The organism is Lacisediminihabitans changchengi (genome assembly GCF_016634425.1).
Lineage (GTDB): Bacteria > Actinomycetota > Actinomycetes > Actinomycetales > Microbacteriaceae > Lacisediminihabitans > Lacisediminihabitans changchengi.
In genome coordinates, this window is the sequence record NZ_JAEPES010000002.1 from 515,005 (window position 1) to 572,675 (window position 57,671).

General features: G+C 67.1%; 53 protein-coding genes (2 of these 53 only partly in view). 42 read left to right on the plus strand and 11 right to left on the minus strand.

Annotated elements, in window-relative coordinates; genetic code table 11:
• Both IV501_RS07920 and IV501_RS07925 read right to left on the minus strand, forming a co-directional pair.
• Positions 1-1,413: the 5' portion of an MFS transporter gene (locus IV501_RS07920; RefSeq protein ID WP_307812234.1), read on the minus strand. 96 nt of this gene lie to the left of the window's left edge; 1,413 of the gene's 1,509 nt are visible here — the first part of the coding sequence; it begins with the start codon at positions 1,411-1,413; the stop codon falls past the left edge of the window.
• A 77-nt stretch (positions 1,414-1,490) separates the two neighbouring features.
• On the minus strand, positions 1,491-2,585 hold the full coding sequence (locus IV501_RS07925) for a DUF2510 domain-containing protein (RefSeq protein ID WP_307812235.1): 1,095 nt from the start codon (positions 2,583-2,585) through the stop codon (positions 1,491-1,493).
• A 287-nt stretch (positions 2,586-2,872) separates the two neighbouring features.
• Here IV501_RS07925 and IV501_RS07930 point away from each other — a divergent pair, with 287 nt between their 5' ends.
• The 4 genes from IV501_RS07930 (at position 2,873) to IV501_RS07945 (ending at position 7,459) form a co-directional block, all read left to right on the plus strand.
• Positions 2,873-4,030 carry an inorganic phosphate transporter gene (locus IV501_RS07930; RefSeq protein ID WP_307812236.1) on the plus strand — a complete coding sequence of 386 codons (1,158 nt, stop codon included), beginning with the start codon at positions 2,873-2,875 and terminating at the stop codon, positions 4,028-4,030.
• Positions 4,027-4,230 carry a hypothetical protein gene (locus IV501_RS07935; RefSeq protein ID WP_200555940.1) on the plus strand — a complete coding sequence of 68 codons (204 nt, stop codon included), beginning with the start codon at positions 4,027-4,029 and terminating at the stop codon, positions 4,228-4,230. The genes IV501_RS07930 and IV501_RS07935 overlap by 4 nt, the downstream gene beginning before the upstream one ends.
• Before the next feature lie 107 nt (positions 4,231-4,337).
• Positions 4,338-5,855 (plus strand): aspartate ammonia-lyase, encoded by a 1,518-nt coding sequence (locus IV501_RS07940; RefSeq protein ID WP_200555941.1) that lies wholly within the window; start codon positions 4,338-4,340, stop codon positions 5,853-5,855.
• A 245-nt stretch (positions 5,856-6,100) separates the two neighbouring features.
• A complete protein-coding gene (locus IV501_RS07945) occupies positions 6,101-7,459 on the plus strand; it encodes an HNH endonuclease signature motif containing protein (RefSeq protein WP_200555943.1) in 1,359 nt (452 codons plus the stop codon).
• 480 nt (positions 7,460-7,939) lie between these two features.
• Here the strand turns inward: IV501_RS07945 and IV501_RS07950 are convergent, their stop codons facing one another.
• The gene (locus tag IV501_RS07950) at positions 7,940-9,472 is read right to left on the minus strand and encodes a DNA-3-methyladenine glycosylase 2 family protein (RefSeq protein ID WP_200555944.1); all 1,533 of its coding nucleotides are present in this window, start codon (positions 9,470-9,472) and stop codon (positions 7,940-7,942) included.
• Between the two features lie 76 nt (positions 9,473-9,548).
• Between IV501_RS07950 and IV501_RS07955 the strand changes: the two genes are divergently transcribed.
• The 5 genes from IV501_RS07955 to IV501_RS07975 all read left to right on the plus strand — a co-directional run bounded on the left by IV501_RS07955 (position 9,549) and on the right by IV501_RS07975 (position 16,234).
• On the plus strand, positions 9,549-10,457 hold the full coding sequence (locus tag IV501_RS07955) for a ribokinase (protein ID WP_200555945.1): 909 nt from the start codon (positions 9,549-9,551) through the stop codon (positions 10,455-10,457).
• Positions 10,458-10,480: 23 nt separating this feature from the next.
• Positions 10,481-11,860: an FAD-binding oxidoreductase gene (locus IV501_RS07960; RefSeq protein ID WP_372430749.1), complete on the plus strand. Its 1,380-nt coding sequence runs from the start codon at positions 10,481-10,483 to the stop codon at positions 11,858-11,860.
• Positions 11,861-11,922: 62 nt separating this feature from the next.
• A complete protein-coding gene (locus tag IV501_RS07965) occupies positions 11,923-12,480 on the plus strand; it encodes a hypothetical protein (RefSeq protein ID WP_200555946.1) in 558 nt (185 codons plus the stop codon).
• 151 nt (positions 12,481-12,631) lie between these two features.
• A complete protein-coding gene (locus IV501_RS07970) occupies positions 12,632-13,864 on the plus strand; it encodes a PrsW family intramembrane metalloprotease (protein WP_200555947.1) in 1,233 nt (410 codons plus the stop codon).
• Positions 13,865-14,011: 147 nt separating this feature from the next.
• Positions 14,012-16,234: a HelD family protein gene (locus IV501_RS07975; RefSeq protein ID WP_234698455.1), complete on the plus strand. Its 2,223-nt coding sequence runs from the start codon at positions 14,012-14,014 to the stop codon at positions 16,232-16,234.
• Between the two features lie 29 nt (positions 16,235-16,263).
• Here IV501_RS07975 and IV501_RS07980 read toward each other — a convergent pair whose 3' ends face one another.
• Positions 16,264-17,601 (minus strand): MFS transporter, encoded by a 1,338-nt coding sequence (locus IV501_RS07980; protein WP_307812243.1) that lies wholly within the window; start codon positions 17,599-17,601, stop codon positions 16,264-16,266.
• A 247-nt stretch (positions 17,602-17,848) separates the two neighbouring features.
• Between IV501_RS07980 and IV501_RS07985 the strand changes: the two genes are divergently transcribed.
• The 6 genes from IV501_RS07985 to IV501_RS08010 all read left to right on the plus strand — a co-directional run bounded on the left by IV501_RS07985 (position 17,849) and on the right by IV501_RS08010 (position 23,883).
• Positions 17,849-19,207: an MFS transporter gene (locus IV501_RS07985; protein WP_200556182.1), complete on the plus strand. Its 1,359-nt coding sequence runs from the start codon at positions 17,849-17,851 to the stop codon at positions 19,205-19,207.
• On the plus strand, positions 19,204-20,352 hold the full coding sequence (locus IV501_RS07990) for an acyl-CoA dehydrogenase family protein (protein WP_200555950.1): 1,149 nt from the start codon (positions 19,204-19,206) through the stop codon (positions 20,350-20,352). The genes IV501_RS07985 and IV501_RS07990 overlap by 4 nt, the downstream gene beginning before the upstream one ends.
• 152 nt (positions 20,353-20,504) lie before the next feature.
• The gene (locus IV501_RS07995) at positions 20,505-21,155 is read left to right on the plus strand and encodes an alpha/beta hydrolase (protein ID WP_200555951.1); all 651 of its coding nucleotides are present in this window, start codon (positions 20,505-20,507) and stop codon (positions 21,153-21,155) included.
• 25 nt (positions 21,156-21,180) lie between these two features.
• On the plus strand, positions 21,181-21,957 hold the full coding sequence (locus tag IV501_RS08000) for a dienelactone hydrolase family protein (protein WP_200555952.1): 777 nt from the start codon (positions 21,181-21,183) through the stop codon (positions 21,955-21,957).
• Entirely contained in the window at positions 21,954-23,426 is a 1,473-nt protein-coding gene (locus IV501_RS08005) for a phytoene desaturase family protein (protein WP_200555953.1), read from the plus strand. The genes IV501_RS08000 and IV501_RS08005 overlap by 4 nt, the downstream gene beginning before the upstream one ends.
• Before the next feature lies 1 nt (position 23,427).
• Positions 23,428-23,883, plus strand: coding sequence for an SRPBCC family protein (locus IV501_RS08010; RefSeq protein WP_200555954.1), 456 nt, complete (start codon positions 23,428-23,430; stop codon positions 23,881-23,883).
• Between the two features lie 93 nt (positions 23,884-23,976).
• Here the strand turns inward: IV501_RS08010 and IV501_RS08015 are convergent, their stop codons facing one another.
• Positions 23,977-25,191, minus strand: a complete 1,215-nt coding sequence (locus IV501_RS08015) for a MarP family serine protease (protein ID WP_200555958.1) — start codon at positions 25,189-25,191, stop codon at positions 23,977-23,979.
• Between the two features lie 122 nt (positions 25,192-25,313).
• On the opposite strand from IV501_RS08015, the gene IV501_RS08020 reads away from it, so the two are divergent.
• The 8 genes from IV501_RS08020 to IV501_RS08055 all read left to right on the plus strand — a co-directional run bounded on the left by IV501_RS08020 (position 25,314) and on the right by IV501_RS08055 (position 32,247).
• Entirely contained in the window at positions 25,314-25,826 is a 513-nt protein-coding gene (locus IV501_RS08020; RefSeq protein ID WP_200555960.1) for a VanZ family protein, read from the plus strand.
• 69 nt (positions 25,827-25,895) lie between these two features.
• Complete coding sequence (locus IV501_RS08025) at positions 25,896-27,317, plus strand: MFS transporter (protein WP_234698359.1); 1,422 nt, start codon at positions 25,896-25,898, stop codon at positions 27,315-27,317.
• Positions 27,318-27,426: 109 nt separating this feature from the next.
• A complete protein-coding gene (gene rpsO, locus IV501_RS08030) occupies positions 27,427-27,696 on the plus strand; it encodes a 30S ribosomal protein S15 (protein WP_200555969.1) in 270 nt (89 codons plus the stop codon).
• 166 nt (positions 27,697-27,862) lie between these two features.
• Entirely contained in the window at positions 27,863-28,912 is a 1,050-nt protein-coding gene (locus tag IV501_RS16550) for an FUSC family protein (RefSeq protein WP_200555971.1), read from the plus strand.
• A gap of 61 nt (positions 28,913-28,973) precedes the next feature.
• The gene (locus IV501_RS08040; protein WP_200555973.1) at positions 28,974-29,402 is read left to right on the plus strand and encodes a hypothetical protein; all 429 of its coding nucleotides are present in this window, start codon (positions 28,974-28,976) and stop codon (positions 29,400-29,402) included.
• A 362-nt stretch (positions 29,403-29,764) separates the two neighbouring features.
• Complete coding sequence (locus tag IV501_RS08045; RefSeq protein WP_200555975.1) at positions 29,765-30,412, plus strand: hypothetical protein; 648 nt, start codon at positions 29,765-29,767, stop codon at positions 30,410-30,412.
• 57 nt (positions 30,413-30,469) lie between these two features.
• Positions 30,470-31,582, plus strand: a complete 1,113-nt coding sequence (locus IV501_RS08050) for an LLM class flavin-dependent oxidoreductase (RefSeq protein ID WP_200555977.1) — start codon at positions 30,470-30,472, stop codon at positions 31,580-31,582.
• Positions 31,583-31,587: 5 nt separating this feature from the next.
• Entirely contained in the window at positions 31,588-32,247 is a 660-nt protein-coding gene (locus IV501_RS08055) for an FMN reductase (RefSeq protein WP_200555979.1), read from the plus strand.
• Between the two features lie 155 nt (positions 32,248-32,402).
• Here IV501_RS08055 and IV501_RS08060 read toward each other — a convergent pair whose 3' ends face one another.
• Complete coding sequence (locus IV501_RS08060) at positions 32,403-33,293, minus strand: LysR family transcriptional regulator (RefSeq protein ID WP_200555981.1); 891 nt, start codon at positions 33,291-33,293, stop codon at positions 32,403-32,405.
• 81 nt (positions 33,294-33,374) lie between these two features.
• Between IV501_RS08060 and IV501_RS08065 the strand changes: the two genes are divergently transcribed.
• Together IV501_RS08065 and IV501_RS08070 are read left to right on the plus strand one after the other, a co-directional pair.
• Positions 33,375-34,643: an MFS transporter gene (locus IV501_RS08065; protein ID WP_200555982.1), complete on the plus strand. Its 1,269-nt coding sequence runs from the start codon at positions 33,375-33,377 to the stop codon at positions 34,641-34,643.
• Positions 34,644-35,071: 428 nt separating this feature from the next.
• Positions 35,072-37,351: a polyribonucleotide nucleotidyltransferase gene (locus IV501_RS08070; RefSeq protein WP_200555984.1), complete on the plus strand. Its 2,280-nt coding sequence runs from the start codon at positions 35,072-35,074 to the stop codon at positions 37,349-37,351.
• Positions 37,352-37,465: 114 nt separating this feature from the next.
• Here the strand turns inward: IV501_RS08070 and IV501_RS08075 are convergent, their stop codons facing one another.
• Complete coding sequence (locus IV501_RS08075; RefSeq protein ID WP_200555986.1) at positions 37,466-37,981, minus strand: YbhB/YbcL family Raf kinase inhibitor-like protein; 516 nt, start codon at positions 37,979-37,981, stop codon at positions 37,466-37,468.
• A gap of 260 nt (positions 37,982-38,241) precedes the next feature.
• On the opposite strand from IV501_RS08075, the gene IV501_RS08080 reads away from it, so the two are divergent.
• Positions 38,242-39,246: an aldo/keto reductase gene (locus tag IV501_RS08080; protein ID WP_234698460.1), complete on the plus strand. Its 1,005-nt coding sequence runs from the start codon at positions 38,242-38,244 to the stop codon at positions 39,244-39,246.
• Positions 39,247-39,280: 34 nt separating this feature from the next.
• Here the strand turns inward: IV501_RS08080 and IV501_RS08085 are convergent, their stop codons facing one another.
• Positions 39,281-39,898: a TetR/AcrR family transcriptional regulator gene (locus IV501_RS08085; RefSeq protein WP_200555988.1), complete on the minus strand. Its 618-nt coding sequence runs from the start codon at positions 39,896-39,898 to the stop codon at positions 39,281-39,283.
• Positions 39,899-40,226: 328 nt separating this feature from the next.
• Here IV501_RS08085 and IV501_RS08090 point away from each other — a divergent pair, with 328 nt between their 5' ends.
• On the plus strand, positions 40,227-41,564 hold the full coding sequence (locus tag IV501_RS08090) for a M16 family metallopeptidase (RefSeq protein ID WP_200555989.1): 1,338 nt from the start codon (positions 40,227-40,229) through the stop codon (positions 41,562-41,564).
• 68 nt (positions 41,565-41,632) lie between these two features.
• Complete coding sequence (locus tag IV501_RS08095) at positions 41,633-42,235, plus strand: histidine phosphatase family protein (protein ID WP_200555991.1); 603 nt, start codon at positions 41,633-41,635, stop codon at positions 42,233-42,235.
• Positions 42,236-42,268: 33 nt separating this feature from the next.
• Here the strand turns inward: IV501_RS08095 and IV501_RS08100 are convergent, their stop codons facing one another.
• Positions 42,269-42,739 carry a GNAT family N-acetyltransferase gene (locus IV501_RS08100; protein WP_200555993.1) on the minus strand — a complete coding sequence of 157 codons (471 nt, stop codon included), beginning with the start codon at positions 42,737-42,739 and terminating at the stop codon, positions 42,269-42,271.
• Between the two features lie 57 nt (positions 42,740-42,796).
• Between IV501_RS08100 and dapB the strand changes: the two genes are divergently transcribed.
• Both dapB and IV501_RS08110 read left to right on the plus strand, forming a co-directional pair.
• On the plus strand, positions 42,797-43,531 hold the full coding sequence (dapB, locus tag IV501_RS08105) for a 4-hydroxy-tetrahydrodipicolinate reductase (RefSeq protein ID WP_200555995.1): 735 nt from the start codon (positions 42,797-42,799) through the stop codon (positions 43,529-43,531).
• Entirely contained in the window at positions 43,531-43,977 is a 447-nt protein-coding gene (locus IV501_RS08110) for a hypothetical protein (protein WP_200555997.1), read from the plus strand. Before dapB ends, IV501_RS08110 begins: the two co-directional genes overlap by 1 nt.
• Before the next feature lie 47 nt (positions 43,978-44,024).
• Here IV501_RS08110 and IV501_RS08115 read toward each other — a convergent pair whose 3' ends face one another.
• Positions 44,025-44,918, minus strand: coding sequence for a TIGR01777 family oxidoreductase (locus IV501_RS08115; protein ID WP_200555999.1), 894 nt, complete (start codon positions 44,916-44,918; stop codon positions 44,025-44,027).
• A complete protein-coding gene (locus IV501_RS08120; protein ID WP_200556001.1) occupies positions 44,918-45,343 on the minus strand; it encodes an OsmC family peroxiredoxin in 426 nt (141 codons plus the stop codon). The genes IV501_RS08115 and IV501_RS08120 overlap by 1 nt, the downstream gene beginning before the upstream one ends.
• 171 nt (positions 45,344-45,514) lie before the next feature.
• Here IV501_RS08120 and thyX point away from each other — a divergent pair, with 171 nt between their 5' ends.
• The 12 genes from thyX to miaB form a co-directional block, all read left to right on the plus strand.
• A complete protein-coding gene (thyX, locus tag IV501_RS08125; protein ID WP_200556003.1) occupies positions 45,515-46,294 on the plus strand; it encodes an FAD-dependent thymidylate synthase in 780 nt (259 codons plus the stop codon).
• Positions 46,295-46,519: 225 nt separating this feature from the next.
• Entirely contained in the window at positions 46,520-46,759 is a 240-nt protein-coding gene (locus IV501_RS08130) for a type IV toxin-antitoxin system AbiEi family antitoxin domain-containing protein (RefSeq protein ID WP_200556005.1), read from the plus strand.
• A 118-nt stretch (positions 46,760-46,877) separates the two neighbouring features.
• Positions 46,878-47,855 (plus strand): 4-hydroxy-tetrahydrodipicolinate synthase, encoded by a 978-nt coding sequence (dapA, locus tag IV501_RS08135; protein WP_200556007.1) that lies wholly within the window; start codon positions 46,878-46,880, stop codon positions 47,853-47,855.
• 79 nt (positions 47,856-47,934) lie between these two features.
• Positions 47,935-49,611, plus strand: coding sequence for a ribonuclease J (locus tag IV501_RS08140; RefSeq protein ID WP_200556008.1), 1,677 nt, complete (start codon positions 47,935-47,937; stop codon positions 49,609-49,611).
• A 138-nt stretch (positions 49,612-49,749) separates the two neighbouring features.
• The gene (locus tag IV501_RS08145; RefSeq protein WP_200556010.1) at positions 49,750-52,497 is read left to right on the plus strand and encodes an FtsK/SpoIIIE family DNA translocase; all 2,748 of its coding nucleotides are present in this window, start codon (positions 49,750-49,752) and stop codon (positions 52,495-52,497) included.
• 4 nt (positions 52,498-52,501) lie between these two features.
• Positions 52,502-53,131, plus strand: a complete 630-nt coding sequence (gene pgsA / locus IV501_RS08150; RefSeq protein ID WP_200556012.1) for a CDP-diacylglycerol--glycerol-3-phosphate 3-phosphatidyltransferase — start codon at positions 52,502-52,504, stop codon at positions 53,129-53,131.
• Positions 53,128-53,613 (plus strand): CinA family protein, encoded by a 486-nt coding sequence (locus IV501_RS08155; RefSeq protein ID WP_200556020.1) that lies wholly within the window; start codon positions 53,128-53,130, stop codon positions 53,611-53,613. The genes pgsA and IV501_RS08155 overlap by 4 nt, the downstream gene beginning before the upstream one ends.
• Before the next feature lie 162 nt (positions 53,614-53,775).
• On the plus strand, positions 53,776-54,084 hold the full coding sequence (locus IV501_RS08160) for a helix-turn-helix domain-containing protein (RefSeq protein ID WP_200556022.1): 309 nt from the start codon (positions 53,776-53,778) through the stop codon (positions 54,082-54,084).
• A 223-nt stretch (positions 54,085-54,307) separates the two neighbouring features.
• Positions 54,308-54,532, plus strand: a complete 225-nt coding sequence (locus tag IV501_RS08165) for a DUF3046 domain-containing protein (RefSeq protein ID WP_200556024.1) — start codon at positions 54,308-54,310, stop codon at positions 54,530-54,532.
• 299 nt (positions 54,533-54,831) lie between these two features.
• Entirely contained in the window at positions 54,832-55,980 is a 1,149-nt protein-coding gene (recA, locus tag IV501_RS08170; RefSeq protein ID WP_200556026.1) for a recombinase RecA, read from the plus strand.
• Between the two features lie 2 nt (positions 55,981-55,982).
• On the plus strand, positions 55,983-56,849 hold the full coding sequence (locus IV501_RS08175) for a regulatory protein RecX (protein ID WP_307812238.1): 867 nt from the start codon (positions 55,983-55,985) through the stop codon (positions 56,847-56,849).
• 67 nt (positions 56,850-56,916) lie between these two features.
• On the plus strand, positions 56,917-57,671 hold the 5' end (the start) of the coding sequence (gene miaB, locus IV501_RS08180; protein ID WP_200556028.1) for a tRNA (N6-isopentenyl adenosine(37)-C2)-methylthiotransferase MiaB. The gene runs 802 nt beyond the window's last position; the window shows 755 of its 1,557 coding nt (coding positions 1-755); its start codon is at positions 56,917-56,919; its stop codon lies off the right edge, out of view.

Genomic DNA, 57,671 nt, shown 5'->3' on the forward strand with positions numbered 1-57,671 from the left:
CACGACGGCGGCGGCGATGATGAAGACGATCCGGAAGCCGGCATCCGTCGGCACCGCCAGCCCGTGGAATACCCGCGAGTTACCCGCGAAGATCAGCCCGGTGACCGTGCCGGCGATGGTGGAACCGAGGGTGCGCATGACCGAGTTCAGTCCATTCGCCGAGGCCGTCTCGCTGGCGGGCACTGCATGCATGATCAGCGTGGGCATGGCGGCGTAGGCGATTCCCACGCCGACGCCGACCACGGCGGAGATCAGGATGATGTGCCACACCTCGGCGTGCAACAGCACGGCGATCACAAAGGCCACTACCACCACACCGCCGCCGAGGATGAGGCTGAACCGCGGTCCGCGGGCGCCCGAGATGCGCGCAGCGATGGGCGACATCACGAACATCACCAGACCGAGCGGCATGAGGCAGAGGCTTGCCGCGACGAGTCCCAGCCCGAGGCCGACGCCGGTCGCGACCGGTGCCTCGAGGAGGGCGGGGAAGGCCGCCGTGGTGATGAAGAACCCAAAGCCGATGGTGATCGAGGTGAGGTTGGTGAGCAGGACGGGTCGGCGCGCGGCAACTCGCAGATCGACCAGGGGTTCGCGGCTGCGCAGCTCGAACCATCCCCAGATGACGAGCACGACGACACCGCCGATGAGGAGTGCGAGGGTCACCGGGCTGGTCCAGCCCCAGGTGTTGCCCTTGGAGACGGCGAGCAGGATGCCGATGAGACCGATGGCGAAGCCGATGGCTCCGACGACATCGAAGTGGCCACCGGTGCGCAGGGTGCTCGGCGGGACGACGATGAAGACCAAGACCAGACCGACGGCGCCGAGGATGGCCGCGAGCCAGAACAGGAAGTGGAAGTCGAGATTCTGGGCGACGACCGCGGCGATCGGGAGGCCGACCGCGCCACCGACACCGAGCGTGGCGCTGACCAGGGCGACTGCTCCGCCGAGACTCTTCGGGTGGAGAACGTCGCGCAGCACGCTGATGCCGAGCGAGATCACTCCGAGCGAGAAGCCCTGGAGCACCCGTCCGGCGATCACCGGGATGAGCTCGCTCGAGAAGGCGCAGATGATCGATCCGACGATCAGGCTGCCGAGCAGCACCAGCATCACGGTGCGCTTGCCGTACATGTCGCCGAGTCGCCCGCTGATCGGGATCGAGATCGCGGCGGCCAGCAGGGTCGAGGTGAGCACCCACGTGGCGTCGCTAACACTCGAGTGAAGCAGCGTCGGGAGTTCCGGGATGATCGGGGTGACCAGGGTCTGCGTGAAGGCCGCAACGAGACCGGTGAACGCCAGGACGGCGGTGACCGCTCGGTCGCTCGGGCGGCGGCTGAGCTTGCGGCGCTCGGCGGGAGTCAGGCTGCCGGAATCGTCGTCGGGCAGGGGATCAGCAGGGTCAATCGCGGGATTCACTTGGCAAGTTTAGTGCGACGCACCGCACCGAACCGTGTCGCTACGGCGTCGGAATAACTCTGCCGGGGTCACCGCTATCAGTTGACGAAGGTGTTTCCCCAGTCGTCGACCTTCCAGTCGATCCAGCCGTTCGCTCGCTGCAGGCTCACCGTGACCGACAGGTCGTGACCGGCCGTCGAGCTGGCGCGGCAGGTGAAGGTCTGCCCGATCAGCAGGGCGGGCGGGGTCGGGCAATGCACGTCCAGAGTCGCGCCGAACACCGAGGCGTCTGTCGCGATCGACTGTTCGGCCTGGGCCGAGAAGACGCTCGGGATGACGGAGATCAGCATGCCGGGAATGACCAATGCCGACGCCACCTGCAGCAGGCCGAGCGCGGCCCAGGTGAGCAGCGGAGCGACCCCGAAGGCGCCACTGCGGCCGAGTCCGACGACGCGGGCGATCAGATATACGGGCGAGGAGAGGAACGCCCATGCCCAGTGCGCCGGATGCTCGTGACCGGCTCGACGCAGCACGCTGCGGTCGATGATGGCGAGAACCACGACGGCAACATAGGGCAGCACGATCGCGCCGGCCGAGACGTAGATGTTCGGGAACGCGCCGAATCCGACGAGCACGAGGAGGCCGACGACCAGTTGTGCGAGCGGCAGCAGAGCGATGATCCACACCGGTGCTGTGTAGACGGCGACGCGGGGCGAGACGCCGGTTGCCGGAAGTGCTCGCTCGGTGGGGTCGGCACGGGACGTTGCGGTCGCGGCCACGACTGGCTCACTGCGTGGCTCACGGGTCGGCTCGAGGTCCGGCTCGATGGTCGGCTCGGTGGCGAGGGGGAAGGATGATTCGATCTCACGGATGGTGACGGTCACGGGTTCATCCGGGGAGGTCGGCCCGCGGACATCCGCGCTCTCGGTGTCGTCATCGGTGTCGTTCTCGGTCTCGGCTACCGTGGCGAGGTGGGCGTACTCCGCCTCACGCTCACGCTGCTTCCGCTGCTGGCGGCGGGTTGGCAGCTCGTCGTCGGCGTAGAGCAGCTGGGTCGGCTGCTGCATCACGAGCGGCGGGCGGGCTTCTGTGGTCAGTTCGGTCCAGGCGTGGTTATTCCACCAGCGCAACTGGGGGAGGCCCATCGGGTCGGGATACCATCCCGCGGGGACTGTGACATCGTCCTCGAACACGCGCTGAATCCCTTCGGCCGGATCTCTGAACGGTAGTGGGCGACGGGAGGAGACGGCCGCCGCGTGACCGCACCATGATGTGATCGCCATGATGTGATCGCGCAGCGAACTGGTCGCTTTGCCAGAGGTTACTGGCAATCGCCAGGAAACACACTCCCCCGGAGGGGGCACGCCAGGCCTAGCGGGGGCGGCGCCTCGGGATGCCCAGCCAGACAGCGGGCGCTCGGCGCTGACCGAATTCACCTTCGAGTTGCCTCCTGTTCACCCGCCTGTAAGACTCGACCTCAGTGGACATCTCGCTCATGGTCGCGCTAGTCGTCGCACTGGCCCTCTTCTTCGATTTCACCAACGGCTTTCACGACACCGCGAATGCGATGGCGACCCCCATCGCGACCGGCGCTCTGAAGCCGCGGGTCGCTGTGGCGATAGCTGCGGTGCTCAACCTGGTCGGTGCCTTCCTCTCCACCGAGGTCGCCAACACGATCTCGGGAGGCCTCATCCGCGAGGGCGCCGGTGGAGTGCAGATCACTCCGGTGATGATCTTCGCCGGACTCATCGGCGCCATCCTCTGGAATCTGGTGACCTGGCTGCTCGGACTGCCGTCGAGCTCCAGTCACGCGTTGTTCGGCGGCCTGATCGGTGCCGCGATCGTCGGTGCCGGCTTCGGCGCGATCGACCTGTCCGTTGTGCTGTCGAAGATCGTGCTGCCCGCGGTTCTCGCCCCGATCACCGCCGGACTGGTCGCCTTCCTCGCCACCCGAATCGCCTACACGGTCACCAAGAAGAAGCAGCGCAGCCGGTTCAAGATCGGGCAGATCTTCACCTCATCGTTGGTCTCTCTCGCGCACGGCACCAATGACGCGCAGAAGACCATGGGAGTGATCACCCTCACCCTCATCGCCGGGGGCTTTCAGGCGACCGGGTCGAGCCCGGAGCTCTGGGTGATCATCGTGTGTGCCTTGGCGATCGCGCTCGGTACCTATACGGGCGGCTGGCGCATCATCCGTACGCTCGGCACGGGGCTGACCGAGATCGAGCCGGGCCAGGGGTTTGCCGCCGAGGCGGCCACCACCGCCACCATCCTCGCCTCGACACACCTGGGCTTCGCGCTCTCCACCACGCAGGTGGCATCCGGCTCGGTGATCGGCACAGGCATCGGGCGTAAGGGGGCCTCGGTGCGCTGGCGCACCGCCGGCAGAATCGCCATCGGCTGGCTGATCACCATCCCGGCAGCCGGCCTGGTCGGCGCCCTCGCGTCGTGGGTAGCGCTCGCCGGAACCGGCGGCATCGTCGTGGATGCCGTGGTGGCCGCAGTCATCATCTTCGCGATCTTCGTCTACTCGCGTCGCAATCGCGTCGACCCAGCCTCCGTCGCGGTCGTCAACGACCCGGCCGCCCTGGTGCGTCCCAAGCGCCGCAAGGCGAAGAAGGGAGGCGTTCGATGATCGACTGGCTCGCCTTCCTGTCCGTGCTCGTCGCCTCGATCGTCGGCGCCTGCGGCGTCGTGTTCCTGTTCTCGATCGGGCTGCGATTCGTCGGATCGGATGTCCGCTGGCGCCGGCCCTTCGGGGTGCTGGCCTTCGTGCTCTGCGGACTGCTGATCGTCTACGGGCTGTACCTCATCATCCCCGCCTTGCATCGCTAGGGCCCGGCGGGCACCGCGCGGGTAGGCTTGGCGGGGTCTACCCGACGCGAAAACAGTAACGACGGCAGCCACGAGCAGCCGACCGAGGCAATGGAGCCACGACACGAATGAACCCCGCAACACAGCAGTTCGGCACCAACAATGAAACCCCGCTCGACGATTCGGCACCGGGAGCACCCGGTGCGTTCGTCGGTCAGCCCGGTGGCCCCACCCGCGTGGAGAGTGATTCGCTCGGATCGATGGAGATCCCGGCAGACGCCTACTGGGGAATTCACACCGCGCGGGCCCTCGAGAACTTTCCGATCACGCGCAGGCCGATCTCCGTCTACGGCGATCTGATCCGTGCGCTCGTGCGGGTGAAGCAGGCCTCCGCCCGGGCCAACCGCGAGCTCGGCGTGCTCGATCCGGCTAAGGCCGACCTAATCGACACCGTGTGTGAAGAGATCATGGCCGGCGCGCTTCACGACCAGTTCGCGGTCGGTGTCATCCAGGGCGGTGCCGGAACCTCGACCAACATGAACACTAATGAGGTGATCGCCAACCGCGGTCTCGAACTGCTCGGCCACCGGTTCGGCGAATATCAGTACCTGCATCCGATCGACGACGTGAACCGCAGCCAGTCGACCAATGACGTCTATCCCACCGCGATCAAACTCGCCATGGTGTTCGGCGTGAATCGGTTGCTCGAGGAGCACCGCCTGTTGACCGCCGCCTTCGCGGCGAAGGGCATCGAGTTCGCCGGTGTGCTCAAGATCGGACGCACGCAGCTGCAGGATGCCGTGCCGATGACGCTGGGCCAGGAATTCAACGGGTTCGCTCACACCCTCACCGAAGACTACGACCGGCTGGCGGAGGTGGTGCCGTGGTTGAACGAGATCAACATGGGCGCCACGGCGATCGGCACCGGGATCACGGCTGACCCGCGCTATGCCGCAGCGGTCTGCCGGCACCTGACCGAGGTGACCGGCATCGCGATGGAGACCGCGCCCGACCTGATCGAGGCCACCTCCGATGCCGGGATCTTCATGACCTTGAGTGGCACGCTGAAGCGCGCGGCGGTCAAGCTGTCGAAGATCTGCAACGACCTGCGGCTCCTCTCCAGTGGACCGCAGGCCGGGCTCGGCGAGATCAACCTCCCGCCGCGCCAGGCCGGGTCATCGATCATGCCCGGCAAGGTCAACCCGGTCATCCCCGAGGTCGTCAACCAGGTCGCGTTCAGCGTGATCGGTGCGGATGCGACGGTCACCGCCGCCGCGGAAGCCGGCCAGTTGCAGCTAAACGCCTTTGAACCGGTGATCGCCCACAGCATCCTGCAGTCGCTCGCCTGGATGACTAATGCCTGCCGCACGCTCCGCGTCAACTGCATCGATGGGATCACCGCCAACACGACGCGTCTTGCGGCGCAGGTGGAGTCGTCGGTAGGGGTGGTCACAGCCCTCACGCCGTACATCGGCTACGCGGCATCCGCGTCGCTGGCTCACACGGCACTGACGACCAACGCGTCGATCGCTGAGCTCGTGGTCTCGGCCGGGCTGATGTCGGCCGAGCAGGTCGCGCACGTGCTGTCGCCGCAGCGGTTGAGCGGGCTGGTTCCGGTTACCTCTGTGATGCCGATCATCCGGTAGAGGCTGCTTTCGGGTGCGGTGCTACGGTCCCTGAGCGTGTCTTCGGGTGCGCCGCCGCGGTCCTGAGCGTGTCTTCTGGTGCGCCGCCACGGTCCCTGAGCTTGTCAGCATTTCGGTCCCTGAGCGTGTCGAAGGGTGGCCCTCTTCTCCTCCACAGGTAGCCCGGCATGGTGGGTTATAAACAGGGTCTGGTCAGCATTATTCGTACTCCTTCGAATGTCGGTGGTCGCTGCAACAATCGGGTCATGAAGGTCTCCACCGACGCATTGGCCGCCCATCTCGCGGCCCTGGCGCAGGCGTGGGACGACACGATCGTCGACCAACCCGGCATGCTGTTGCAGTTGATCGGGGAGCTGGCGGCGGTGCAGCGCCGCATCGATGCGCTGCGGGTTGCAGTTGCGGGAGAACTTGCTGACCTGTCGGCTGCCCACCGCGGCGGCGAGGCTATGGCGCGCCGGGCCGGACATGCCCGTCCCGGCTCCTATCTGGCCGAGCTGTGGCAGATCAGCGTCGCCGAAGCAACCAGGCTGTGTGAGGTGGGTCTGGCAACGCGGCAACGGACCGCCTTGGACGGCTCGCTATTGCCGGCCCGATACCCGGCTGTGGGCGAGGCGATCGCCGCCGGGTCGGTGGGGGTGGAGGCGGCTGTGGTGATCGTGCGGGAACTGGACCTGGCCGCCCCATTCTGCTCGGCCGAGGCCAGGCTTGCCGGTGAGCGACTGCTGGTGGAGCATGCGCCCGGGTTGACGGTGAAGCAGGTGCACGGGGTGGCCCGGCAGGTGCGGGACCGTCTGGATGAGGACGGTGCCGAATCCCGGGATGTGATCCGGAGGCAGCGGCGAGCACTGTCGTGGGTGACTCAATCGGATGGGATGGTGCGCCTGGTCTGGGTGATGCCACCCGAAACCGCAGGGCTAGTGCGAGCCGGGATAGATCAGCTCGTGGGTGAGCAGTTGCGGGCTGCCCGCGACGCGGCACCGGCCGCATTGGGCGACACCGGGTTCGTCGACAGTGATGACCGGACCATGCCGCACCGCCGCGCCGATGCCGCCGAAGACCTATTCCGGCGAGCGGTCAACTGCACGTGCGGTGCTGGTGGGGGTGGTGGCGGTCCGCTGGTGACGGTGATCGTGCGGATGAGCCTCGACCAATTGATCACCGGGCTCGGCACCGCCCAGATCGACGGGATCGATGCCGGGATCTCCGCCACCACAGCCCGCCGTCTTGCCGCAGATGCCAACATCATCCCCGTAGTCCTTGGCGGTGCCGGGGAAGTCCTGGATCTGGGTAGGTCGCGGCGACTGTTCAGTCCCGCCCAACGCCAGGCGTTGGCTGAACGGTATGGCGGGTGCGCGTTCCCGGCCTGCGCACACCCACCCAGCTACACCGAAGCCCACCACCTCCAGTGGTGGTGCAGTGGTGGGGTAACGGATCTGGACAACGGGATCCCGTTGTGCTCGTTCCACCACCACCGCATCCACGACGACAGCTGGGAGATCGTCATGCGCGACCGGGTGCCGTATTTCATCCCGCCACCCTGGATCGACCCCGACCAAACACCCCGACGAGGAGGAAAGCTCGTCAACCTGGCGTGGTCAGGATGAAGGAGCACGACAGGGTGTGAACGGCAACGATGACGTTCACGATGACGGGCACGGACACGGGCACGGACACTGACACTGACACGGACGTGGACGTGGACGTGGACGTGGACGTGGACACTGACGCTGACGCTGACGCTGACGCTGACGCTGACGCTGACACCTGACGCTGACGCTGACGCTGACGCAGACACCCACACCCACACGGAAACGGAGTGGGAGGTGGGGAAGGGGATGGAGAGCGAAAGCGAGATGGAGACGCAGACAAATAAAGGGATGGGGAGCGAGAGCGAGATGGAGACGCAGACAGCGAGGGGAGCGGAGAGGGAGAGGTAGAACGACTAAGAAGACGACTAAGAAGACGACTAAGAAGACGACTAAGGGGACGACAGAAGGCTTGAATTCGCCTGATGCAAAAGGGATCGTCGCGGCGGTCCCTCGGAGGGGCCCGCGCGGTGTGTCCGCTGCAATCCGCCTGGTGTGTCAGCGGGCCGCCCAGAGGTGAAGGCCGGCGTAGCTGCGCCATGGGGCCCAGCGTGCGCCGTGCTCGGCGAGTCCGCGAGCCGTACCTGGCAGACCGAGCTTGGTGGCGCTCTGCAGCATCACCAGATCGGTGGTGAGCAGGGTGTCGGGATTGCCGAGCACGCGCATAGCGAGATATCCGGCGGTCCACGGACCGATGCCGGGCATGGCGACCAGACGGGCGGTCAGCTCGTCGGCGGGCATTCCGACATCGAGCCGCAGTTCTCCCGAAGCGAGCGCCTCCGCCACGCCGACGATGCTCGCTACTCGAGATGCCGGCCCACGCACGACTTCGCGGCCGCGTTCGGCGAACTGTTCCGCCGTCGGAAACAGACCCGGTGTCTCGGCCAGATCGGCCGCGACCCGCCCCAGCACCGTGCGAGCGGCGGCGACAGAGATCTGCTGACCGATCATCGTGCGGAACAGCGCCTCAGCGGGGTCGAGGGTGCCGGGCAAACGGATGCCGGGTCGGGCGGCGACCAGGGGAGCGAGCACGGCGTCGCGACTCAGAGCCTCGTCGATCGAGACGGAGTCTGCATCGAGATCCAGCAGGCGACGCACCCGCACAATCGCCGTGCCGAGGTCGGCGAGCGAGCCCAACTTCAGCACGCAGTCGACGGCAATGCTCGCGGTCGCAGTGCCTGCGACTGCGGTGCAAGAGTCGTTCGCGTCAAGGCGCAGCTCTATCTCGGCGATCCCTCCGGGCAGACGGATGAGGCGACGGAACGAGGAGTCGTCGCCTGATTCGATACCGACCAGTGCGTGGTCGGCCAGGAAGCGCATGACGCCAGTGCCATCGAACGGCGGCCGCACCGGCAGGCGCAGACGAACCGTGGTGGCGTCCGGGGTGGTGGCGTCCGCGCTGGCGTAGTCCGTGGTGGCGTCCGCCGTCGGCATCCGTCGAGCGTGTCGGGCACGCAGCGCTGACGGCGTCGTCTCGTATACCGACCGCACGGTCTCGTTGAACTGACGGACACTGGAGAAACCCGACGCGAACGCGACATCGGCGATGGGGAGATCCGTGCCCACGAGCAGGCTCCGCGCCGTTTGTGCACGGTGGGCTCGCGCGAGAGCGAGCGGTCCGGCGCCGAGTTCGGCGGTCAGCACCCGACCCAGGTGGCGACTGGTGTAGCCGAGACGCTGCGCAAGCCCGGGCACGCCCTCGCGCTCGACGGTGCCATCGACGATCAGTCGCATCGCGCGGGAGGCCAGATCATCCCGGAGGTTCCATTCCGGCGAACCGGGCACGGCATCCGGAAGGCAGCGTTTGCAGGCACGTAGACCGGCCTCGTGCGCTGCCGCGGCGGTGCGATAAAAGGTGATGTTCTGCGGTTTCGGTGTCATCGCCGGGCAACTGGGGCGACAGTAGATTCCCGTGGAGTGCACCCCCGTGATGAACTGCCCGTCGAAGCGGACATCGCGCGACGACATCGCACGATAGCGCTCGGCAAAACCGGAATCGGAGCTGTCGATGGCGGGGGACGGGGCGCTCATGCCTCCACTCTCACACGCTCCACCGACAGCCATCAGCGGGAATCGGACACGACAGTGCGAGAGGTAGCCTGATGCGATGAACTCCAGCTCCCCGGGCTCGGGCGTCACCATCGTCGGTAGCGCGAACATCGACATCGTGTACGGCGTCGAGCGCATTCCGGGGCCGGGCGAGACACTGCTGGCATCATCGGCCGCGCGCTACCCGGGTGGCAAAGGGCTCAACCAGACCGTCGCCGCCGCACGAGCCGGAGCGCCGACCACATTCATCGGGGCGGTCGGGCACGACGAATTCGGCGAGGAACTCCTCGCCACTCTGACCGACGATCAGATCGACACGTCCCTGCTGCGCCGGAGTACCAGGGCCACCGGACAGGCCTTCATCATGGTGGACGCCAACGCCGAGAACGCGATCGTCGTGTCGCCCGGCGCCAACGCGGATGTCACCGCCCTCACCGACTCCGACCGTGCCTGTCTGCAGAGCACCGGCGTGTTGCTTATGCAACTCGAAATCCCACTCGACACGGTGCGTGAAGCCGCGGCGGTCGCACACGCGGCGCGTGCCACGGTGATGCTCAACGCAGCGCCCGCACACGCACTCCCTGCGCAACTGCTGGCCGACCTCGATGTGCTGATCGTCAATGAACACGAAGCCTGCCTGATCGGGGCGTCCGACGATCTGGCCACGGCCTCCGCGACCCTGGCGGCACTGGTGCCGCGGGTGATCGTGACGCTGGGGGCTGCGGGATGCGCCCTCTACGAAGACGGCGCGGAGGTGGGGCGCGTCGCTGCGCCGCGGGTGGCGGCGGTCGATACGACCGGTGCCGGCGACACATTCTGCGGCGCCTTTGCGGCAGCGATCTCCGATGGCGCCGCGTATGGGGATGCGGCGGAATTCGCTACCCATGCCGCCGCACTGTCGGTGCAGGCTCTGGGCGCGGTGCCGTCGATACCGGTGCGCGCCGCAATCGAGGAGGCCCGCGCGTGACCGAGGCCACCTTTGGACGTCCGATGATGGACACCCCCGAGCATGCCGCCGCTCTCGGGGCGCTGCGAACCGCGCTCGGCGACGCCCTGAGCGTGGACCAGATCGATCTGGCGCCGCTCACCGCCGATAAATCCGGGCACGATTCGCACAGCCTGCCGCTTGCCCTGGTCACTGCCCGCAGCATCGCCGATGTACAGGCGACGATGCGCATCGCCACCGAGTTCCAGCTGCCGGTGGTGCCTCGTGGCGCGGGCACCGGTCTCGCCGGCGGAGCGGTCGCGAGCGCTGGGCAGCTCGTGCTGTCGACGCTGGCGATGAATCGTATCCTCGAGGTCTCGGTAGCCGACGAACTCGCCGTGGTCGAACCCGGCATCATCAATGCCGACCTCAACGCCGAACTCGCGGCGCTCGGTCTCTGGTTCGTGCCCGACCCGGCCAGCAAAGCGATCTCCACGGTCGGCGGCAACATCGCCACCAACGCGGGAGGGCTGCTGTGCGCTAAGTACGGCGTCACGCGCGAAGCGGTGCTGGGCCTCAAGCTCGTGCTCGCCGATGGGCGGATGCTGCACCTCGGGCACCGCAGCGTGAAGGGTGTCACCGGGCTCGACCTCACCGCCCTCGTCATCGGCTCGGAGGGAACCCTGGGCGTGATCGTCGAGGCCACCGTCAAGCTCCGCCCGCTTCGCACCGGCGCCGTCGCAACCATCGCCGCCTACTTCCCCGACGTGACGACTGCGGCTTCGGCCTCCGCCGCGATCACCGCCGCTGCCATTCGGCCCGCGGCGATGGAGCTCCTGGATTCGCGATCGCTGCACTCGATCGACCGGTTCCTCGGGGTGAACCTGGCCGGGCGGGGCGAAACCCTGCTGCTGGTGCAGACGGATGGCGCAGCGAGCGAGGCGGAAGCGGCATCCGCTCTCCGAATCATCACCGGACTGGGCGGCGACGCCGACATCACGCACGATGCGGCCGCGGGCGAGGAGTTGTTCGCGATACGCCGGGCCTTCCATCCGGCGCTTGAAGCCGAAGGTTCCGTGCTGATCGAGGACATCGCGGTGCCCCGTAGTGCTCTGCCGGCGATGTTCGCAGCCATCGTCGAGATCGAGGAACGGTACGGCATCCCGATTCCCACGGTCGCCCATGCCGGGGACGGCAACCTGCATCCGAATTTCGTGTACACACCGGGTCCGGCTGGCGAGGTGCCCGAGATCATCTGGCGGGCGGCGGACGATATGTTCCGCGTTGCCCTGGCGCTCGGTGGGACGCTGTCGGGTGAGCACGGAATCGGCATCCTCAAGCGGCGCTGGCTGGCCGATGAGCTCGGCGCAGATCAGGTTGCGCTGCAGGATCAGATCCGTGCGGTGTTCGACCCGCTGGGCATCCTGAATCCGGGCAAGGGCTGAGTCTGAGTCCCCGTGCTACGGCGGATCACCCGCCGCGCGCCGCAGACTTCTAGGCTGGAGGCATGAGCTTTCTGCCGATCACTCCCCGTGACGACCTGCGACCACACGCCAGGGCCGCACTCGATCGCGAGCTCGAACTGCACGGCGGCGAATACTCCAACCTTCGCGGCGCGTTGCTCGGCAACCTCGCGAGCTTTCGTGCCTACGAGCAGTGGTTCTCGTTGCGGGATGAGATCGCGCCGTGGATCGGCGAGCGTGCGGTCACCCTGTTCGCCTACGCGATCTCCGACGCCGCCGGCTCCAGAGTGCTGGCGCCGTACTTTCGCAAGATCCTGGTCGATGCGGGAGACGACCCGGTCAGCCCGCAGGTCACCGAGGCAGAGCAGCTGCTCATCGATTGGGGTCGGCTGATCGCGAGCGCGCCCCACGGCATCCCCGCCGAATTCTCGGCCCAGATCGAGGCCACCTTCGGCGCCGAGCGTCGCCTCACGCTCCTCGCCTTCGCTGGGCTCACCGTGGCGCTCGCCGTGGTGACCATTGTCGGCGGAATCCCCACCGACGACTCGCTGATCGAGTACGACCGCGCCTACAGCGACGCCGACGACCCGCTGGCCATCTGACCCTCGCCCGTTCGCCCGTCCGACCGTCCGACCGTTCGACCGTTCGCCCGTTCGCCGGTAGGTTTCGGAGGTGACTTTCGCGATCACGGAGCCCCTGGCTCAGTGACCGCGTCGGTCGCGCGCTGCAGATCTATGGCGAACAGGAGCAGAAATGACCGGGCAGTTCAGCGCGGGGCAATCCCGAACCGTGCAGCAGGTCGCCGCCGCGACCGAGCCGGTCGCCGAAGACCCGCGCCAGGTCCTGGTCACCAGCCCGCCCCGTCGCGGCGGCCTCACGATCGCTCTCACGGTGATCGGATTCGTGCTGCTCTCGGCGATTCTCGTCGTGGTGGTGCTCTACCTTTTTCTGGTGCTCGGGCCGACGGCCCTGCTCTACGCCGCGATTCTCGCGGCGGTCCCGCTCGCTGCCGTGCTGCTCGGCATCCGCTGGATCGATCGCTGGGAGCCGGAGCCGCGGGGCGCCCTCCTGTTCGCGTTTCTCTGGGGTGCGGCGGCATCCGTCTTCATCGCCCTGGTGTTCTCTGGCCTGACGCAGGCGTACGAGGCCCAGCACGGGCTTAGCGGATCGCCCGCTGCAGACCTGTTCGAGACGGTAGTACAGGCGCCGATCGTCGAAGAGTTCGCCAAGGGTTTCGGCGTACTGCTGCTGCTCTGGGTGATGCGTTCGACCTTCGACGGACCGGTTGACGGCATCGTGTATGCGGCAACCGTGGCGATCGGGTTCGCCTTCACGGAGAACCTCCAGTACTTCGGGCTCGCGCTGCTCGACGACAACGGAATCGGCGCCGTTGGCGCGGTGTTCCTGCTGCGCGCCGTGCTGTCGCCGTTCGCGCACGTGATGTTCACCGCGTGCACGGGGCTGCTGCTCGGGCTGGCCGCGCGCCATACGGGGCGAATTGGTGCGATCGGATTCTTCGTTCTCGGGCTCATTCCCGCTGTGCTGCTTCACGCCTTCTGGAACAGCGCGGGCTACTGGGCAGACAACTGGTTCGGCTACTACTTCACGGTGCAGGTGCCACTGTTCATTCTCGCCATCGTCGGGGTCGCGCTGCTGCGTCGGCATGAGCAGCGCATCACCCGCGAGCGCCTCGCCGAATACGCGGCCGTGGGCTGGTTCACGCCGAGCGAGGTCAATCAGCTGTCGACCGGCGCCGGCCGGCGCCAAGCCGTCTGGTGGGCACGCCGGCACGGGCTCCGCAGGCAGTACCGACGGTTCGTGACGGATGCCACCCGCCTGGCCTTCACCCGGCAGCGGCTGATCTCGGGCAAAGACCGCATCCGCACCGGCCACGACGAAGCGGCGCTGCTCGAGAGGATCGTCGCAGACCGCCGTGCCTTGGCCGCGTTGCCGCCGCTGCTGGTGTTGGTTCCGCGTACGGCGTAGCTGGTCGGGAGCGGCGCTGTCCGGTCACTAAAATAGATAGCCGGAATCAGTGGGGAAGTGCTCGTGGTCGATAGTGAACAGCGTGAGGTCGAGCGTGATGTCGAGCCTGATCTCGAGCGTGGGTCTGAGTCGGGGCGCAACAACGAATTGCGCAGCGAGCAGGGCTATGTAGCGACCCTCTACGCGCGACTCGATGCGCTGAAGCTGGAGGCCGAGCAGCAGCTCGCCGCCATCCGCAAGCTCGATGTCGGCGGCAACCACCAGGGGCGCTCCGAGCGTGACACCTTCGCCCGCATCTACGAAGACCGCATCGTTCAGCTGCGTGACGTGGACGAGCGTCTCGCCTTCGGACGCATCGAGCTCTCAGACTCGACCGACGACGGCGAGGAGAGCTCCGCCTATCGGTACATCGGCCGCATCGGCCTGCGCGACGAAGACCTGCAGCCGATCCTGCTCGACTGGCGCGTTCCCCAGGCCAGTGCCTTCTATCAGGCGACGGCCGCGAACCCGCAGGGCACCCGCGCCAGACGCCACCTGATCTCGAAGGGCCGCAGCATCATCCGTATCGAAGACGAGATCTTCGATGTGGCGCTTCTCGACGGCGACACCGCGGAGCTGCAGGGCGAGGGCGCGCTGCTCGCGGCCCTCACCGCCCAGCGGACGGGGCGGATGTCAGACATCGTCGCGACGATCCAGGCCGAGCAGGACCGCATCATCCGCTCCGACCTCAACGGCGTGCTGGTCGTGCAGGGTGGTCCCGGCACCGGTAAGACCGCCGTCGCGCTGCACCGCGCGGCCTACCTGCTCTATTCGCATCGCGATCGGCTGCGCAACTCCGGGGTGCTCATCGTGGGGCCGTCCACTGCCTTCCTCGAGTACATCGAGGCCGTGCTTCCCTCGCTCGGGGAGACCGGCGTGGTGCTCGCGAGCCTCGGCCGGCTGTACCCGGGGGTCTCGGCGACGACCGAGGATGCCCCCGCCATCGCCGCGATCAAAGGCCGTGCCGACATGGCCGACCTGGTCGCCCGTGCCGTCCGCTCGCGTCAGCGTGTGCCAGCGGAGCCGCAGGTGCTCGACGTGAACGGCGACCGGCTCACCCTCGATCCGCAGGTGGTGCAGAACGCGATGCACCGTGCGCGCGAGAGCGGCAAGCCATACAACGAGGCCCGCGTCACCTTCGTGAAGCAGGCGCTGAACGCCCTGAGCCGCGAATGGCTGGCGCAGCTCAAGTCCAACGGCAACTCGATGGACGACTCCGATCTGCCGATGCTGCGCGAAGACCTGCGCAGCGCCGAAGACGTGCGGGTCGCTCTGAATACCGCCTGGCTGCCGCTCACCCCGGAGAAACTGCTGCAGGACCTCTATGCCCGTCCGCAGTGGTTGGCCGAACTCACGCCGCGCTGGCGCGCCGAGGAGAGGGCCTTGCTGCGCCGCGGTCGTGATGCGCCGTTCACCATCTCGGACATCCCGTTGCTCGATGAGGCCGCCGAGCTTCTCGGCGAGTACGACGTCGTCGACGCCGCTCAGAAGCGCGAGCAGAAGCAGCAGCGCAAGCGCGACATCGAGAACGCCGAAGCCGCGATTCAGAACATGGATGTCAAGGGCCTCGTCAACGCCAAGGACCTCGCCGACAACTTCGCCGAGCTGGCCGACCGCGGGACGACGGCGGAGCGTGCCGCCGCCGATCGCTCCTGGACCTACGGTCACGTCGTGGTCGATGAGGCTCAGGAGCTATCGCCGATGCAGTGGCGACTGCTGCTGCGCCGCGGACCACTGCGGTCGTTCACCATCGTGGGCGACATCGCTCAGGCCGCATCCGCCGCCGCCTCGACCAACTGGCGCGACGCCCTGCAGCCGCTGCTCGCCGGATCGCCCGAGGCCGACCGCTGGCGGCTCGAGGAGCTCACGGTCAACTACCGTACGCCGAGCCAGATCGCCGAGGCGGCCGAGTCGATGGCGGTAGCGCACGGCCTGCCGGTCACCCCGTCGCGCGCGGTGCGTTCGAGCGAGTGGCCGATCGCCGTCGTGCCGACGGTGCGTGGTGCGGTCGGCACGGAGCTCGCGCTCCGGCAGACCGATCCGTCGGCGGGCGGAACCGTCGCGGTGATCGCGCTCGACTCCGACCGGGTCTACGCCGACCTGCGCGCCGAGTTCGGCGCAGAGATCGGGCACGGGCTGTCGAGCGAGGTCGCGGTGATCACGCCCCAGGATGCGAAGGGGCTCGAATTCGACGCCGTCATCGTGGTCGACCCCGGCGCTATCCTCGCGGCCTCGACCCGGGGCGCCGGAGCGCTCTACGTCGCGATGACCCGCGCGACCCAGCGTCTGTATCTGGTCTCCGCCGGGGAGCTGCCTCCGGGCATCCTGTAAGGGCGGATCCGTCGATACCCGCGCCCGACCTACGGCGTCGGGTGCCGGGCGTCGTAGGCGAGGAAGCCCCGCTGCACCCGCACCAGGGTCGCGATTGCCACGATGATCACCAGCCCGCCGAACAGCGGCGGCAGCCAGAGCGCACCCGCGACAGCGACGACCCCGACGAACAGGTCGCCGACGCGCGGGCCGCCCGTGACGACGATGGTGAAGACCCCCTGCAGTCGGCCGCGCATATTGTCGGGCACCGCTGACTGCAGCATGGTCTGGCGGAAGATGCTGCTCACGTTGTCTGCCGCCCCGGCGCCCACGAGCAGGAGCCCGGCGAGGACGATCGCGGGCACCGAGGCGTGAGCGAACGACGCTGAGACATTCCTGCCCGGCAGGAAGGTGAAGACGGCCAACAGCACGCCGAGGGCGGCGATGAACCCCCCGTAGACGATGATCGCCCGGACGATAGACCGCCCCTGTCGGCGCTGATGACCGAACCCGCCCGAGAACAGGCTCGAGAGCAGCGCACCGACGGCACCGGCCGCCGTGAGGATGCCTACGGTGATCGGCCCGCCGCCCAGCACGACAGCACCGATCGCCGGATACAGGGCACGCGGGTTGCCGAAGGTCATCGCGATGATGTCCACGATGAAGGTCATCCGGATGTTCGGGGCCGTTGTCAAAAACCGCGCGCCGTAGCGCAGCGACTCCAATCCGGGCCGCTGCACCTCGCCCACTGGGGCCAGCTTCGGCAGTGACAGGATGCCGAGGAATGCGCTGAGAAACAGCACGATGTCCACGGTATAGGTCCAGCCGAAGCCGACGCCGGCGACCAGAAGACCGGCGATCGCCGGCCCCGTGGTGACCATGACGCCAGCGCCGATGCCGGTGAGAGCGGATGCCGCCGGGAGCAACCGCGCGGGAAGCAGACGCGGCAGCACCGCCGCCCGTACCGTGCTGATGACGGTCGCCGCGACCGCGTTCACCGTCGCCAGCAGGTAGAACGGCCAGACCGTCTCCACTCCGGTCCAGGCGAGGGCAGCGAGGGTGATGGTGGAGCCCCAGGCCACGATCGCCGCGATGAGCAGCACGAGGCGGCGATCGAAGGCGTCGGCGAGCATCCCGCCGTAGAGTCCGAAGACGATCATCGGCAGCAGCGCGAACGCGCCGACGAGTGAGACCGCCAGCGTGGAGTTCGTGATCGAGTAGATGTGCAGGCCGATCGCGACGATCGTCATCTGGCCGCCGATGCCCGAGATCGTGCCGCCGATCCAGAGCCGGGCGAAGGCGGGGGATTCCCGCAGCGGGCTCAGATCGACGAAGCGCGGGCCGCGACGCGCGGCGGCCGATGACGCAGCGGCTGATGACGTGTCGATCGGCGGTACGGTCTGGCGCTCGGGGTCCCCGGGAAGCGAGCCGTCATCCGGAAGTCCGTCGGGCAGGCGTGGCGAACGCGGGGCACGCCGGGAACCTCGGGAAGCAGGTGAAGGCGGGGAAGAAGACACCGTCCTCATTCTGCACCCCGCCCGGCATGCCGCTGAGCAGGCAGCTCAGCATGCCGTTCTGCGAGCGAAAGCAGGAACCAGTGGCTCACGACGGTCCGGATGCCGCGATACTCGGGTGGTGACCTCTCTGCCCGGCCTTTCCGAACCCGGCCCATCCGAACCCCGCCGCACGCGCCGCATCCACCCGGCCTGGATCGTTGCCGCCGTCGCATTCCTCGCCTTGGTCGGCGCGGCCGGGTTCCGCGCGGCGCCGGGAGTGCTGATGCTGCCCCTGGAGACCGAATTCGGCTGGAGCCGCGGCATCCTCTCGCTCGCCGTGTCGATCAACCTGCTGTTCTTCGGGCTCACCGCGCCCTTCGCCGCAGCGCTGATGGAGCGCTTCGGGCTGCGTCGGGTGACGAGCATCGCCCTGCTGCTGATCGCGGCGGGCAGCGGGCTGAGCATCTTCGTCACCGAGTCCTGGCAGTTGCTGCTCACCTGGGGAGTGCTGATCGGCCTCGGCACCGGGTCGATGGCGCTGGTGTTCGCGGCGACGGTCGCCGACACCTGGTTCGTGAAACACCGCGGTCTGGTCGTCGGCGTGCTCACCGCTGGCAGTGCCACCGGGCAGCTCGCCTTCCTGCCGCTGATCGCGCTGCTGGTGCAGAACGTGGGGTGGCGTCAGGCGTCGCTGCTCTGTGCGGCCGGAGCGCTCGTCGTCGTCCCCCTGGTGCTGCTGTTCCTGCGCAACCGTCCGGCCGACCTGGGGATGACACCGTACGGATCACCCGCGCTACTCGAGCCGGGATCGGCACCAGATGAGAGCAGGGCGCAAGACAAAAGCACGGCACCGAAAACCGGACCGAACGCGGCCCGGCGCGCCATTCAGGTGCTGGCGAAGGCCTCGAAAGTGCGCACCTTCTGGGCGTTGGTGGCCGGCTTCGCCATCTGCGGGGCCACCACAAACGGGTTGATCGGCACCCACTTCATCCCCTCGGCCGCCGACCACGGGCTACCGGAGACGGCGGCTGCCGGGCTGCTCGCGGTGATCGGCGTCTTCGACATCGTCGGTACCATCGCGTCGGGCTGGCTTACCGACCGCATCAACCCGCGCTATCTGCTGGTGGCCTACTACGGCTTCCGGGGGGTATCGCTGCTGATCCTCCCGTCCCTGCTCTCGGCAACGGTGCGGCCGCCCATCGTGCTGTTCGTCGTGATCTACGGGTTGGACTGGGTAGCGACCGTGCCGCCCACGGTCGCTCTGGCCCGTGAACTGTTCGGCGCCGACGGCCCGGTCGTCTTCGGCTGGGTCTTCGCCGCCCACCAGATCGGAGCCGCCATCGCGGCGACCACCGCCGGCCTCGTTCGTGACGCCTACGGCAGCTACACCCCGGCCTGGCTCGGCGCGGCTGGGCTCTGCGTGATCGCGGCGATTGTGAGTGCTTCCATCACGCGGAGGCCCCGCGCCGTCGTCGCCGGTGGGATGCTGGGGGAGTGACGCATACCCCTTTCCTCAGCGATCAGCTGCTCGCGCGCATCCACGATCGGGCGGCCGACTACGACCGTGAGAATGCCTTCTTCGCCGACGACCTCGCCGAGCTGAGAGAGGTCGGATACCTGCGCGCGCTGGTGCCGACCGACCTCGGAGGCCTGGGGCTGAGCCTCACCGAGCTGGCCCGCGAGCAGTCTCGGCTCGCGGCGGCAGCCCCGGCAACGGCGCTCGGCATCAATATGCACCTGGTCTGGACGGGCGTCGCCAAGACGCTGCACGATCGCGGCGACAGCTCGCTCGACTTCGTGCTCACCGAGGCCGCGGCCGGCGAGATCTTCGCCTTCGCCATCAGCGAGCCCGGCAACGATCTGGTGTTGTTCGGATCGACGACGGATGCCCGTCCTCTCGCCGATGGAAGCGTCGCGTTCACCGGCACCAAGGTCTTCACCAGCCTCTCGCCGGTCTGGACCCGGCTCGGCCTGTTCGGGCTCGACAGCACCTCGGCCGATGCCCCGAAGCTGGTGCATGGCTTCGTCACCCGCGACAGCCCCGGCATCACGGTGATCGAGGACTGGGACACCATCGGCATGCGCGCCAGCCAAAGCAACACCACCCGCCTTGACGGCGCGGTGGTCGCCGCCGACCGCGTGGTGCGCCGCCTCGACCCCGGGCCGAGTGCGGACCCACTGATCTTCGCCATCTTCGCGAACTTCGAGATCCTCATCGCCGCGGTGTACGCGGGAATCGGGGCCAGGGCGCTCGAACTGGCGGTCTCCTCGGTGCAGGGCCGGACATCCGCACGCACGGGGCTGACGAAAGACAAAGACCCGAACATGCGCTGGAAGATCGCGGAGGCCGCCATTCGCCTCGACGCGCTGCAGCCGCAGATCGACGCGCTCGCGGGAGACGTCGACGGGTTGGTCGACCGGGGCGACCTGTGGTTCCGGGCGCTCGTCGGGGTCAAGTCGCGCGCGACGCGCACCGCGAGGTTCGTGGTCGAGCAGGCTGTGGCGGTGGCCGGCGGCGCCGCGTTCTCGAACTCCAGCGAGATCGGTCGGCTGTACCGGGACGTGCTGGCCGGGGGCTTCCACCCGAGCAGCGAGGATTCTGCTCACTCCACGGTCGCAACGGCGCTGTTGGGCCCGGAGTGACGCCGCGACGGAGAATCGGGTAAGCACATCCTCCGGCGAGATGAGATGCGTTCCCAGGCGCACCACCATCGACTCGGCTCACTCAGGGTCCGTAGCGCTCCGGGAATCGGATTGGAGCCGCGACGTCGTTTCTGCCGCCTTAGGCTGAGTGGATGTCGCCCGGATCGTCCGCCCTGACCATTACCGGCGCCGTCTGGTCGGTTGCCGCGGAGCAGCGGGTCCAGGCCCTCGCCTCCCGTCCGCTGCTCGTGCTCATGCACGGCAGGGGCTCCAACGAGCGCGATCTCGCCTCGCTCGCTCCACTGCTGCCGGCCGAGCTGGTCACGGTGTCGCTGCGCGCTCCGCTTCCGCTCGGAGACGGTTACTCCTGGTTTCCGCCGGCCGAGCCGGGGCTGCCCGCGCCGACGGCGGCCGCGGCGGCCACCGATGCCGTGCTCGCCTTCCTGGATTCCCTCCCGCCGACCGGCCAGGTCGGCCTTCTCGGCTTCTCTCAGGGCGGTGCGATGGTGACGCACCTCCTGCGCTCCGAGCCCGAGCGCTTCGCCGCCGGGGTCGTGCTGTCTGGCTTCAGCCTGGCGGGGGAGTTGCCGGGGGATGCTGTACTCGCCTCCCTGCGCCCGCCGGTGTTCTGGGGGCGGGATGTCGCCGATCCCGTGATCAGCCCCGACGCGATCGACCGCACCGCGGCCTGGTTGCCCGTGCACAGCACAGCGGTGGTGCGCGAGTATCCGGGCGTGGGGCACTCGATCTCGCGAGAGGAGCTCGACGACGTTACCGAGTTTCTCGAGGCCACCCTGATCTGACGCCCTCGCGGTGCAAGATTGGCCTATGGCACACACGATCACCATCCAGACCGACGGCAACTCCGACTTCCCAGATTCTTTTTCCGCCTACATCGCCGAGCCCCCGGCCGAGTTCTCGGGGGCTCCGCGCGGAGCCGTCATCGTGATCCACGAGATCTGGGGACTCGTCGAGCACATCACCGACATCGCCGACCGCTATGCGGCCGAGGGGTATCTGGTTCTCGCCCCGGACATCCTGAGCGCCATCGGCATCGAGGCCCAGGTCGGCGCTGAACTGTTCGCCATCCGCAACTCTCCGGATGAGCGGGTGCGCACCGAGGGCCAGCCGCGGTTGCGTGAGGCCTTCAGTTCGCTGTCCGCGCCGGGATACGCCGCCTGGGCGGTCGACGCGCTGACGAAGGCGGTCGACTACCTCGAGCGGCAGCCGGGGGTCGAGGGGCGCATCGCCGTTACCGGGTTCTGCTTCGGTGGCACGTACAGCTTCGCGCTCGCCGCGGCAGACCCGCGGGTGAAGGCGGCGATCCCGTTCTACGGAACCGCTCCGGCCCCCGAGGACATCGCGAAGATCACGGCACCGATCCGTGCGTTCTACGGCGTGCACGACCCGGCGCTGATCGACAAGCTGCCCGAGGTTCGGCGGCAGATGACGGATGCCGGGGTCGACTTCCAAGCGACGGTCTACGACGACGCCGGACATGCCTTCTTCAACGACACGAACCCGTCGACCTATCGTGCGGCCGACGCGGCGGACGCCTGGGCAAAGTCGAACGCGTTCCTGGCCGAGACGCTGGACCACCCGTGAGCACGCCGGACGCGGTGGTCGTCGGCGCCGGTCCGAACGGTCTCGCCGCCGCCGTCACCCTCGCCCGGGCCGGACTCTCCGTGCGGCTGTATGAGCGGGAATCGACCATCGGCGGTGGAGCACGCACCGAGGAGCTCACGCTGCCGGGTTTCCTTCACGACGTGTGTTCCGCCATCCACCCGCTCGGGCTGTCATCGGGCTTCTTCCGCCGCTTCGAGCTCACCAAGCGTATGCGGTTCGTGGTCCCCGAGATCTCCTACTCCCAGCCGCTCGATACCCCGTCCTCGGGAGGTCGGGCAGCCATCGCCTGGCACGACCTCGATCGCACAGTCGCCGGTCTCGGCGTGGACGGCCCGGCCTGGCGCCGGTTGCTCGAGCCGCTGGTCGCGCGGGCGGACGACGTGGCGCAGTTCGCCGGCACCGAGATCATCGGGGCGCCCCGGCATCCGCTCGCCGCACTGCTCCTCGGTCTGCGGGTGCTCGAACAGGGGAGCATCGACTGGAACACCCGGTTCCGCGGCGACGCGGCCCCGGCCCTGCTGACCGGCGCCTTCGCACACCCGGTGCAGCCGATGCCGAGCCTGTCGTCCGCGGCCGGCGGGCTCGTGCTCGCGGCCACCGCCCACGCTCGCGGCTGGCCGGTGCCGGTCGGCGGAAGCCGATCGATCGTGCAGGCGATGGCCGAGGACCTGCTCGCGCACGGCGGCGAGATCGTCACCGACACCGAGATCGGGTCCATCGGCGAGCTCCCGCCGGCGACCGCCGCCATCTTCGACGTGACCCCGCGCGCGCTGTCGCGCATCGTCGGCGACCGGCTGCCGCACGGCTATCGCCGAGCACTCGAGCGCTTCCGCTATGGCAACGGTGTCGCCAAGGTAGATTTCGCGCTCTCCGCTCCGGTGCCATGGCGCGATGACCGGCTGATTATGGCCGCGACCGTGCATGTCGGCGGGGTGCGTGCCGAGATGCAGCGGGCGGAGGCGGATGTCGCGGCAGGTCGTCATCCCGAGAGCCCGTATGTTCTGGTCTCCCAGCCGACACCGTTCGACCCGAGCCGCGCGCCGGCCGGCAAGCACGTGCTCTGGGCGTACACGCACGTGCCGCGGGGGTCGAGCGAGGATCGCACGGAGGCGGTCATCCATCAGATCGAGCGCTTCGCCCCCGGTTTTCGCGACACCATTCTGGCGTCGGCATCGCGCACCGCGGTGGACATGGAGGCGCACAATCCCAACTACATCGGCGGGGACATCGCGGCGGGCGACGTGGATATGCGCCAGCTGGTCGCGCGACCGACCGCGAGCCCGACTCCGTGGCGCACGCCGGCCGCGGGCGTCTACCTCACCGGTGCCTCGACCGCCCCGGGCCCGGGAGTGCACGGCCTGTCGGGGTATTACGCCGCCCGCACTGCGCTCGGCGACATATTCGGAATCACCGAGATGCCCTACCTGGGCGTGGAACGGGGAGCATGAGATGTCGACCAACTACCGCGTGATCCAGTGCCCCCCGGATGATGTCTTCCGCATCCTCGCCGACGGCTGGCTCTATCCCAGCTGGGTGGTCGGTGCCTCGCGCATCCGTGACGTCGACGAGCACTGGCCCGCGGTCGGCGCCAAGCTGCACCATTCGTTCGGGGTGTGGCCGGCGGTGATCGACGACTCCAGCGAGGTCGTCGCCTGGGACGCACCGCGGCACGCCGAGCTTCGTGCCCGGGGCTGGCCGACCGGGGAGGCGCGGGTCGTGCTGGACGTCAAGCCGCGTCGCGGTCCGGCGGGCGAGGCCTGGAGCGTGGTGCGCATCGTCGAGCACGCCGTGCGGGGTCCGGCGACGCTCATCCCGGGGCCGCTGCTCGACCTGCCGCTGCACATCCGCAACGTCGAGACGCTCCGTCGGCTCGCCTACCTCGCCGAGGGTCGCGCGGCCGGCTGACCCCCAATCTCCTGCCACGTTTGCCCGAATATGCAGGTTTTAGGGTGCGCCAGTCTGCATTTTCGGGCAAACGTGGCTGTGGTTGGGGCGGCGCTACTCGCTCGTGCAGTGGCCAGACGGCACTTCGGCGGTCAGCCCGCCCGCCCGGGCGGCGACCGGCGCGAGCTCGGCGACCGTGAGCGCGAAACCGAGGTCGGATGTCGTCGACGACTTGGCGAAGATCACCCCGGCCACCGTGCCCGTGGCATCGATTACCGGCCCACCCGAATTGCCCTGCTGAACGTCGGCGGCGAGCGAGTACACCTCGCGCGGGGTCGGATTGGCCCCGTAGATATCGGGAACCCGCACGGTGCCGACGCCCTGCACCGCGGCGGGCTTCGAGCTGAACGGGCCGCCGAGGGGATAGCCGTCGAAGACCGCCGTCGTGCCTTCGGGGAGGGTAGTCCCCACGGCGAGGGGCGCCGTCGACATACCCCCGGCCGCGATCACGGCGAGGTCGTTCACCGTGTCGAAGTAGACGACGGTTCCCTTCCAACTGCCGCCATCGGGCGACTCGATGATGGGATCCGCCACCCCGGCGACCACGTGCGCGTTCGTGATGACCCGACCGGGAGCGATGACGAATCCGCTTCCGGTCTGGTTCTGCCCACAGGCGTAAGCGTTACCGGTGATCTTCATGACCGAGTGCGATGCCTTCTCCTGCGCGCTGTTCGCCGCGCCGGTCGGGATCGGCAGCGGGGAGCCGATGCCGATCGAGTCGAGCACGCGGGGGATTCCCTGCTGAGCCACGAGCGACCGTACCTGCGCCTCGAGTTCGCGCACCGGCGCCGGGGTGACCGTGTCGATCACCGCGACGACGCGCGAGGAGGTGATGGCCTGGGAGAGCACCGGCACTCCAAGCGAGCCGATCGCGAACGCGAGCATCGAAATGACGACGGCGGTAGCGGCGACGCTCACGAGCCCGCCGAAAAACCGGTCCAATCCGCGCAGCGGCCCCTTCACCACACCGACACGGATGACGCGTCCGAGGGCGGTGCCGAGCGCGATGCCAGCGCCGATCAACACGAAGACCGTGAGAAGCACTATCGGCAGGCGCCATTGGGTGCTGCCGATCCACCCGGTGACCAGTGGGATCGCGAAGAAGGCGGCAACGGCACCGATGACCGCGCCGAGGATGCTCGCCACACTGAGGGTGAGTCCGCGCCGGAACCCGTAGATCAGGTAGCCGATGAGCACCATGACGAGCACGAGGTCCAGGGCGAGCGGAGCCAGATTCGTCGGGGTCCACCATGGCAACGAGCCGAGCATCCGTGCACTCTCCTTGCCGTCGGCTGTTCCCGGCCTCCAGTATCGGGGATCTGGCCCGCGCTTGTGCTGATTCTCGAGCGGGTCGGGGGCATTTGTTCAGGAGGGGAGTCCAGAATCGGCGGATGCTGCGCCGACATCCCCTGCTCGCCCTGTTTACGATCGGCTATCTGGGCGTCGTCGGCTGGGTGACGCTCGGCCCACAGCCGCTCGATGCCGCCGGCAACCGCGCACTGTTCCGGCTGCTGCGATTCTTCGGCAGCCACGAGTCGACCGAGTGGATCACCTACGACCGTGTGCAGTTCATCGCCAACATCGGGATGTTCGTGCCGATCGGTCTGCTTTTTCTCCTGGTGCTCGGCCGCCGGCGCTGGTGGCTGGCGATCGCCGCGGGGGTGCTGGCGACCGTCGCCATCGAGCTCGCCCAGCGCGGTATCCCCGGACGGGTATCCGACCCGAACGACGTTCTCGCGAACTCCCTCGGCACGGCGATCGGCGTGATCGCCGCCCTCGTGATCACCACTCCGGCAGCCATCCGCGACCGCCGGGCGGCGGCCCGCACCGAGCGCGCTCGCCGGGAGGCCGACGGTACCCGCGGTCCGCACTCGCCAACAGACGAGCTGCTGCTGCGTCACTAGTCGCTCGTCCCGCTGGCGGTCGTGGCCATGGCGCACAGCGATAGATTCGTACCGATGCCGGATACGCCGATGACCACCGAAACGACAGCAGACAAACGCGCGCGTAACCTCGCCCTCCTCGTCGCCGGGACGTTCTTCATGGAGAACCTCGACGGCACCATCCTCACCACCGCCGTTCCGAGCATCGGTCGTGACCTCGGGGTGCCGGCGCTCGCCGTGGGCGTGACCATCACCGCGTATCTACTCACCCTGGCAATGCTCATCCCGCTGAGCGGATGGATTACCCGCCGCTTCGGCTCCCGTCGGGTCTTCCTCACCGCCATCGCGGTGTTCACTGTCGCCTCCGTGGTCTGTGCGGCCAGTTCGACGCTTGCCGAGCTGACCGCTGCCCGCGTGCTGCAGGGCGTGGGGGGAGCGATGATGGTGCCGGTCGGACGGCTCGCGGTGCTGCGGGCGACGGACAAGGCAGGACTGGTGCGGGCGGTCGCGCTGCTCACCTGGCCGGCGCTCGCCGCACCGGTCATCGCGCCGCTGGTGGGCGGCATCCTCACCACCTACGGGAGTTGGCACTGGATCTTCCTGATCAACGTGCCACTCGGCGTGGTCGCTTTCGCGTTCGCGCTGCGGCTCGTACCGCGGGAGAGACCGGAGTCCCCGCCACGGCTCGACTGGGTTGGCCTCGTGCTCAGCAGTGCTGGAGTCGGCGCGCTGGTCTACCTCGCGTCGTTGCTCTCCGACGGGAAGCCGACTGCCGTCGAGGTGGCCCTGTGGGCGATCGGGGGTGTCCTGGCGCTGGTCGCGGCGGTTGTCTGGCAGCGGCGGGTGCGGCATCCGCTGTTCGATCTCGGGGCGCTCAGGGTCGAGACGTTCCGGGTAGCGCATGCCGGTGGGTCGCTGTTCCGCCTGGCGGTCAACGCCGTGCCGTTCCTGCTGCCGCTGCTGTTTCAGGAGCGCTTCGGCTGGTCGCCCGTGCTGTCCGGCTCGCTGGTCTTGTTCGTGTTCGTCGGCAACATCGCGATCAAACCGGCGACGACCCCGCTGCTGCGACGATTCGGGTTCCGCCCGGTGCTGATCGTCGCCAGCAGCTGCGCGGCTCTGAGCATCGTGCTGATGGCGGTGCTCTCGCCCGAGACCCCGCTCTGGCTGCTCGCGCTCCTCCTCGTGTTCAGCGGGGCGGCACGGTCGACCGGGTTCACCGCGTACAACACGATCGCTTTCGCCGACATTGACCGAGCGGAGATGACGGATGCCAACACTCTCGCCTCCACGCTGCAGCAGGTGGCCGCGGGCTTCGGCATTGCTGTCGGTGCCCTTGCCCTGCGCGGGGGCACACTCATCGCGCCGGACTCCGGGGGCTTCGCCATCGCGTTCCTCGTCGTCGCCGGACTCACCCTGATCGCGACGATCGAGTCGCTGGCGCTGTCCCGTGACGCGGGCGCGAGCATCCGCCCGGCTCCCCGGTCCCGTTCCACTTCTCGGGGCACCGCCTAGCCAGCGGTGATTCTGCTAAACTCCCAAGGTTGCCGTCAAACGGCCGCGGATAAAGAGAGCTCGCACATTCCGGTGTCGGGCACCGCGCAACGAGAGAGAGGGGTCTTCTATGCCTTTAGCACCAGAAGCCAAGAAAGCGATCATCGACGAGTACGCCACCCACCCAGGTGACACGGGCAGCCCCGAGGTGCAGGTCGCAATGCTGACCGCACGCATCAAGGATCTCACCGAGCACTTGAAAGAGCACAAGCATGACCACCACTCGCGTCGTGGCCTGCTTCTGCTGGTTGGACAGCGTCGTCGCCTGCTGGGTTACCTGCAGGACGTCGACATCAACCGCTACCGCGCGTTGATCGAGCGCCTCGGACTGCGCCGCTAGGTTCATCCTTCCGGTGTGGCCCGTCGCGATCGGCCCGTCTTCATCGATGGGTCGCGACACTGGCTCTGAGACGGCCCGCCTGGCTGCGTCTAACACGCAGCGGGGCGGGCCGTTTTTCATGTCCTGACGGTTCGGAGGGCGCTCCATCCCCGAGGACAATGGGGTGGTGAGCATTCGCGACGACCTCCGCTCGATCGTCGCACTGCGTCCGGCGCCGCCGCGGTGGTCGATCGCGATTCAGGCCGGCCTCGCCATCGCGCTGCCGATCGCGCTTTTCACGGCGCTGGGTCATGAAGACCTCGGACTGCTCGCGTCTACCGGCGGCTTCCTCGCTCTGTATCTGACCTCGCGCAGTCGTCGGCAGCGGGCCGCTGTACTCCCGTTGATCGGGGCCGTGCTGCTCGGGTCCGCGGCGATCGGGGTGCTCGGCTCTGGTGCGGTGTGGACGAGCGTCGTGGCACTGTTGGTGCTGGCAGCGGGTGCATCCGTGCTCTTCCTCGGCTTCGAGGTGGGTCCGCCAGGAGTGCTGTTCCCCGTGCTGGTCGGAGGGGTGGCCGGCCATCTCGCTGGGCCGATCGCCCTCGGCGGATCCGGTCTCGACGGCAGGATCGTGCTCGGTGCAATGGTGATCGGTGCGGTGCTCGCCTACCTCGTGGTGCTGCTTCCGCTCGTGCTGCCGTCCGTGCGTTCGCGCGACAGCGACATCCACGATGCCACCGCGGGCCCGCTCCGGTTCCGACTCGACGCCACCACGCGCCTGATCGTCGCCAGGGTCATCATCGCCGCCGCGATCGCGGCGATCATCGCCGTTCCGCTCGGGCTGCCCCGTGCATACTGGGTCACCCTCACCGTCGTCGCCATCTTGCAGAACGGGCACCGACTGCGCCTCACCGCGGTTCGTGCGGTGCACCGCGTCATCGGCACGCTTCTCGGCGTCGGAATATTCGCCCTGGTCGAGTTGCTGCATCCGTCCGGCTGGGTGCTGGTGCTGGTGCTCGGCGTGCTGCAGTTCGGCATCGAGACGATAGTGCTGCGCAACTACGGGCTGGCGCTGCTGCTGATCACCCCGCTCGCGCTCACCATCTCCGCCCAGGGCGCGACCACGCCGAGCGTGCTGATCGCCGATCGTGTCGTCGATACAGCGGTCGGCGGCGCAATCGCGATGCTGGTGCTGCTGGGGTCGCTGCTGCGGCGGCGGGTGCGCGCCGTTCGCTAAAGCGTGACGGCAGAACGAGGCGGCAGAGCCTATCGACCCTCGCCGTCGATACGATCGAACCATGGCGTTTTGGAACCGGAACATCACCGGCGATCTCTCCCTCCCCAAGTCCGACCGTGGTTCCGGCAACTTCGGGGACTACCGCTATAACCTCGTGCCCTCGAACGGACGGGTGACGATCCGGCTGGCAAACAGCAATCCGCGCCAGGAAGAACTGGTCGCGGCTCTCGAGTCCGGGGGAGAGCTCGAGACGGCGCTCTCCCGTCGGTCCGCAGCGGAAGAGGCCAAAGACGCACCCATCGAGGTGCGCCTGTTCACCGGCAGTCGCGTGAGTGGCGTGGTTGGCGTTGTTCCCCGCGGGCTCGAGGGGGTCATTGACGACACTCTTGGACGACTCGAGGATGCCGGACGCAAGCCGCGCATCCCCGCGAAGGTGGTCAAGACCCGCAACGGATATCGCGTCGACCTGCTCCTGGGTCAGACGCGCTAGCCCTGGAGTCTGGAGTCTGGAGTCTGGAGTCTGGAGTCTGGAGTCTGGAGTCTGGAGGTGGGGCGGCCGTCGCTCACGGAAGAGGGGCCGGCACGATCTCGTCGCCCGGCCCCTCCGTGAACTCCGTGCCAGCGGAGCTTTCATATCCCCATCGCCTGGCGGCCCCTTAATTCCGCCGGGCGTAATGGTCCTCTCGGGTGGGGTTCGACACGGGGCGAACATCGGATTGCCACCGATTGCCCCCACTTCTGGGGTCGAATCTGCGTGCCGGTGGAGTGCTCGCCCTCTGCTATTCGATGTTCGCCGCTCAGTGCGAGACTGACGGGATGGCGAGAGCGCGGCGAACGGAACGAGGTGCTGGTGTGCCCGCGCGACGCTGGCTCGCCGCATCCGTCGCCCTCGTGTCACTCACGGGGCTCGCTGGGTGCAGCTCGATAGCGTCAGAGCCGATGACCGCGGTGGATCGGCAACAGATCCGAACGGCTGTGCTCGACGAAATGTGGCAACCGATCGGCGCGTCGTATCCGGAGGCATTTCGGCCGCGCATCACGGTGACCCACACCGTGCCGGATGCCGACTGGCCCACGCGTATCGTCGCGTGCTTGAAGGATCGTGGATACCAGGCTGTCGCGCTTCCCAACGATTACGCCTACACCTCCACCCAGGGTCAGACCTATCTGCAGTACAGCATCGACGGCTACATCTGCAACGCGACCTGGATCAAGCAGTCGGAGGTGGAGCGACGGATGACATCGCAGCAGCGCGACGCACTGGAGCGTTACCAGAAGGCGGTGGTGCGGCCGTGTCTGCTGCTGTCTGGCGCTCGGTCGCGGGAAGCGCCCGATCGATTCGCGGCCGGGAGCATCACCGGACAGGGCAACTGGAACCCATACGACGTCGTGTGGGCGAGCGGTCTCGAGCCGCGAGCTCTCGCCTATCTCGAGCAGCGCTGCCCACCGATTCCGGTGTGGATGGACACCGCAAACATTGTTTCCGGTCGACGGGAATAGTTTCGGGCGCCGAGTGTTGATAGTCTATGCAAACGCATAGAACGGATGGAAAACCCCATGCAATTCGGAATCTTCACTGTCGGAGACGTCACCACGGACCCGACCGATGGACACACACCCAGTGAGAACGAGCGCATCAAGAACATTCTCACCATCGCCCAGAAGGCGGAAGAGGTCGGCCTCGACGTCTTCGCTCTCGGTGAGCACCACAATGAACCCTTCGTTCCGAGCTCGCCCACGACAATGCTCGGCTATGTCGCCGCCAAGACCTCCACGCTGCTGCTGTCGACCGCCACGACGCTGATCACCACCAATGACCCGGTGAAGATCGCCGAGGACTACGCAATGCTGCAGCACGTGGCCGACGGCCGCGTCGACCTCATGATGGGCCGCGGTAACACCGGCCCCGTGTACCCGTGGTTCGGCAAGGACATCCGCGAGGGTATCCCGCTGGCGATCGAGAACTACGCGCTGCTTCACCGTCTCTGGACCGAGCACACGGTCGACTGGCAGGGCAAGTTCCGCACCCCGCTGCAGGGCTTCACCTCGACTCCACGTCCGCTCGACGACGTCGCGCCGTTCGTGTGGCACGGCAGCATCCGCTCTCCTGAGATCGCCGAGCAGGCCGCCTTCTACGGTGACGGCTTCTTCGCGAACAACATCTTCTGGCCCAAGGAGCACTACATGAAGCTCATCGGGTACTACCGCAACCGCTTCGAGCACTACGGACACGGCACCGCCGAGCAGGCGATCGTCGGTCTCGGTGGCCAGGCCTTCATGTCGAAGAACTCGCAGGACGCGGTGAACAAGTTCCGCCCGTACTTCGACAACGCCCCGGTCTACGGCCACGGCCCGTCGATGGAGGACTTCACCGAGCAGACCCCGCTCACCGTGGGCAGCCCGCAGCAGGTCATCGACCGGTACGCGTCGATGCGCGAGCACTTCGGCGACTACCAGCGTCAGCTGTTCCTCATGGACCACGCCGGACTGCCGCTGAAGACCGTTCTCGAGCAGCTCGACATCCTCGGCGAGGAGGTCGTGCCGGTGCTCCGCAAGGAGATGGCGAAGGACCGCCCCGCCTCCGTGCCGGACGGCCCCACTCACGCCTCGCTCGTCGCAAAGCGCGACGCAGCGGTGGCGTCGGCCCCCGAGCTCGTCGAAGGGCGGTGACAGAGATGACGACACGCAGACTTGCCGTCGTCTCCGCCGGTCTCAGTCAGCCCTCGTCCACGCGCCTGCTCGCCGACCGTCTCGCTGAGACGGTCGTGCGGCGGCTGCGTGACGACCAGGTGGACGGTGAGCCGATCGAGGTGCAGGTCGACGTTATCGATCTGCGCGACTTCGCCCAGGACATCACCAACAACCTGATCACCGGCTTCGCGAGTCCGAAACTCGAAGCGGCGATCGAGAAGGTGACCACGGCGGACGGCCTCATCGCCGTCACGCCGATCTTCACCACCAGCTACAGCGGGCTGTTCAAGTCGTTCATCGACGTGCTCGACCCGCAGTCGTTGACCGACATGTCGGTGCTCATCGCCGCGACCGGAGGCACCGAGCGTCACTCGCTCGCTCTGGACTACTCGGTGCGCCCCCTGTTCAGCTACCTGCACGCGACCGTGGTCCCGACCGGCGTCTACGCCGCGTCGAGCGACTGGGGCACAGCGGATGCCGCCGGCGCAACCGGTACCGGACAGCCGAGCCTTGCGAGCCGCATCGAGCGTGCCGCGGGCGAACTGGCCGCGCTGGTGCGCGTCTCGGACCGCTCGAGTCGAGTCATCGATCCGTTCGCCCTCCCGGTCGGGTTCAGCCCGGTCGGCGGCTACGGCGCTCAGTAACGGCCGCAGCAGGTTCACGGAGTTCGGCGGGAGCCGAGCGGTTCGGCTGACGCCGTGCCGCTCGGCTCCCGCCTTTCTTCGTTCGGAGCCCGCCTCGCGTGGCTCGCCCATTGCCGGCGTCCCACCTTCCGCTATCGCTTCGCCAGCCCCGCGATTCAGGCCCGGCGAGCGCCCACGAACCGCTCGGCCAGCAGGTCGAGCAGCGCGGCGATCGCCGGACTGGCCCCCGGGCGCGTGATCGCGCTCAGGCTCCACGTGACCGGTGGCTCGAGCGTCACCGCCGAGGTCGCGGGCGTGGGGGAGTAGGCCACGATGGGAATCACCGCGATCCCGAGTCCGGCCGCAACGAACTGTGCCACGGCGCCCAGTTCCGACACCTGCGCACCGATCGTGCGACTGAGACCGCGCTCGGCGAGAGCGCGATCGATAATCACCCGGTTGCCAAAACCTGCAGGGGTGTCGACCCAGGTCTCCGTGGTCAGCTCGGCCAGGTCTACCTGGGCTCGACCGGCCAGCGGGTGGGAGGAGGGGACGATCGCGACAAAATCGCTGCGCGTGAGTTCGAGCACCTGGAACCCGGCGAGGTCTTGCGCCGCGAGCCCCATGAACGCGAGGTCGACCCGCCCCCGTCGCACATCGTCGGTGAATCCGGTCGAGCCGGAGGCGGATGCCGTGAGCTGCAGATCGACCAGCGGATAGCGCTCGTGGAACTCTCCGAATAGTCCAGGCAGGTCGAGGTAGTCGAGGCTGGTGAAGATCCCCACTCGCAACCGCCCGCGAATATCGCGGCTGTTCTCTGCAGCGGCGCTGCGCACGCGGTCGATCGCCTCGATCGCCGATCGTGCCTCCGGAAGTGCTCTGCTGCCGGCGGAGGTGAGCGCGACCCGCTTCGTCGAGCGCTCGAACAGCGGCGTGCCGAGGTCGTGCTCCAGAGACCGGATGCCCGCCGACACGGTGGACTGCACCGCGAACAGGCGGGCGGCAGCCCGGGTGAAATTCAGTTCTTCGGCGACGGCGACAAAGTATTCGAGCTGACGGGTGTCCATCGGTCAATTATCGAGTAAAACGATTGAATTTATCAATGACAGTCGTTGGACACGATGACAAGTTCGTCGCACACTGAAGCCATGACATCGCTTCTCCCGCCGTCCACCGACGCCGTCCCCACCGTTCTTACCTCCGCTGTTCCCACCCCCGCCGCGCGCGTTCGCGGTCGCCGCGCTCACGGAGCGGGTTTCTGGATAATCGCCGCCGTCTTCCTCACGGTCATGGCGTTCTCGACCATTCCCACCCCGCTGTACTCGCTCTATCAGGCACGCGACGGCTTCGCCACCTTCCTGCTCACCGTGATCTTCGCGGTCTACGCCGTCGGTGTGATCGCCAGCCTCTACCTCGCCGGTCACATCAGTGACTGGCTGGGGCGCCGCCGCATCATTCTGATCGCCGTGCTCATCGAGCTCGTGGCCGCCGTGCTCTTTCTGGTCTGGCCATCGGTGCCGGGTCTGCTGGTCGCCCGCTTCATCTCCGGCGTCGGCGTCGGCGCGCTCACGGCGACGGCGACGGCACACCTGAGCGAACTGCGCGCGGTGTCCCGGCCCGAGGAGGGCGGTCGTTTCTCGAGCACCGTCTCCACCTTCGTCAACAATGGCGGACTCGCTCTCGGCCCGCTCATCGCCGGCTTCATCGCGCAGTGGATCGCCGGACCGCTGCAGGTTCCGTACGTGCTCTTCATCGTGCTGTTGGCCCTGGCCGCCCTCGCGCTCTCCCTTGTTCCGGAGACCGTCGAAAAGCAGGAGGAGCGTCGTGCATACGCCCCGCAGCGGATGTCTCTTCCGCGTGAATCCCGTGGCGCCTTCTGGTCGGCGGCGATCGCGGCGCTCTCGGCCTTCGCCATCTTCGGACTCTTCACCTCGCTCGCGCCGAGCTTCCTCGCCGGAACCCTGCACGAGACGTCGCACTTCGTCGCCGGCCTCGCGACCTTCTCGGTCTTTGGTGCCGCCGCTGTCGCCCAGCTGCTGACCAGCCGGATGTCGCTGGTCAGCCAGGTGCGACTGGCAGCGACATTCATGGCGGTCGGCCTCGCCGCACTGTCTGCCGGAGCGCTTCTCGCCAACCTTCCGCTGTTCATTGTGGCCGGGATCGTGGCCGGAGCCGGAGTCGGCGTGCAGTTCCGTTCCTCGGTGGCGGTCGCAGCATCCCTCGCCCTCCCGCCACGGCGCGGAGAGGTCATGGCCGCGCTGTTCCTCGTCGCGTACATCGGACTGACGGTGCCCGTGCTGCTCGTCGGCCTCGCGCTGGCGTTCCTGCCGAGCGCCGCGGTGCTGGTCGGGTTCTCGGTGGTGGTGATCGTGCTGGCCGTCGGTTCCAGCCTGGCGATGGCTCGCCGCAACGCATAACGCCCAGGGCATAGGGCCCAGGGCCTAGCGCCGCACGCACGGATGGCCGGTTCCCTGGTGGTGGGGACCGGCCATCCGTCATTGCTCGCGCCGCGCCGGATGTGTACTTGCTGGGTGAGCGACACACCGGGCTGGTAGTCTGGCGGAGGTTTGTCGGGTTTCTTATCTGGCGGACCACGGAGCAGGCCAGGCACGAAGCTGGTCAGTAGTGGTGAAGTTCCGAACCGCACGGGTCGTCGCAACGGCAGCGGGATCGGCGCCTTTCTACTGTTGACCAGAGCGGCACCCGACACTACGGGTGCGATGCCAAAGCGTCAGCGACCTCGTCCACGACGGACCGGTGGCGCCCCTTTCTGCCTACTCCTGCTCCTTGATGCAGTCGCCCTCCATACGGGAGGACGACGTAAAACAAAGGAGAGAACCCCCACATGGAGGGTCCAGAAATCAAATTCGCCGAAGCCGTTCTCGATAACGGTAAGTTCGGCACGCGTACGGTCCGCTTCGAGACCGGCCGCCTTGCACAGCAGGCTCAGGGAGCAGTTGCTGCCTACCTCGACGAAGACACCATGCTGCTGAGCGCGACCAGCGCCAGCAAGCACCCCAAGGACAACTTCGACTTCTTCCCGCTGACGGTGGATGTCGAAGAGCGTTCGTACGCCGCCGGCAAGATCCCCGGATCGTTCTTCCGTCGCGAGGGTCGCCCGTCGACCGAGGCGATCCTGGTCTGCCGTCTGATCGACCGGCCGCTGCGCCCGTCGTTCGTTGAGGGGCTCCGCAACGAGGTCCAGATCGTCATCACCGTGCTGTCCATCGCACCCGGTGAGTTCTACGACGCCCTCGCCATCAACGCGGCCTCCGCGTCGACCCAGATCTCGGGCCTGCCGTTCAGCGGCCCGATCGGCGGCATCCGTCTCGCCCTGATCGATGGCCAGTGGGTCGCGTTCCCGAAGTACGAGCAGCTCGAGCGCGCGGTCTTCGACCTCACGGTCGCCGGTCGTCTCATCACGAACGCCGACGGTTCAGAAGATGTCGCGATCATGATGGTCGAGGCCGAGGCAACCGAGCACGCCTGGGGACTCATTCAGGGTGGAGCCACCAAGCCCGACGAGGCAATCGTCGCGCAGGGTCTCGAGGCGTCCAAGCCGTTCCTGATGCAGCTCATCAAGGCGCAGTCCGAGATGGCGGCGCAGTCGGCCAAGCCGATCGCTGACTACCCGGTCTTCCTGCCGTACGACGGCCAGACCTACGACGTCGTCGCGGGCATCGCCTACGACGAGCTCAAGGGCATCTACCAGATCGCCGACAAGACCGAGCGCCAGAACGCCGACGACGCACTGAAGGACCGCGTCAAGGCAGAGGTCGCCGCGAAGGTCGACGCGGGAGAGCTCGACTCCTCCGCGAACGGTCAGGTCAGTGCCGCATACAAGTCGGTCACCAAGAAGATCGTGCGTGGACGCATCCTCACCGAGGGTGTGCGCATCGACGGTCGTGGGCTGTCTGACATCCGCCCGCTCGACGCCGAGGTGCAGGTCATCCCGCGCGTTCACGGTTCCGCGATCTTCCAGCGTGGCGAGACCCAGATCCTGGGTGTCACCACGCTGAACATGCTCAAGATGGAGCAGCAGATCGACAGCCTGGCGCCGGTCACCAAGAAGCGCTACATGCACCACTACAACTTCCCGCCGTACTCGACCGGTGAGACCGGTCGTGTCGGCAGCCCCAAGCGTCGCGAGATCGGGCACGGCTTCCTCGCCGAGCGCGCCCTCGTGCCGGTGCTGCCGCCCCGCGAGGAGTTCCCCTACGCGATCCGCCAGGTCTCCGAGGCTCTCGGTTCCAACGGTTCGACGTCGATGGGTTCCGTCTGTGCTTCGACCCTGTCGCTGCTCAACGCCGGTGTGCCGCTTCGCGCCCCGGTCGCCGGCATCGCCATGGGCCTCGTCTCCGACCAGGTCGACGGTGAGACCCGCTACGCGGCGCTGACCGACATCCTCGGTGCAGAAGACGCTCTCGGCGACATGGACTTCAAGGTCGCCGGTACCTCCGAGTTCGTCACCGCGATCCAGCTCGACACCAAGCTCGACGGCATCCCGTCGTCGGTTCTGGATGGCGCGCTGAAGCAGGCCAAGGAGGCTCGCACCGCGATCCTCTCGGTCATCAACGCGGCGATCGACGCCCCGGACGAGATGGCCCCGACCGCGCCCCGCGTGATCTCGGTCCAGATCCCGATCGACAAGATCGGCGAGCTGATCGGCCCGAAGGGCAAGACGATCAACCAGATCCAGGATGACACCGGAGCCGACATCTCGATCGAAGATGACGGAACCGTGTACATCGGTGCCGTCGACGGCCCGTCGGCGGAGGCAGCTCGCGCGGCGGTCAACGCCATCGCGAACCCGCTGAACCCCGAGGTCGGCGAGCGCTTCCTCGGAACCGTCGTCAAGATCGCGACCTTCGGTGCGTTCGTCTCGCTCACCCCCGGTAAGGACGGCCTGCTGCACATCAGCGAGGTCCGCAAGCTCGCCGGTGGCAAGCGTGTCGAGAACGTCGAAGACGTGCTCTCCGTCGGCCAGAAGATCCAGGTGCAGATCACCAAGATCGACGACCGTGGAAAGCTGTCGCTCGCGCCGGTCGAGGCCGATGACGCTGCGGCCGAGCCGGTCGAGTCGATCGCGGAGTTCTCCGAGGCCGAGTCGCTGAACGACAACTAGTCCCGCCCGCGGGCGCTGCCCGCACAGCACTAAGCCCGCCCCACGTTCGCGTGGGGCGGGCTTAGTCGTTTTCGGGCCTGTCGTTTTCGGGCGTCTTTTCCGACGCGCGCGACGCTACGCCGCCGGTGTCTCCGCGGTGCCGACCAGGGTCGCCCGAGCGATCACGTTGTCGCGCATGACGAACCCCAGCACCGCGGGGGTCGCGCCATCCGGGACGTCGAGGGTGGCGACATCCAGAGCGCTCAGGGTGAAGAAGTACCGGTGCGCTCCGTGGCCGGGAGGGGGAGCGGCTCCCGCGTACTCGTCAGCTCTCATCTCGTTGGCAGAGGTGATCGCGCCATCGGGAAGCGTGCCATCGGTGCCGGCCCCAGCCGGAAGCTCGGTCGTGCCGGCCGGGATGTCGCGCACCGCCCAGTGCCAGAACCCGCTGCCGGTCGGGGCATCGGGGTCGTACACGGTGAGGACGAAGCTCTGGGTGCCATCCGGTGCACCGGACCAGTGGAGTTCGGGGGAGATGCCGCCTCCGTCGGCGCGGGCGGTAGCGGGAAGCGGACCATTCTGTACGAAGTCGGCGCTCTCCAGGGTGAAACGCGGTACATCGGGCAGGCGCCAGTGCGGGTCGTTGACCATTCCAGATCCTTTCGAGATCGGCGGCCATCGCGCGATCCTCTTGCCACGGTAGTCATGACAGCGAGCACCGCCAGTGCCTCGCTCGCACATTCGGCAAACCGTCAGGGCGACGGGCGAGATAACGATTGGTTCACGGCGCTGATATTGGTCGCTTCCTGGGCGGCGCGTCGGCTACTGTCGCACCCAGGGGGCCTGTATCGATCGTGCAGGACCGTGACGAGACATCGTCGAGACACCGGGGGGTGCTCATGACACAGGTTATGCCGGTGCCGAATGTTGCGCCGCCCGCCTACCAGCCGTCGGAGACCATGACGCCCGCCCCGCTCGCCCTTCGCCGCCGACTCGGCCAGTCCGACCTCCGCGTCTTCCCGCTCGCGCTCGGCGGCAACGTCTTCGGTTGGACAGCCGATGGCCAGACCACCGACGAGATCCTCGACACCTATGCCGACCACGGCGGCAACTTCATCGACACCGCCGACTCGTACGCCGGTGGCCGCAGCGAGATCATGATCGGCAACTGGATGCGCTCTCGCGGCAACCGCGACCGTATCGTCGTTGCCACCAAGGTCGGGAAGGGTCCCGAGAACTCCGGGGTCACCGCGCAAGCTGTCTCTCGGGCGGTCAACGATTCGCTTCGTCGACTCGGCACCGATCACATCGACCTGCTCTACCTGCACATCGACGACACCGCGGTTCCGTTCGAGGAGACGCTGTTCGCGGTCGACGACCTCGTGCGCATGGGCAAGGTGCGCTACTTCGGCGCGGCCGACCACACCGGCGATCGTCTCATCGAGGCGCGAGTCATCGCCGCCCAGCTCGGGGTCACCCCGATGGTCGCGGTGCAGCAGCACTATAACCTCGTGCACCGCCGCAGCTTCGAAGCCGACATCGCCCGGGTCGCCGCCCAGCAGCAGCTCGGCGTGATGCCGCGCTTCGCCCTGGCCAGCGGATTTCTGACCGGCAAATATCGCACACGAGCTGATGTCGCGCGCAACAGCCGCGGTGCCGATGCCGGCCGGTACCTGAGCCGTCGTGGCCTTCGCGTGCTCGCCTGCCTCGACGCGATCGTCGCGGAACAGCGGGCACAGGGCATCGAGGTAGCGACCGTCGCGGCGGTGTCACTGGCCTGGCTGCTCACCAAGCGCAATGTGGTGGCGCCGGTCGCCAGTGCGAGCCACGCCGCACAGGTGCTCGACCTGATGGCGTCCGCCACCATCCAGCTCAGCCGGCATCAGCTGGCCGCGTTGGACCGCGCCTCCGCCTAGCCTGCCGGTCAGAGGCGAGCGCGAGATATCGAGGTTAGATGTCGAGGATGCGGACGCTGGCCCGCTGCAACGCCGTCGACGCCGCGATCGCGTCACCGGCGTAGCCGCCGGCCATGGCACCATCTCTCGCAAGGATGAAGTCGTCGGCAGCGTCGCCGGGCAGCGGATGTCCGAGCCGGGAAAACAGGGCGGCCAGCGTGTCGGTGTACCAATCCCGGTGCTCGTTGACGGTCTCCCGTACCGGGTGGCCCTCGTCACCGAATTCGGCGGCGGCGTTGATGAACGCGCAGCCGCGGAAGTCGGGGCGCTGGATGTCGGCGACGAGGGCTGCGACGAGTGCCTGCACGGCATCCTTCGGTGTCTGTGCCTGGTCGATGACCTGTTCGGTCACCGCAACCTCCGCGCGATGACGCGACTTCACATACTCGAGGATCAGGCGGTCTTTCGACCCGTAGTGCTTGTAGAAGGTGGCCTTGGTCACCTCTGACTCGCTGATGAGGCGGTCGATCCCGACGGAGCGGATGCCCTCGTCGTAGAACAGTCGGTCGGCCGTCGCGAGGATGCGCAGCTTGGCCGCGGCCGGGGGGACTACGCGGCGCGGCGGGTAGCCGAGAGCACGCTGTGTCGTCGGATCAGAATCTACAACTGGCACAGCGTGGCTCCCTCGGGCTAGTCGGCTAGGTGTCGTCAAGCCGGTCGGCAGCTATCCGGATCTCGGGGGGAAGATCCGGACTTCTACCCCGCAAGCTGGTGGCTTGCGGTAGAGCGTCGAATCCGCTTCGGGTGCGGAGCCGGGGGAGTCTTCGGGTGACTCCCCCGGCTGCCTGACGACTAGGTTCGTCCGGCTTCCGATATACCGAAGCTAGCACACGCTGCGGACAGACAGGTCGTTCTGTCCACAATTTCTTCTCACATTTTGTCCCCAATTCGGGGGACCGGATCGGTCGGCATCTCGTCCACGGTGACGTAGGCTCAATCCGATGAACGGTGCAGTCCCGCTACCCCTCGGCCTCGCCGACCTGTCCTTTTCCGCATCCGGAGATTCACGCGTGCGTCGCACCGTGTTGCCGAGCGGTGTGCGCATCCTCAGCGAGCAGGTGCCTGGCGCGCGCAGCTCCACGATCGGCTACTGGGTCGCCGTGGGATCCCGCGACGAGCGTCCAGACACCTTCGGCAGCACGCACTTCCTCGAGCACCTGCTGTTCAAGGGCACCACGACTCGGAGCGCCCTCGATATCGCGGTCAGCTTCGATGCGGTCGGCGGCGAGCACAACGCCGTCACCGCCAAGGAGTACACCTGCTACTACGCCAAGGTGCAGGATCGTGACCTGCCCATGGCGGTCGAGGTGCTCTCCGACATGATCACCTCATCGGTGATCGACCCCGAGGAGTTCGAGACCGAGCGTGGTGTCATTCTCGAAGAGCTCGCCATGGCCGACGACGATCCATCGGATGTCGTCAGCGAGAGGTTCTTCGAGGCCGTACTGGGTGACAACCCCCTCGGTCGGCCGATCGGCGGAAGCCCGGAGACCATCGAGGCCGCGACCCACGACCGGGTGGTGAAGCACTACCGCGAGAACTATCGCGCTCAGGATCTGGTCATCACCGTCGCCGGTGCGGTCGATCACGACGAACTTGTCGCCGGCGTCGAGCGCGCGCTGATCGCGGCGGGCTGGGACCTCACTCTGGAGGCCGCACCGGTCGAGCGACGCGTCGCATCCGGTGAGTTGATCGAACGCGGCAGTCCGCTCGTCGTCGTGCAGCGCCCGATCGAGCAGGCGAACATCCTCATCGGCGTGCCGGGTATTCCGGCGGGCGACGATCGCCGGTCGACGATGGCCGTGCTCAACTCGATCCTGGGCGGCGGAATGTCGTCGCGCCTGTTCCAGGAGATCCGTGAGAAGCGCGGACTGGCCTATTCCGTCTACTCGTTCTCACCGAGCTACTCCGACCAGGGCCTGTTCGGTCTGTATGCGGGATGCTCGCCGGCCAAGGTCGCGCAGGTGAGCGAGCTGCTGGTCGGCGAATTCCGCCGGTTTGCCGATGGTGGAGTCACCGCAGACGAGATGGGTCGCGCCGTCGGGCAGTTGAGCGGGGCATCCGCTCTCGCCCTCGAAGACTCAGACACCCGCATGTCCCGTCTCGGTCGCGCCGAGATCACGCTGGGGGAGTTCGCCGACCTCGACGAGTCCCTGCGCCGCCTGAACCTCGTCACCGCCGACGATGTTCGTGAATTAGCCTCGGAACTCGTGTCGCGCCCGATTTCGATCGCCGCGGTCGGCACGATTGACGAGAACGCCTTCACCGGATTGGTCTAGTCAGCCGAACAGCACCGCCGTTTATGTAACAAGCATTATTTGAGAAACACCGCTCGACAGGAACAACGATGTCCCACTACCTCTACCTCGTTCGCCATGGCGAACAGCAGGACGCCGAATACGGCCTGCCCGACGGCCCCCTCTCCGGGCGCGGCCAGCGTCAAGCCAAGGCGATCGCCGACCGGCTGAGCGGTGTTCCGTTCACCGGAGCCTGGCACTCGCCGCTGCAGCGCGCAGAAGACACGGCGAAGATCATGACGGCGAGCATGCCGAGCCTTGACTCGAAACCGTCTGCGCTGCTGTTCGACTGCATCCCGTCCGGGCCGACCGACGACATGCCGCACGCCTTCGCTCCGTTCTATGGCTCGATCAGCCGCGAGCAGATCGAGGCGGGTGAGGCCCAGATGGCGGATGCCGTGGCCGAGTGGTTGACGCCGTCGCGAGAAGACCGCCACGACCTGCTGATCACGCACAACTTCGTGATCGCATGGTTCGTGCGGGAGGTCTTCGGCGCCCCGGCCTGGCGATGGATGGGACTCAACCAGGCGAACTGCGGTCTCACGATCATCCGGGTGCGTTCGGTGAAATCCCCGGTGTTGATCACCTACAACGATCTCGGTCACCTGCCGCCGGAGCTGCGCACTGGGGTGCCGGACGGGCAGCCGTTCTAGCCGACGCTCTGTTCTGGCCGACGCGGCAGGCCGCTACAGGGTCTTGAGGTACCAGTTCGTCGCGTTCGGATTGTCGTTATACGGCGGGATGTCGACGTAGCCGGACGACCGATACAGTCCGCCGGCGGCGGCGAGGCTCGCATTGGTGTCGAGCACGAGCTCTTCGGCGCCGAGGTCGCGCGCCCGTCGTTCCAGTTCGGAGAGAATCGCGCGGCCGAGACCACGGCCGCGGGCCTGCGGCTCGAGCCAGAGGTGCTTCACCTCGTAGCGGACGAGGCCGGCCGCCCCGGATGGTGACCGGCGGATGCCGCCGCAGCCGACATCCGTTCCGTCGTCATCCACCAGCACGACGAATTCGCCCCGTGGCGGCTCGAAGTCGGCGGGGGAGGGGAAAACGGTGACATAGCCACCGCCCGGAAACGTCTCGGCACGGGAGGTGAAGTATTCGGTCAGCAGGCGATGCGCCGCGCGCTCGTCGACAGCGGATTCACGCCAGGTAACCATGCCATCAAGCCTAGGCTGGCGCGCTGGGGCAGCTCGTCGGCTTGGTAGTTTTGACCCATGACAACGACAGTGGCGATCATCGGGGCGACCGGCAGGATGGGGCGCCTGGTCGGCGAGGTCGTCGACGAGCTCGACGGCTTCGAGGTGGTCGCCCGCATCGGGTCGGCCGATGCTCTCGAGGGCATGCTGACCGCGGATGTCGTGGTCGATGTCACCGTTCCGGCCGTCAGCCAGTCGGTGGTCGACTTCGCCGTCGACAACGGCAGGCCCGTGCTGGTCGGAACCAGTGGGTGGTCGAACCAGCGGATCACGGCCCTCCGCCGCCGGGTGTCTGCGCAGCCTGGTCTCGGGGTCATCGTCATCCCGAATTTCTCGCTCGGTTCGGTGCTGGCCACCGCGTTCGCGGCGACCGCCGCGCGTTTTTTCGACTCGATCGAGATCATCGAGGCACACCACGCCTCCAAGGTGGACTCGCCGTCGGGCACTGCCGTGCGCACCGCCGAGCTCATCGGGGCCGCACGGGCGAATCTCGGGCCGGTGATCGCGCCGCACGCCGACCAGCGTGCTCGCGGTCAGCAGGTGTCGAGCGTGCCGATCCACAGCCTGCGCATGCAGGGGGTCGTTGCCAAGCAGGACGTGATCTTCGGCGGTACGGGGGAGACCCTCACCCTGAGCCACGAGACGCTGTCGCCGACGTCTTATGTCGCGGGCATCCGCCTGTCGCTGCAGGCGCTGCGCGAGACCGACGGTGTGGTGGTCGGACTCGATCAGCTCATCGATCTGGGCGCCTGATGCGCGGACGGGTCGGCGCCATCGTTATGACGGCGCTGCTGGTGCTGTACCTGGTGCTGGTGACGCAGCTCGCTATCCGCCTGATCTCGGTGGATGAGCCGGTGGCAAAGGCACTCGGGATCGCGCTCCTGGTGCTGCCGGTGATCGGGCTGTGGGCGCTCATCGCGGAACTCCTGTTCGGGCTGCGGAGTCAGCGGCTGACGAGGCGGCTCGCCGACGCCGGGGAGTTGCCGGCCGACACCCTTCCGAGTCGGGCCAGCGGTCGACCGGTGCGCTCGGCCGCGGATGCCGAGTTTCCGCGCTACAAGGCCGAGGTCGAGGCCGACCCTGGTTCGTGGCAGGCGTGGTTCCGGCTCGGGCTCGCCTACGACGCGAGCGGCGACCGCCGCCGCGCTCGCCAGGCCATCCGCCGCAGCATCGCCCTCGAGCGCGCTTCCGTTGATTGAGTAGCGCACGCCGTTTGCGGCGTCCGCGTATCGAAATCCGCGCCGAGCTACAGAAACTCGTCGATCGCCTGCTCGACGGTGTGATCGCGGAACACGAACCCGTCGGCGGTCAACTTTTCCGACGAGACGTTTTGGCTGCTCAGCAGTAGTTCCTCCCCGGCATCCTGGAGCGCGAGGTCGATGGCAAACTCGGGCACCGCGAGCGCATACGGTCTGTGCATCTTGTGCGCAACGTATTTGGTGATCTCCCCGGAGGTCGCTCTGGTCGGTCCGGCCAGGTTGACCGGCCCGCTCAGTGTCGACGTGAGCAGATACCGGATCGCCGCTGCCTCGTCGTACAAACTGATCCACGGCCATACGTCGGTCCCGCTTGCAAGTCGCGAACCGAGGCCGACGCGGGTGAGCGCCATGATCGGCTTGAGCGAACCGCCGTCACCGATCACCAGTCCGGTGCGGAGCATGACGACCCGGGTCGCCGTGGGGGACAGGCTCGCGGCCCGCTCCCACTGCTCGACGACGTCGCCCAGAAACCCTTTTCCGCGCGGAGACTCCTCGGTGAGGATCTCCCCGGGCCGGTCACCGTAGATGCCGACGGCGGAGCCGCTCAAGAAGGTCGCCGGTGGCGTCGCGGCACGGGCCATGGCATCCGTCAGCGTTCTGGTGGCATCGAGTCGCGATTTTAGGATCTCGTCCCGGTACTTGTGCGTCCACGGCAGTTTGCCGATGGAGGCGCCAGAGAGGTTGATCACGGCGTCCGTGTCGCTGATCAGCCCGGGATCGAGCGTGCCAGAGGCGGGTGCCCAGGTGGCCTGGTTGTCGCTCTGTGGTTCTCCTCGTACGAGGAGCGTGACCTGGTGGCCGTCATCGGTGAGCTGCCGGATCAGTTCGGTGCCGATGAAGCCCGAGCCGCCAGCGACGAGTACGCGCAGAGTTTCGGACATCAGGCGAGGCTCGCTTCGAGGGTGATCGGGATGCCGATCAGGGCGCGTGAGACCGGGCACGTTTTCTTCGCCTCGTCGGCGATGGACGTGAAGTCCGCCTCGCTGATGCCGGGGATCTTGGCACTGACGAGCAGATGACTTCCGGTGATGCCTTCGGCCGGGTCGAAGGTGACGGCCGCGGTGACCTGCAGACTCTCGGGCGGGGTACCTGCTATTGCGAGAAGGTTGGCGAGCGCCATCGAGTAGCAGGCGGAATGGGCGGCGCCGAGCAGTTCTTCCGGGTTCGTCTTGCCCGCTTCCCCGTGGGAGCGAGCCGCCCAGCTGACGGGAAATTGTGCGGCATTGGAGGAGTCGAGAGTGGTCGTCCCGGTGCCGGTCTTGAGGTCCCCGTTCCACAGGGTGGTCGCTTCGCTGGTGACTGCCATGAATCCTCCTCCTCGAGCCCGACCGCCCCGGTCGGTGATGAGCCTCAGCCTAGGTCACCCGGTTTTGCGCGCCCAGGGGGTTGTGCCCGTTGGCGGAGGCACTGTCGCGGGATTGACGCTGTGGCGGGATGTCGGGGGGCGGATGTCTGCGGCGCTCGCTATCGTGAAGCCGTGCCCGATGAGACTTCCGCTGCCCCAGTCCGCTCAGACGTCGTTTTCCGGTCCGATGTGACCGTGGAGCTGGTGCGTTCCAGCGCGCATGACTCCGATGTGCTGTTCGCCGCACGGGTTTCGACCCAGGGGGAGCAGACGCTCGAGGCGGCACAGGCGTCCGACCGAGCCGATTCTCACGAACCCGACGTCGAGGACAAGCGCGCACGCGGGCTCATCAATTACTTGATGCGCGACCGGCATGGTTCGCCGTTCGAGCACAATTCCATGACCTTCTACGTTCAGGCACCGATCTTTGTGTTCCGCGAGTTCATGCGCCACCGCATCGCCTCGTACAACGAGGAGTCGGGTCGGTACCGCGAGCTGAAGCCGGTCTTCTACGTTCCCGGTGCGGATCGCAATCTGGTGCAGGTCGGTAAGCCGGGCGCGTACACGTTCGAGCCCGGCACTGCGGAGCAGACCGACCTGGTTCAGGCAGAATCACGCCGCCAGTCGACCGAGGCTTTCGAGTCGTACCAGCGGATGCTCGACGCCGGTGTCGCCCGCGAGGTCGCCCGCATTGTGCTCCCGCTGAATATCTATTCGTCGATGTACGTGACGCTGAATGCCCGTTCGCTGATGAACTTCATCTCCCTGCGTACCAAGCGCGAGGGCAGTCACTTCCCCTCGTTCCCGCAGCGCGAGATCGAGATGGTGGCGGAGAAGATCGAGGATTCTTTCGCCGAGCTGATGCCGCTCACCTACGCAGCGTTTAACGGCAACGGCCGCGTAGCTCCCTGACTTTCAGCGCGCTGCTTCTCGCTCCCAGCCCGCGCCGGTCCGCCGACGACGGATGACCGAAGACCGATGACCGACGGCGGTGACCGGTGATCGATGACCGGTTGTCAGGTGTGCGAAGCGCGGCAGTCTCGTCCTCTCGTCCTTCACAGGAGCGCGACCTCGACCCGTGCCCGCATCCGAGATAACCTCGGCCCATCGGCGGTCCGCGATCACCAGAATCGTCGCATGAACGCTGTCGACGAGATCATCCGGGACCTGGGCGGCGTAGCTACGGCCGCGGAACTGCGCGAAAGAGGGCACCCAGCCTGGGAGTTGCGAATGCTGTTGGACTACGGCCGTCTGGTCCGGGTTCGCAAAGGGTGGTACGCAACGACCAGTACTCCGATCGAGCTGGTGCGTGCGTGGCGGGTTGGCGGCCGACTCGCCTGCGTCAGCGCACCGGGTGGCCATGAGCTTCGAGGCTGAGCGCCACGGCTTCGACCGACGGCTCGTCGTGCCGCTGGAAACTGCTCTGGAGCAGGCCGAATGCTGCCGACCGCGAACGACGCCTGCCTGGACACTCCGACGCGATACTCTGTAACTCGTGACTACGCCCACTAATCCTTTCGGCCAGGTGCTCGTAGCACTCGTGACCCCCTTCACCGCAGACGGTGAAGTGGACTGGGCCGGCGTCGAAAAGCACATCGACGATGTCATCAGCGCGGGCGCGGACGGCATCGTCGTCACCGGCACCACTGGCGAGACCTCCACCCTCACCGACCCCGAGAAGATCCGCCTCGTCGAGGTCGGCAAATCCGTAGCAGACGGTCGCGCCAAGATCATCACCGGCGGTGGCTCGAACGAGACCGCGCACGCCATCGAGCTGTACAAGCACAGCGAGAAGGCCGGGGCAGACGGCGTCATGATCGTCACGCCGTACTACAACAAGCCCACCCAGGCGGGCGTGCTCACCCACTTCCGCATGATCGCGGACGCCACCGATCTACCGGTCATCCTGTACGATATTCCGGGCCGCACGGGCATCCCGATCAAGTACGAGACGATTCTGCGCGCAGCCCAGCATCCCAACATCCGTGCGGTCAAAGACGCCAAGGGCGACCTCAGCGAAGTCAGCCGGGTGCTCAACCAGACCGACCTTCTGTACTTTTCTGGCGACGACGCGATGGTGCTCCCGCATCTCAGCATCGGAGCAAGCGGACTGATCGGCGTCACCGCCAACATCGCGCCCGCGCCGTACCGCGCCATCATCGACGCGGTCAACGCTGGCGACCTGCACACCGCGACCGCGGCACACAAGCAGCTCGAACCTCTCGTGCGAGCCGTGATGACACACGTGCCCGGCACCGTGGCGGCGAAGTACATCCTGCACGGCCTCGGGCGAATCGGCAGCCCGCGCGTGCGCCTCCCGCTGGTCGGCCCGGAAGACGCCGAAGCAGCCCTGATCGAAGACGAGATCGCCCTCGTCGGCGACATCCCCGGTGTCGATCTCAGCAACTTCCGCCCCGATCGCAACGCCGCCGCCGGTGGGGCGCTCCCCAAGGTCGCGGGAACCACGCGCTAGCGCGCACCCACAGCAAGCTCACCAACAAGAACTTGAAACAGGGGGCTCAAGGCCCCACCACTCACGAGCACTGGAAGCAATGAATTCACCTGTGTATGAACCCCGCAAACTGAAGCCGGGAACCCTCCGCGTCATCCCCATCGGGGGACTCGGAGAAATCGGTCGCAACATGACGACCTACGAGATCGACGGCAAGATCCTCATCGTCGACTGCGGAGTGCTGTTCCCCGAGGAGAACCAGCCCGGCGTCGACCTGATCCTGCCCGACTTCACCCCGATCAAAGACCGTCTCGACGACGTCGTCGGAGTGGTGCTCACGCACGGCCACGAAGACCACATCGGTGCCGTGCCGTACCTGCTGCGCCTGCGCCAAGACATCCCGCTCATCGGCTCCACCCTCACGCTCGCGCTGGTCGAGGCCAAACTCAAAGAGCACCGCATCTCGCCGTACACGCTGACCGTGCACGAGGGCGAAAAGGAGCAGCTCGGCCCGTTCGACCTCGAATTCATCGCGGTCAACCACTCGATTCCGGATGCCCTGGCCGTCGCCATCAAGACGGAAGCCGGCGTCGTGCTCCACACCGGTGACTTCAAGATGGACCAGCTTCCGCTCGACGACCGCATCACCGACCTGCGCGCCTTCGCGCGGCTCGGCGAGGCCGGCGTCGACCTGTTCCTTCCGGACTCCACGAACGCCGATGTGCCCGGCTTCACCGCCCCCGAGCGTGACATCGGGCCCGTGCTCGCCGCCGTGATCGCCAAGGCGCCGCGCCGCGTCATCGTTGCCAGTTTCTCCAGCCACGTTCACCGCGTGCAGCAGGTGCTGGATGCCGCCCACGCCAATGGCCGCCGCGTCGCCTTCATGGGCCGCTCGATGGTGCGCAACATGACCATCGCCGCGGAGCTCGGCTACCTCCGGGTGCCGGAGGGCGTGCTGATCGACGGCAAGAAGGCCGCCGACCTGCCCGACAACAAGATCGTCTACATGAGCACGGGCTCGCAGGGCGAGCCGATGGCGGTCCTGGCGCGCATGGCCAATCTCGAGCACCAGATCGAGATCGGCAAGGGTGACACCGTCATCCTCGCCTCGAGCCTCATCCCTGGCAACGAGAACGCGGTCTACCGCGTGATCAACGGCCTGATGAAGCTCGGCGCGAACGTGGTGCACAAAGGCAACGCGAAGGTACACGTCTCCGGCCACGCCTCCGCGGGCGAGCTGCTGTATGTCTACAACATCCTGCGCCCGAAGAACGTCCTGCCGGTGCACGGTGAATACCGTCACCTCATTGCGAACCAGGAGCTCGCCATCCTGAGCGGCGTGCCGGAGTCGCACACCTTCATCGGCGAAGACGGCACCGTCATCGACCTGAAGGACGGGCATGCCGAGGTCGTCGGGCAGCTGGATCTCGGCTACGTCTACGTCGACGGCTCCACCGTCGGAGAGATCACGGATGCCGACCTCAAAGACCGCCGCATCCTCTCCGAAGAGGGCTTCGTCTCCATCTTCGTCGCGGTCGACGTGCAGACTGGTCGAACCATTGTCGGGCCGGAGATCCAGGCCCGCGGGTTCGCCGAAGACGAGAAGGTCTTCGACGACGTCAAGCCGATGATCATCAAGGCGCTGTACCAGGCCGCGGAGAACGGCACCCGCGACACGCACTCGTACAGCCAGGTCATCCGTCGCACCGTCGGACGCTGGGTCAACTCCACGCACCGCCGTCGCCCGATGATCGTCCCGGTTGTCATCGAAGCGTAGATAGCGACACGCACAAGGAGCGGCGAGTCATCCATGAGGATGACTCGCCGCTCGACGCGATTCGGTACTGACCGTGCCGCGGAACACGCGCCCCGGGCATCCGCGGCTCTGTCGCCCCTGCCGTTTACCTTTGATTCCATGGCTACGAGTACCAAGTCGACCCCGCGCGCCCGCGCCTCGACGTCCCGCGCGGGCACGGGAACCCGGGCGACCGGCAAGGGAACGACGCGCAAGCTGCCCGTCGCTCAGACGGTCGAGACCAAGCCGGGAATCCTGAGCGCGGCCTGGCTCGGTCTCGCGCACATCGTCGGCGGCGCTGCCCGGGTGTTCGGCACCGAGACGCTAGCCAAAGAGGAGCGTCGCGACGGCGTTCCGTTCTTCATCTTCCTGCTCGCGATCGCCGGTGCCGTGGTCGAGTGGTTCAACCCGGCCGACCCGATCGCCGTCGCTCTCGACTCGTACACCTTCGGCGGCCTGTTCGGTCGCGTCGCCTTCGCGCTGCCGGTGATCATGCTGCTGTTCGCTCTCTGGTTGTTCCGGCATCCGGCCTCGGTGCACGACAATGGCCGCATCGGCATCGGCCTCGCAATCCTGCTGGTCACGATCAGCGCTCTCTGCCACATCTTCGGCGGCCAGCCGCATCCGGCCGAGGGAATGGCCATGCTTGCACCGGCCGGGGGCATCCTCGGCTGGATCGTCGCCGCACCGCTGATCGCCATCGGCACCGCCTATCTCGCGACGCCGGTCGTGATCGTGCTGCTGGTGCTGTCCCTGTTCATCATCACCAAGACGCCACCGAACCGCGTCGGCGTGCGCCTTCGTGAGCTCTACGCCTACCTGTTCGGTGCCCAGCTCGCCGAGCCCGCCGCGAAGGCCGCAGAAAGCAGCGGTGGCGTGAGCTTTGGCGACCTGGATGACCTCGGGCTCGACGACGAGGACGACAACGCTCAGCTGCCATGGTGGCGCCGCAACAAGACCAAGCGAGAAGACGACCCCGCCTTCGACACGCCGGTGATCAGCAGGGCAGACGAGACCGAGGTCATCGCTCGCGCCGGGGTCGTCGACCGCACCCCGCCGCCCGAGCCGCTCACCGAGGTCCTCGACGACCTCGACCAGGCCGAACATGCCGTCAAGCGCTTCACCGGGGAAGTGGATGTCGCGGCCCCCGCGACCGCGATCCGCGACGACGGCGGACCACTGGTCGCCGACCTCCTCCCGGGTTTCTCCGACACCGCCTCGCTCACGGGCGCAGCGGGCGAGTTCGACACGGATGTGGTCGTTCCGACCGCCGCACCGAGCGCTCCGTATCGACTGCCGGCGGCATCCTCTCTCGTCCCCGGCACTCCGCCGAAGACGCGCTCCGAGGCGAACGACGCGATCGTGGCCGCCATCACCGAGGTGCTCAAGCAGTTCTCGGTCGATGCCCGTGTCACCGGATTCAGCCGGGGCCCCACGGTCACCCGCTACGAGATCGAGCTCGGCCCTGGGGTCAAGGTGGAACGGGTCACTGCGCTCACCAAGAACCTCTCGTACGCCGTGGCGAGCAACGAGGTGCGCATCCTCGCGCCGATTCCCGGCAAGAGCGCCATCGGTGTCGAGGTTCCGAACGCCGACCGCGAGATCGTCTCGCTCGGCGACGTGCTGCGCTCCAAGGCCAGCACCTCGAGCTCGCACCCGATGACCATCGGCCTCGGCAAAGACGTCGAGGGCGGCTTCGTCGTCGCGAACCTGGCCAAGATGCCTCACCTCCTGGTCGCCGGTTCGACGGGTTCGGGTAAGTCCAGCTTCGTCAACTCGATGATCACGTCGCTGCTGATGCGGGCCAAGCCCACGGAGGTGCGCATGGTGCTGATCGACCCGAAGCGGGTCGAATTGGCGCCGTACGCCGGCATCCCGCACCTCATCACGCCCATCATCACGAACCCGAAGAAGGCCGCCGAAGCGCTGGCCTGGGTCGTGAAGGAGATGGACATGCGCTACGACGATCTGGCGAGCTTCGGGTTCCGTCACATCGACGACTTCAACGCGGCGGTGATCGCGAACGAGATCACCCTTCCCGAGAACAGCCAGCGCACGCTCAAGCCGTACCCGTACCTGCTGGTTGTGGTGGACGAGCTCGCCGACCTCATGATGGTGGCGCCGCGAGATGTCGAAGACTCGATCGTGCGCATCACCCAGCTGGCGCGAGCATCCGGAATCCACCTCGTGCTGGCGACCCAGCGGCCGTCGGTCGACGTCGTGACCGGCTTGATCAAGGCCAACGTGCCCTCGCGGCTCGCGTTCGCGGTGTCGAGCATGACCGACTCGCGCGTCATCCTCGACCAGCCCGGCGCCGACAAGCTGATCGGTCAGGGCGACGCCCTGTTCCTGCCGATGGGGGCCTCCAAGGCGATCCGTGTGCAGGGCGCATGGGTCACCGAGAGTGAGGTCAACGCGGTCGTACAGCACGTCACGCGCCAAGCCCGCCCGGAGTACCGACAGGATGTCGCGGCTTCCGCAGAGAAGAAGCAGATCGATGGCGACATCGGCGATGACCTCGAACTGCTGCTGGCGGCGGCGGAGCTCTGCGTCAGCACCCAGTTCGGATCGACCTCGATGCTGCAGCGCAAGCTCCGCGTCGGCTTCGCCAAGGCCGGTCGCCTCATGGACCTTCTCGAATCGCGCGAGATCGTCGGTCCATCCGAGGGTTCCAAGGCCAGAGACGTCCTAGTCGCTCCCGAGCAACTGCCGGCGGTGCTGGCGAAGCTGCGCGGTGACGACGGCCCCGCTCCGGCACCGGATGAGCGTTACAGTGCTGACCCGGTCGGCGACATGACCAGTGGTTACGATGAAGTCGACGAGGGCCCCTCAGACGAGGATGCCTGGACTCTGACCGGCAGGGACTGACCCGATGGCATCTACCGCCGCGAGCGAGAACCCGTTCCGCGGGCGATTCATCCGCGCGGGCGACGGACCGGCCAGTCTCGGCAACCTGGCGAACGTCATCACGGTCGTCCGCATCCTCATGGCGCCGGTGTTCATCTGGCTCCTCCTGCTCGACGGGTCGCAGGGCGGAGCGCTGCGCTGGATTGCGACGGTGTTCTTCGTTGTGGCGATAGTCACCGACAGCCTGGACGGCCACATCGCCCGGTCGCAGAACCTGGTCACCGACTTCGGCAAGATCGTCGATCCGATCGCCGACAAGATTCTGATCGGGAGCGCGCTCGTCGCACTGTCGATCCTCGGTGAACTGTGGTGGTGGGTGACCATCGTCATCCTCGTGCGCGAGTTCGGCATCACGGTGTGGCGCTTCGCCGTCATCCGTACCAGGGTGATTCCGGCGGTGGCGAGCGGCAAGCTCAAGACGGTGCTGCAGGCGGTCGCCATCACGCTCTTCCTCGCCCCCTTCCCAGCACTCCTCGGCGAGTGGGTGTTCTGGGTCAACTGGGTCGTCATGGCCGCGGCGCTTGCGTTGACGGTCATCTCCGGCATCGACTTCGTGATCAAGTACGTCCGACAGAATCGCGTCGCCAGCGTATGAGCGTCGCCGAGGCGATCATCTCGACGCTTCGTGACCGTGGGATGACCATGGCGCTGGCGGAGTCACTCACCGGCGGCCTGCTCGTGGCGGAGCTGATCGCGGTGCCCGGCGCGTCCCACGTGGTGCGCGGGGGAGTGGTCGCCTACGACACGGCCATCAAGCAGACGGTCCTCGGGGTCGACGCCGACCTGTTGGCCGAGCACGGACCGGTGCATCCGGAGGTTGCGCGACAGATGGCAGACCGGGTGCGAACGGTGCTCGCGGTGAACGGAAAGCCCGCGGATGTTGGCCTCTCGACCACGGGTGTGGCCGGCCCCGGCGCGCAGGGCGAGCATCCGGCCGGCACGGTGTACGTCGGATTCGCCCTCGGAGGTCGTGTCTTCGCCGAACTTTTGCAGCTCGAAGGTGACCGCGAAGCCATCCGCAAGGGCACCGTCTCCGAATCATTGGTACGGCTTCACCAGGAGCTCGCGACGGCGTGATCGGGGCCGCGGGAATCTTTCCCGTTTCGATCGCGTTACAGCTGAAGGATTCACAAGCGTCACACAGTGTGCGCTGGTTAGAGTTCTGAGAACGGTGACGGTAGTGTTGCACCCTCATCAGATCAGCTCCATCCAGGGTCACGTCATAGGAGGAGGGTTCCAGTGGTTCTAGTACGTCAGGAAATCGGTGACGTTCTCCGGGACTTCCGCCTGCAGAAGGGTCGTACTCTTCGTCAGGTCGCGAGCAAGGCAAGCGTTGCTCTCGGCTACTTGAGCGAAGTGGAGCGTGGCCAGAAAGAAGCCAGCTCAGAGATCCTTGCTTCGGTCGCGGATGCACTCGAGACGCCGATTTCGGTCATCATGCGCGAGGTGGGCGACCGCCTTGCAGTGATCGAGGGAATCAACGTGATTCCCGATACCGTCCCCGATGACCTCGTCGCGGACTTCGACGCGGGACTCATCTCGCGCTAACTCCAGCCTGTTACACAGACTTAGTTCGACCGGGGACGGTGTGCCCAGGTCGAAACGGATGCCCGGCTCACGCGAGCCGGGCATTCTTATGTTTAACGGTCCCTGAGCTTGTCGAAGCGCCTCTGGTTGAGTAGCCATCGCCGGTTGAGTAGCGCCTGTTCCGCTGGTTGAGTAGCGCCCGACGAAGGATGCCGCGTATCGAAACCCGGTTACCCTTAACAGCATGCGCCTCAGTGAGTTCTGGATTGCCGTCACCGATGAGTTCGGCGACGTCTATGGTCGGGCGCTCACCCACGACCTGGTGCTGAGCGAGGTCGGCGGTCACACCGCAGAGCAGGCGATCAAGCGCGGCGTGCAGCCTCGTGAGATCTGGCTCGCCCTCTGCCGGGCGACCGATGTGCCCGAGACCCGCTGGTATGGCGCCGGGGTACGCGAGCCCAAGGGCTGACCCACAGCCCACCCTGGCGTTCGAACACCAGACGACACGCCGCGCTATTCATTCGAACACGTCTTCGGTTCGGAGTAGGCTCCTCACCAGGTGCTCGAATCGACGAGTTCTCCACCGTTCGCGGGGATGTCCGGGCTATGTCACCGGTCCCGCGTACTGTCGGATTCGTCGGATCAAGCCACCGACACCAGCCTTGCCGCTGGTCGAGAAAGCCCTGCAGGATCGGTTCTTTCGGCGAAACGGCAGCCTATAGGCGCAACGCCCGTGCACGCATCGTGCACCACCATGAAGGAGCCGCAATGCCATCAGCAGCCGACCGTGAGAAGTCGCTCGAAACCGCCCTCGCCCAGATCGACCGCCAGTTCGGCAAGGGCTCCGTCATGCGCCTCGGGAGCGACGAGCGCGCCCCCGTCGCCGTCATCCCCACCGGTTCGATCGCGCTGGATGTCGCGCTCGGCATTGGTGGGCTCCCGCGTGGCCGCATCGTCGAGATCTATGGCCCGGAGTCGTCGGGTAAGACGACCCTGACGCTTCACGCCATCGCCAACGCTCAGCGCGCCGGGGGCATCGCCGCCTTCATCGATGCGGAGCACGCCCTCGACCCCGAGTACGCCAAGGCTCTCGGTGTCGACATCGATGCCCTGCTCGTCTCCCAGCCCGACACCGGTGAGCAGGCGCTCGAGATCGCCGACATGCTCGTGCGGTCCGGGTCTATCGACCTGGTCGTGATCGACTCCGTCGCGGCGCTCGTACCCCGCGCCGAGATCGAGGGCGAGATGGGTGACTCCCACGTCGGTCTTCAGGCCCGCCTCATGTCTCAGGCGCTGCGCAAGCTCACCGGTGGACTCAGCCAGACCAACACCACGATGATCTTCATCAACCAGCTGCGGGAGAAGATCGGCGTCTTCTTCGGCTCTCCCGAGACCACTGCCGGTGGTAAGGCGCTCAAGTTCTATGCCTCGGTGCGACTCGACATTCGTCGCATCGAGACCCTGAAAGAGGGAACGGATGCCGTCGGTAACCGTACCCGCGTCAAGGTCGTCAAGAACAAAATGGCACCGCCTTTCAAGCAGGCCGAGTTCGACATCCTGTACGGCACCGGAATCTCCCGCGAGGGCAGCTTGATCGACTTCGGTGTCGAGCACGAGATCGTACGCAAGTCCGGCGCCTGGTACACCTACGACGGCGATCAGCTGGGACAGGGCAAGGAGAACTCGCGCAAGTTTCTCATCGCCAACCCCGACATCGCGGCCGAGATCGAGGGCAAGATCTTGGCCAAGCTCGGTGTGGTGGCGGATGCCAAGGCCGTCGCGGCCGCGGCCGCTGCAGAGCAGAAGGCAGCGTCACTCACCCCCGGGGCGAAGGCAGCGCCAGTCACCCCCGCGGCGAAGGCTCCCAAGACCATGTCAGTGAAGGCCGCAGCCGAGCGCACCGCGGTAGGAGCGTAACGGTGGCTGTCGACGACGCTGACGACCGCGCTTCCCAGGCTGGCGGCGAGCGACTCGCTCGGGTGACCTACCTGCCGGGGGTGGTCCCGCCGTCGTCGACACCAACGATCTCTCCCACCACCACTGGCGCGGCGACGGATGACGACGGCTGGGCGACCGCGGACAGCGCGCCGTTGCCGGACTTCGCGAGTTTCTTCGGCGATGCGGAAGATCCACAACCTGCGTCGGTCACCGAGCCAGACCGCGATACGCCGGCAGGGGATGCGCGGGTCGGGACTTCGCGCACGCTCACGGGGCGTGACAAGGCCAGCCGTGAAAAGGCCAGCCGTGCAACGGCAGATACGCCCCCGCGCGAAGACGCCCTCGGACGCGGCAAGAGGGAGGTGCGTGCCGAGAACGTGAGCATGCACGCCCTCACTCGTCGCGGCATGTCACGCTGGGAGCTGGAGAAGACGCTGCTTTCGCGCGACTTCGAGCCCGAGGCAGTGGAAGAGGAGCTCGATCGGCTGGAGCGGGTGGGCCTGCTCGATGACGGTGCCCTCGCCGAGACACTGGTGCGAACCCAGCACGAGCGCAAGGGCCTCGGCCGCTCCGCTCTCACCGCCGAGCTTCGCCGTCGGCACATCGATCAGGAGCACATCGATGCGGCGATGGAGCAGGTGCACGACGATGATGAACAGTCCCGCGCGACCGAGTTGGCGGTGAAGCGCGCGCCACAGCTGCGCTCGTATGACACCGAGACGGCGAAGCGCAGGCTCACCGGCTTCCTCATGCGCAAGGGGTATGCCTCCTCGGTTGTGCGCAACGCCGTCGACGAGGCACTGTCAGGAAGATCGTCTGGTTCCTCGAGCGGTGTCCGTTTTCGCTGAATCCTGCGGGGCTGGGGCCACCGCACGACACGGGGCTACACCGGCCCCGCCGTACACTTGATTCACCATGACTGACCCCGCTGCATCCGCCGTCCTCGAACGTCCGCGCACCTATGAGGTACGCACCTTCGGATGCCAGATGAACGTGCACGACTCCGAGCGACTGAGTGGGTCGCTGGAGGCGGCGGGATACGTACCCGCCAACGGTGGACAGGCGGATGTCGTGGTCATCAATACCTGTGCCGTGCGAGAGAACGCCGACAACAAGCTCTACGGCACCCTCGGTCATCTCGCCAGCATCAAGCGCGAGCACGAGGGCATGCAGATCGCCGTCGGCGGCTGCCTGGCCCAGAAAGACAAAAACGTCATTCTGGAGAAGGCGCCATACGTCGACGTCGTCTTCGGCACCCACAATATGGGCGCGCTGCCAACGCTGCTCGAACGTTCCCGCCACAACGACGAGGCGCAGCTCGAGATCCTCGAGTCACTCGACGTCTTCCCTTCGACGCTGCCCACCAAGCGGGAGTCGACCCACAGCGGCTGGGTGTCGATCTCGGTCGGCTGCAACAACACCTGCACTTTCTGCATCGTTCCCGCCCTCCGCGGCAAGGAGAAGGACCGCCGCCCGGGCGACATCCTCGCCGAGATCCAGTCGCTCGTCGACGACGGAGCCATCGAGGTAACGCTGCTCGGCCAGAATGTGAACTCCTACGGTGTGGAGTTCGGCGACCGCCAGGCGTTCTCCAAGCTGTTGCGCGCCGCCGGAGAGATCGAGGGGCTGGAACGTATCCGCTTCACCAGCCCGCACCCGGCGGCCTTCAC

What these genes read in the sequence shown, in the direction of transcription:
- IV501_RS07935 (WP_200555940.1), top strand. Translation starts at nt 4,027, where the DNA reads ATGATCGACTGGCTCGCCTTCCTGTCCGTGCTCGTCGCCTCGATCGTC.
- IV501_RS07940 (WP_200555941.1), top strand. Translation starts at nt 4,338, where the DNA reads ATGAACCCCGCAACACAGCAGTTCGGCACCAACAATGAAACCCCGCTC.
- IV501_RS07945 (WP_200555943.1), top strand. Translation starts at nt 6,101, where the DNA reads ATGAAGGTCTCCACCGACGCATTGGCCGCCCATCTCGCGGCCCTGGCG.
- IV501_RS07950 (WP_200555944.1), bottom strand. Translation starts at nt 9,472, where the DNA reads ATGAGCGCCCCGTCCCCCGCCATCGACAGCTCCGATTCCGGTTTTGCC.
- IV501_RS07955 (WP_200555945.1), top strand. Translation starts at nt 9,549, where the DNA reads ATGAACTCCAGCTCCCCGGGCTCGGGCGTCACCATCGTCGGTAGCGCG.
- IV501_RS07960 (WP_372430749.1), top strand. Translation starts at nt 10,481, where the DNA reads ATGATGGACACCCCCGAGCATGCCGCCGCTCTCGGGGCGCTGCGAACC.
- IV501_RS07965 (WP_200555946.1), top strand. Translation starts at nt 11,923, where the DNA reads ATGAGCTTTCTGCCGATCACTCCCCGTGACGACCTGCGACCACACGCC.
- IV501_RS07970 (WP_200555947.1), top strand. Translation starts at nt 12,632, where the DNA reads ATGACCGGGCAGTTCAGCGCGGGGCAATCCCGAACCGTGCAGCAGGTC.
- IV501_RS07995 (WP_200555951.1), top strand. Translation starts at nt 20,505, where the DNA reads ATGTCGCCCGGATCGTCCGCCCTGACCATTACCGGCGCCGTCTGGTCG.
- IV501_RS08000 (WP_200555952.1), top strand. Translation starts at nt 21,181, where the DNA reads ATGGCACACACGATCACCATCCAGACCGACGGCAACTCCGACTTCCCA.
- IV501_RS08010 (WP_200555954.1), top strand. Translation starts at nt 23,428, where the DNA reads ATGTCGACCAACTACCGCGTGATCCAGTGCCCCCCGGATGATGTCTTC.
- IV501_RS08015 (WP_200555958.1), bottom strand. Translation starts at nt 25,191, where the DNA reads ATGCTCGGCTCGTTGCCATGGTGGACCCCGACGAATCTGGCTCCGCTC.
- IV501_RS08020 (WP_200555960.1), top strand. Translation starts at nt 25,314, where the DNA reads ATGCTGCGCCGACATCCCCTGCTCGCCCTGTTTACGATCGGCTATCTG.
- IV501_RS08025 (WP_234698359.1), top strand. Translation starts at nt 25,896, where the DNA reads ATGACCACCGAAACGACAGCAGACAAACGCGCGCGTAACCTCGCCCTC.
- rpsO (WP_200555969.1), top strand. Translation starts at nt 27,427, where the DNA reads ATGCCTTTAGCACCAGAAGCCAAGAAAGCGATCATCGACGAGTACGCC.
- IV501_RS08040 (WP_200555973.1), top strand. Translation starts at nt 28,974, where the DNA reads ATGGCGTTTTGGAACCGGAACATCACCGGCGATCTCTCCCTCCCCAAG.
- IV501_RS08050 (WP_200555977.1), top strand. Translation starts at nt 30,470, where the DNA reads ATGCAATTCGGAATCTTCACTGTCGGAGACGTCACCACGGACCCGACC.
- IV501_RS08055 (WP_200555979.1), top strand. Translation starts at nt 31,588, where the DNA reads ATGACGACACGCAGACTTGCCGTCGTCTCCGCCGGTCTCAGTCAGCCC.
- IV501_RS08060 (WP_200555981.1), bottom strand. Translation starts at nt 33,293, where the DNA reads ATGGACACCCGTCAGCTCGAATACTTTGTCGCCGTCGCCGAAGAACTG.
- IV501_RS08065 (WP_200555982.1), top strand. Translation starts at nt 33,375, where the DNA reads ATGACATCGCTTCTCCCGCCGTCCACCGACGCCGTCCCCACCGTTCTT.
- IV501_RS08070 (WP_200555984.1), top strand. Translation starts at nt 35,072, where the DNA reads ATGGAGGGTCCAGAAATCAAATTCGCCGAAGCCGTTCTCGATAACGGT.
- IV501_RS08075 (WP_200555986.1), bottom strand. Translation starts at nt 37,981, where the DNA reads ATGGTCAACGACCCGCACTGGCGCCTGCCCGATGTACCGCGTTTCACC.
- IV501_RS08080 (WP_234698460.1), top strand. Translation starts at nt 38,242, where the DNA reads ATGCCGGTGCCGAATGTTGCGCCGCCCGCCTACCAGCCGTCGGAGACC.
- IV501_RS08090 (WP_200555989.1), top strand. Translation starts at nt 40,227, where the DNA reads ATGAACGGTGCAGTCCCGCTACCCCTCGGCCTCGCCGACCTGTCCTTT.
- IV501_RS08095 (WP_200555991.1), top strand. Translation starts at nt 41,633, where the DNA reads ATGTCCCACTACCTCTACCTCGTTCGCCATGGCGAACAGCAGGACGCC.
- IV501_RS08100 (WP_200555993.1), bottom strand. Translation starts at nt 42,739, where the DNA reads ATGGTTACCTGGCGTGAATCCGCTGTCGACGAGCGCGCGGCGCATCGC.
- dapB (WP_200555995.1), top strand. Translation starts at nt 42,797, where the DNA reads ATGACAACGACAGTGGCGATCATCGGGGCGACCGGCAGGATGGGGCGC.
- IV501_RS08110 (WP_200555997.1), top strand. Translation starts at nt 43,531, where the DNA reads ATGCGCGGACGGGTCGGCGCCATCGTTATGACGGCGCTGCTGGTGCTG.
- IV501_RS08115 (WP_200555999.1), bottom strand. Translation starts at nt 44,918, where the DNA reads ATGTCCGAAACTCTGCGCGTACTCGTCGCTGGCGGCTCGGGCTTCATC.
- IV501_RS08120 (WP_200556001.1), bottom strand. Translation starts at nt 45,343, where the DNA reads ATGGCAGTCACCAGCGAAGCGACCACCCTGTGGAACGGGGACCTCAAG.
- IV501_RS08130 (WP_200556005.1), top strand. Translation starts at nt 46,520, where the DNA reads ATGAACGCTGTCGACGAGATCATCCGGGACCTGGGCGGCGTAGCTACG.
- IV501_RS08140 (WP_200556008.1), top strand. Translation starts at nt 47,935, where the DNA reads ATGAATTCACCTGTGTATGAACCCCGCAAACTGAAGCCGGGAACCCTC.
- IV501_RS08145 (WP_200556010.1), top strand. Translation starts at nt 49,750, where the DNA reads ATGGCTACGAGTACCAAGTCGACCCCGCGCGCCCGCGCCTCGACGTCC.
- pgsA (WP_200556012.1), top strand. Translation starts at nt 52,502, where the DNA reads ATGGCATCTACCGCCGCGAGCGAGAACCCGTTCCGCGGGCGATTCATC.
- IV501_RS08155 (WP_200556020.1), top strand. Translation starts at nt 53,128, where the DNA reads ATGAGCGTCGCCGAGGCGATCATCTCGACGCTTCGTGACCGTGGGATG.
- IV501_RS08165 (WP_200556024.1), top strand. Translation starts at nt 54,308, where the DNA reads ATGCGCCTCAGTGAGTTCTGGATTGCCGTCACCGATGAGTTCGGCGAC.
- recA (WP_200556026.1), top strand. Translation starts at nt 54,832, where the DNA reads ATGCCATCAGCAGCCGACCGTGAGAAGTCGCTCGAAACCGCCCTCGCC.